This is a genomic window from Psychrobacter sp. TWR1-1-1, assembly GCF_049895865.1.
GTDB lineage: Bacteria > Pseudomonadota > Gammaproteobacteria > Pseudomonadales > Moraxellaceae > Psychrobacter > Psychrobacter immobilis_A.
In genome coordinates this window covers 1-57,671 of sequence record NZ_JAFCTE010000002.1, presented here as the reverse complement: position 1 = coordinate 57,671, position 57,671 = coordinate 1, and the positions used below count along the sequence as shown (strand labels likewise).

At 43.3% G+C, this 57,671-nt stretch carries 51 protein-coding genes and 1 pseudogene (1 of these 52 running past the window's edge); 28 read left to right on the top strand and 24 right to left on the bottom strand.

The annotated features are described in order from the left end of the window. From tsaD to ACP69U_RS02335, 3 genes are all read right to left on the bottom strand, one after another. Positions 1-722: the 5' portion of a tRNA (adenosine(37)-N6)-threonylcarbamoyltransferase complex transferase subunit TsaD gene (gene tsaD, locus ACP69U_RS02345; protein WP_426137713.1), read on the bottom strand. Its footprint begins 337 nt before the window's first position; 722 of the gene's 1,059 nt are visible here — the first part of the coding sequence; its start codon is at positions 720-722; its stop codon lies off the left edge, out of view. 343 nt (positions 723-1,065) lie between these two features. Further along, positions 1,066-1,575 (bottom strand): c-type cytochrome, encoded by a 510-nt coding sequence (locus tag ACP69U_RS02340; protein ID WP_426137712.1) that lies wholly within the window; start codon positions 1,573-1,575, stop codon positions 1,066-1,068. A gap of 84 nt (positions 1,576-1,659) precedes the next feature. Then, positions 1,660-2,058, bottom strand: coding sequence for a hypothetical protein (locus tag ACP69U_RS02335; RefSeq protein ID WP_201540588.1), 399 nt, complete (start codon positions 2,056-2,058; stop codon positions 1,660-1,662). Between the two features lie 409 nt (positions 2,059-2,467). Between ACP69U_RS02335 and rpsU the strand changes: the two genes are divergently transcribed. Further along, positions 2,468-2,683 carry a 30S ribosomal protein S21 gene (gene rpsU / locus ACP69U_RS02330; protein ID WP_010195908.1) on the top strand — a complete coding sequence of 72 codons (216 nt, stop codon included), beginning with the start codon at positions 2,468-2,470 and terminating at the stop codon, positions 2,681-2,683. A 144-nt stretch (positions 2,684-2,827) separates the two neighbouring features. Beyond that, positions 2,828-3,277, top strand: a complete 450-nt coding sequence (locus ACP69U_RS02325; RefSeq protein WP_045443381.1) for a GatB/YqeY domain-containing protein — start codon at positions 2,828-2,830, stop codon at positions 3,275-3,277. Positions 3,278-3,324: 47 nt separating this feature from the next. Here the strand turns inward: ACP69U_RS02325 and ACP69U_RS02320 are convergent, their stop codons facing one another. After that, a complete protein-coding gene (locus ACP69U_RS02320; protein WP_426137711.1) occupies positions 3,325-4,995 on the bottom strand; it encodes a M48 family metalloprotease in 1,671 nt (556 codons plus the stop codon). 492 nt (positions 4,996-5,487) lie between these two features. Here ACP69U_RS02320 and ACP69U_RS02315 point away from each other — a divergent pair, with 492 nt between their 5' ends. From ACP69U_RS02315 to thiS, 4 genes are all read left to right on the top strand, one after another. Then, on the top strand, positions 5,488-5,943 hold the full coding sequence (locus tag ACP69U_RS02315; protein WP_426137710.1) for a sulfurtransferase TusA family protein: 456 nt from the start codon (positions 5,488-5,490) through the stop codon (positions 5,941-5,943). 241 nt (positions 5,944-6,184) lie between these two features. Further along, positions 6,185-7,048, top strand: a complete 864-nt coding sequence (rpoH, locus tag ACP69U_RS02310; RefSeq protein ID WP_198329691.1) for an RNA polymerase sigma factor RpoH — start codon at positions 6,185-6,187, stop codon at positions 7,046-7,048. A gap of 63 nt (positions 7,049-7,111) precedes the next feature. Then, positions 7,112-7,489 carry a DUF423 domain-containing protein gene (locus ACP69U_RS02305; protein WP_045443375.1) on the top strand — a complete coding sequence of 126 codons (378 nt, stop codon included), beginning with the start codon at positions 7,112-7,114 and terminating at the stop codon, positions 7,487-7,489. A 136-nt stretch (positions 7,490-7,625) separates the two neighbouring features. After that, positions 7,626-7,826 carry a sulfur carrier protein ThiS gene (gene thiS / locus ACP69U_RS02300; RefSeq protein ID WP_426137709.1) on the top strand — a complete coding sequence of 67 codons (201 nt, stop codon included), beginning with the start codon at positions 7,626-7,628 and terminating at the stop codon, positions 7,824-7,826. A gap of 237 nt (positions 7,827-8,063) precedes the next feature. Here the strand turns inward: thiS and hpf are convergent, their stop codons facing one another. Both hpf and rpoN read right to left on the bottom strand, forming a co-directional pair. Beyond that, positions 8,064-8,432 (bottom strand): ribosome hibernation-promoting factor, HPF/YfiA family, encoded by a 369-nt coding sequence (gene hpf / locus ACP69U_RS02295; RefSeq protein WP_045443369.1) that lies wholly within the window; start codon positions 8,430-8,432, stop codon positions 8,064-8,066. 428 nt (positions 8,433-8,860) lie between these two features. Next, on the bottom strand, positions 8,861-10,516 hold the full coding sequence (gene rpoN / locus ACP69U_RS02290) for an RNA polymerase factor sigma-54 (RefSeq protein WP_426137708.1): 1,656 nt from the start codon (positions 10,514-10,516) through the stop codon (positions 8,861-8,863). Between the two features lie 313 nt (positions 10,517-10,829). Here rpoN and ACP69U_RS02285 point away from each other — a divergent pair, with 313 nt between their 5' ends. After that, on the top strand, positions 10,830-11,726 hold the full coding sequence (locus ACP69U_RS02285) for a nitrilase-related carbon-nitrogen hydrolase (protein ID WP_426137707.1): 897 nt from the start codon (positions 10,830-10,832) through the stop codon (positions 11,724-11,726). Positions 11,727-11,753: 27 nt separating this feature from the next. On the opposite strand, the gene ACP69U_RS02280 is transcribed toward ACP69U_RS02285, so the two are convergent. The 4 genes from ACP69U_RS02280 to lptM form a co-directional block, all read right to left on the bottom strand. Then, positions 11,754-12,788, bottom strand: coding sequence for a tyrosine recombinase XerC (locus tag ACP69U_RS02280; RefSeq protein WP_426137706.1), 1,035 nt, complete (start codon positions 12,786-12,788; stop codon positions 11,754-11,756). A gap of 14 nt (positions 12,789-12,802) precedes the next feature. Further along, a complete protein-coding gene (gene dapF / locus ACP69U_RS02275; protein ID WP_045443366.1) occupies positions 12,803-13,690 on the bottom strand; it encodes a diaminopimelate epimerase in 888 nt (295 codons plus the stop codon). 260 nt (positions 13,691-13,950) lie between these two features. Then, entirely contained in the window at positions 13,951-15,306 is a 1,356-nt protein-coding gene (lysA, locus tag ACP69U_RS02270) for a diaminopimelate decarboxylase (protein ID WP_426137705.1), read from the bottom strand. Positions 15,307-15,398: 92 nt separating this feature from the next. Next, on the bottom strand, positions 15,399-15,683 hold the full coding sequence (gene lptM, locus ACP69U_RS02265; RefSeq protein WP_426137704.1) for an LPS translocon maturation chaperone LptM: 285 nt from the start codon (positions 15,681-15,683) through the stop codon (positions 15,399-15,401). Between the two features lie 684 nt (positions 15,684-16,367). On the opposite strand from lptM, the gene ACP69U_RS02260 reads away from it, so the two are divergent. The 12 genes from ACP69U_RS02260 to ACP69U_RS02205 all read left to right on the top strand — a co-directional run bounded on the left by ACP69U_RS02260 (position 16,368) and on the right by ACP69U_RS02205 (position 30,025). After that, positions 16,368-17,600 (top strand): acetate/propionate family kinase, encoded by a 1,233-nt coding sequence (locus tag ACP69U_RS02260; protein WP_426137703.1) that lies wholly within the window; start codon positions 16,368-16,370, stop codon positions 17,598-17,600. Positions 17,601-17,815: 215 nt separating this feature from the next. Further along, complete coding sequence (pta, locus tag ACP69U_RS02255) at positions 17,816-19,972, top strand: phosphate acetyltransferase (RefSeq protein ID WP_426137702.1); 2,157 nt, start codon at positions 17,816-17,818, stop codon at positions 19,970-19,972. A 282-nt stretch (positions 19,973-20,254) separates the two neighbouring features. After that, entirely contained in the window at positions 20,255-21,169 is a 915-nt protein-coding gene (locus ACP69U_RS02250) for a nicotinate-nicotinamide nucleotide adenylyltransferase (protein ID WP_426137701.1), read from the top strand. A gap of 141 nt (positions 21,170-21,310) precedes the next feature. Then, the gene (gene rsfS / locus ACP69U_RS02245; protein WP_193009265.1) at positions 21,311-21,724 is read left to right on the top strand and encodes a ribosome silencing factor; all 414 of its coding nucleotides are present in this window, start codon (positions 21,311-21,313) and stop codon (positions 21,722-21,724) included. A 225-nt stretch (positions 21,725-21,949) separates the two neighbouring features. Then, positions 21,950-22,732: an MOSC domain-containing protein gene (locus tag ACP69U_RS02240; RefSeq protein ID WP_426137700.1), complete on the top strand. Its 783-nt coding sequence runs from the start codon at positions 21,950-21,952 to the stop codon at positions 22,730-22,732. Between the two features lie 203 nt (positions 22,733-22,935). Continuing rightward, a complete protein-coding gene (locus tag ACP69U_RS02235; protein WP_314885825.1) occupies positions 22,936-23,811 on the top strand; it encodes an N-acetylmuramoyl-L-alanine amidase in 876 nt (291 codons plus the stop codon). A gap of 44 nt (positions 23,812-23,855) precedes the next feature. After that, positions 23,856-24,596 carry a pyridoxine 5'-phosphate synthase gene (locus ACP69U_RS02230; RefSeq protein ID WP_193009262.1) on the top strand — a complete coding sequence of 247 codons (741 nt, stop codon included), beginning with the start codon at positions 23,856-23,858 and terminating at the stop codon, positions 24,594-24,596. A 120-nt stretch (positions 24,597-24,716) separates the two neighbouring features. Further along, a complete protein-coding gene (gene kbl / locus ACP69U_RS02225) occupies positions 24,717-25,907 on the top strand; it encodes a glycine C-acetyltransferase (protein WP_426137699.1) in 1,191 nt (396 codons plus the stop codon). A 77-nt stretch (positions 25,908-25,984) separates the two neighbouring features. Then, positions 25,985-27,010, top strand: a complete 1,026-nt coding sequence (gene tdh, locus ACP69U_RS02220; RefSeq protein ID WP_201580798.1) for an L-threonine 3-dehydrogenase — start codon at positions 25,985-25,987, stop codon at positions 27,008-27,010. A gap of 359 nt (positions 27,011-27,369) precedes the next feature. Next, on the top strand, positions 27,370-28,785 hold the full coding sequence (locus ACP69U_RS02215; protein ID WP_426137698.1) for a hypothetical protein: 1,416 nt from the start codon (positions 27,370-27,372) through the stop codon (positions 28,783-28,785). A 249-nt stretch (positions 28,786-29,034) separates the two neighbouring features. Next, on the top strand, positions 29,035-29,439 hold the full coding sequence (locus tag ACP69U_RS02210; protein WP_201580796.1) for a hypothetical protein: 405 nt from the start codon (positions 29,035-29,037) through the stop codon (positions 29,437-29,439). A gap of 184 nt (positions 29,440-29,623) precedes the next feature. Beyond that, positions 29,624-30,025: a hypothetical protein gene (locus ACP69U_RS02205; protein ID WP_201580795.1), complete on the top strand. Its 402-nt coding sequence runs from the start codon at positions 29,624-29,626 to the stop codon at positions 30,023-30,025. 134 nt (positions 30,026-30,159) lie between these two features. Here ACP69U_RS02205 and ACP69U_RS02200 read toward each other — a convergent pair whose 3' ends face one another. Then, complete coding sequence (locus ACP69U_RS02200) at positions 30,160-30,309, bottom strand: hypothetical protein (protein WP_201580794.1); 150 nt, start codon at positions 30,307-30,309, stop codon at positions 30,160-30,162. A 146-nt stretch (positions 30,310-30,455) separates the two neighbouring features. Then, on the bottom strand, positions 30,456-34,454 hold the full coding sequence (purL, locus tag ACP69U_RS02195) for a phosphoribosylformylglycinamidine synthase (RefSeq protein WP_426137697.1): 3,999 nt from the start codon (positions 34,452-34,454) through the stop codon (positions 30,456-30,458). 449 nt (positions 34,455-34,903) lie between these two features. On the opposite strand from purL, the gene ACP69U_RS02190 reads away from it, so the two are divergent. Next, positions 34,904-35,398, top strand: a complete 495-nt coding sequence (locus tag ACP69U_RS02190) for a pyridoxamine 5'-phosphate oxidase family protein (RefSeq protein WP_193009253.1) — start codon at positions 34,904-34,906, stop codon at positions 35,396-35,398. Between the two features lie 92 nt (positions 35,399-35,490). Here ACP69U_RS02190 and ACP69U_RS02185 read toward each other — a convergent pair whose 3' ends face one another. The 7 genes from ACP69U_RS02185 to acs form a co-directional block, all read right to left on the bottom strand. Continuing rightward, positions 35,491-36,264, bottom strand: a complete 774-nt coding sequence (locus tag ACP69U_RS02185) for a hypothetical protein (protein ID WP_372814567.1) — start codon at positions 36,262-36,264, stop codon at positions 35,491-35,493. A gap of 485 nt (positions 36,265-36,749) precedes the next feature. Next, on the bottom strand, positions 36,750-37,421 hold the full coding sequence (pgsA, locus tag ACP69U_RS02180; protein WP_045443785.1) for a CDP-diacylglycerol--glycerol-3-phosphate 3-phosphatidyltransferase: 672 nt from the start codon (positions 37,419-37,421) through the stop codon (positions 36,750-36,752). 790 nt (positions 37,422-38,211) lie between these two features. Continuing rightward, positions 38,212-38,448, bottom strand: coding sequence for a hypothetical protein (locus tag ACP69U_RS02175; RefSeq protein ID WP_227675952.1), 237 nt, complete (start codon positions 38,446-38,448; stop codon positions 38,212-38,214). 132 nt (positions 38,449-38,580) lie between these two features. Continuing rightward, positions 38,581-38,832: a hypothetical protein gene (locus tag ACP69U_RS02170; protein ID WP_201580790.1), complete on the bottom strand. Its 252-nt coding sequence runs from the start codon at positions 38,830-38,832 to the stop codon at positions 38,581-38,583. 133 nt (positions 38,833-38,965) lie between these two features. After that, positions 38,966-39,394 carry an MgtC/SapB family protein gene (locus tag ACP69U_RS02165; RefSeq protein WP_055123559.1) on the bottom strand — a complete coding sequence of 143 codons (429 nt, stop codon included), beginning with the start codon at positions 39,392-39,394 and terminating at the stop codon, positions 38,966-38,968. Positions 39,395-39,472: 78 nt separating this feature from the next. After that, positions 39,473-40,651: an NAD(P)/FAD-dependent oxidoreductase gene (locus ACP69U_RS02160; RefSeq protein ID WP_426137696.1), complete on the bottom strand. Its 1,179-nt coding sequence runs from the start codon at positions 40,649-40,651 to the stop codon at positions 39,473-39,475. Between the two features lie 230 nt (positions 40,652-40,881). Then, the gene (gene acs / locus ACP69U_RS02155) at positions 40,882-42,843 is read right to left on the bottom strand and encodes an acetate--CoA ligase (RefSeq protein ID WP_426137695.1); all 1,962 of its coding nucleotides are present in this window, start codon (positions 42,841-42,843) and stop codon (positions 40,882-40,884) included. Between the two features lie 535 nt (positions 42,844-43,378). Between acs and ACP69U_RS02150 the strand changes: the two genes are divergently transcribed. Together ACP69U_RS02150 and ACP69U_RS02145 are read left to right on the top strand one after the other, a co-directional pair. Then, on the top strand, positions 43,379-44,695 hold the full coding sequence (locus tag ACP69U_RS02150; RefSeq protein WP_201501872.1) for an NAD(P)/FAD-dependent oxidoreductase: 1,317 nt from the start codon (positions 43,379-43,381) through the stop codon (positions 44,693-44,695). A 308-nt stretch (positions 44,696-45,003) separates the two neighbouring features. Beyond that, positions 45,004-45,972 carry a pirin family protein gene (locus tag ACP69U_RS02145; protein ID WP_426137694.1) on the top strand — a complete coding sequence of 323 codons (969 nt, stop codon included), beginning with the start codon at positions 45,004-45,006 and terminating at the stop codon, positions 45,970-45,972. A 138-nt stretch (positions 45,973-46,110) separates the two neighbouring features. On the opposite strand, the gene ACP69U_RS02140 is transcribed toward ACP69U_RS02145, so the two are convergent. From ACP69U_RS02140 to trpB, 3 genes are all read right to left on the bottom strand, one after another. Beyond that, positions 46,111-47,214 carry an alkene reductase gene (locus ACP69U_RS02140; RefSeq protein ID WP_109591129.1) on the bottom strand — a complete coding sequence of 368 codons (1,104 nt, stop codon included), beginning with the start codon at positions 47,212-47,214 and terminating at the stop codon, positions 46,111-46,113. A gap of 341 nt (positions 47,215-47,555) precedes the next feature. Continuing rightward, positions 47,556-48,458, bottom strand: a complete 903-nt coding sequence (locus tag ACP69U_RS02135; protein ID WP_426137693.1) for a DMT family transporter — start codon at positions 48,456-48,458, stop codon at positions 47,556-47,558. Positions 48,459-48,676: 218 nt separating this feature from the next. Then, positions 48,677-49,903, bottom strand: coding sequence for a tryptophan synthase subunit beta (gene trpB / locus ACP69U_RS02130; RefSeq protein WP_426137692.1), 1,227 nt, complete (start codon positions 49,901-49,903; stop codon positions 48,677-48,679). Between the two features lie 391 nt (positions 49,904-50,294). On the opposite strand from trpB, the gene ACP69U_RS02125 reads away from it, so the two are divergent. After that, positions 50,295-51,896, top strand: a complete 1,602-nt coding sequence (locus tag ACP69U_RS02125) for a GMC oxidoreductase (RefSeq protein ID WP_314885201.1) — start codon at positions 50,295-50,297, stop codon at positions 51,894-51,896. Between the two features lie 110 nt (positions 51,897-52,006). Here ACP69U_RS02125 and ACP69U_RS02120 read toward each other — a convergent pair whose 3' ends face one another. Together ACP69U_RS02120 and ACP69U_RS02115 are read right to left on the bottom strand one after the other, a co-directional pair. Then, positions 52,007-53,452: a DUF4041 domain-containing protein gene (locus tag ACP69U_RS02120; RefSeq protein ID WP_426137691.1), complete on the bottom strand. Its 1,446-nt coding sequence runs from the start codon at positions 53,450-53,452 to the stop codon at positions 52,007-52,009. Next, positions 53,449-53,775, bottom strand: coding sequence for a hypothetical protein (locus ACP69U_RS02115; protein ID WP_238050004.1), 327 nt, complete (start codon positions 53,773-53,775; stop codon positions 53,449-53,451). The genes ACP69U_RS02120 and ACP69U_RS02115 overlap by 4 nt, the downstream gene beginning before the upstream one ends. 217 nt (positions 53,776-53,992) lie before the next feature. Here ACP69U_RS02115 and ACP69U_RS02110 point away from each other — a divergent pair, with 217 nt between their 5' ends. The 5 genes and pseudogenes from ACP69U_RS02110 (at position 53,993) to ACP69U_RS02090 (ending at position 57,590) form a co-directional block, all read left to right on the top strand. Next, positions 53,993-55,012 (top strand): lipoate--protein ligase, encoded by a 1,020-nt coding sequence (locus ACP69U_RS02110; RefSeq protein WP_426137690.1) that lies wholly within the window; start codon positions 53,993-53,995, stop codon positions 55,010-55,012. 220 nt (positions 55,013-55,232) lie between these two features. Then, a complete protein-coding gene (locus ACP69U_RS02105; RefSeq protein ID WP_426137689.1) occupies positions 55,233-56,180 on the top strand; it encodes a PAAR domain-containing protein in 948 nt (315 codons plus the stop codon). A 73-nt stretch (positions 56,181-56,253) separates the two neighbouring features. Then, positions 56,254-56,964, top strand: coding sequence for a hypothetical protein (locus ACP69U_RS02100; RefSeq protein ID WP_198330769.1), 711 nt, complete (start codon positions 56,254-56,256; stop codon positions 56,962-56,964). 71 nt (positions 56,965-57,035) lie between these two features. Beyond that, a pseudogene (locus tag ACP69U_RS02095) lies at positions 57,036-57,275 on the top strand (PAAR domain-containing protein); the annotation flags it as partial. A 45-nt stretch (positions 57,276-57,320) separates the two neighbouring features. After that, positions 57,321-57,590 carry a hypothetical protein gene (locus tag ACP69U_RS02090; RefSeq protein WP_426137688.1) on the top strand — a complete coding sequence of 90 codons (270 nt, stop codon included), beginning with the start codon at positions 57,321-57,323 and terminating at the stop codon, positions 57,588-57,590. Positions 57,591-57,671 lie beyond the last annotated feature (81 nt).

Here is a 57,671-nt window from a genome sequence, read left to right as displayed (position 1 = left end):
TCCGCATTATTCCCTGAGCCACCTGAACCATCGGTGTCTTTAATAAGGTTATGCACGGCGGTTTTCATACCGCTAAAAGAAAAGTCTAGGCCACGATGTAGCATCGGTCTTGGCAAATTGTAAGCAGTTGGGTTGCCTGTTTCAGCCAATTTGGCAATATTGGGACCACCCGGATAGGGCAAACCTAACATTTTGGCGGCTTTATCAAAGCATTCACCTGCGGCATCATCGATCGACTCACCCAGTATCTCATATTGCCCGACACCACGTGCGGCGATGAGTAATGTATGCCCACCTGAGACCAATAACGAAACAAACGGAAAGGCGGGTGGATTGGCACCCATCAGCGGTGCGAGCAGATGTCCTTCCATATGATGGATGCCAATGGCAGGGATATCCAAACCATACGCCAAACTTCGCCCAAATAATGCGCCCGTCATCAGAGCGCCAATGAGTCCGGGTCCCTTGGTATAAGCAATGGCATCAATCTCGCTTTTCTTCACATTACACTGCTCTAACAACTCATTAAGCAAAGGCACCAACTTACGAATATGATCGCGGCTGGCAAGCTCAGGCACAACGCCACCATACAGTGCGTGCAGCTCTATTTGTGAATACAGAACTTGTCCAACCAGCCCTTGATTGCCACTATTCATCTGCTCACTGTCAAAAATCGCCAGACCTGTCTCATCACAAGAAGTCTCTAAACCCAATACTTTCATATTTTTGCCTTTATCATACTTTGGTCTGCGTATTATTTTTACAACGCTGCTATCTTTTAGGGCGTATCCTCTTTTTAAAAATGGTGATAAAAATGAGATAAATTGCCGTCAAACAAAGAAAGCAGCGCAAATAATATCGAAATATTAATAAGCTATTTGACGATTTTTGGCGATGTTTGACAAAATTTAGCCATTTCTAGCCCATTTAGAGGTTAATCGATTGAATTATTGAGGACACGCCCTCATATCTGCCAAAAAACGTGCATAAAAAAACCGCCATTGTCAGTCACAATGACGGTCAGTTTAACAAATTTCAATGGTCAATATCTCTTAATATATCAGATCAGCTAACTGCTTCAATCATGTAATCTACAGCTGCGTAAACTTGGGCTTCACTGACCTTATCGGTGGCTTGGGCTGGCATCTTATTAAAGCCTTTTGCAGAATGCATGTGCAGCGTCTCTGTGCCTTTAGCCAGACGCGGCTCCCACGCGGCTTTATCACCGTATTTCGGCGCGTTCAGCAGCCCTCCTTCATGACAAACCTTACAGTTGGTCTCATAAAGCTTGGCGCCTGCATCGGCAGCCAACACTTCTGGCTCCGCAGAGATTTCCTGCACTGGCTCATCTTCAATGACCGTCGTCTCGGTATCTGCCACAGGTTCAGGTGTAACGACTTCAGGTTCGACTATAGGCGCGTCTTCTACCACTACCGTTGTATCGGCAGATTCATTGACAACAGCAGGCTCTTCGACCGCTGCATTGTCACCACTACAAGCAGTGATTGCTAATAGCGCACTCAAACTGATGGCAGATAAGACCATTTTATTCATACGCTGCTGTTTACTTATCATGATCACACCTCTATTCGATATTTCATGTTAGCGACTGTTTATGACAGCGCATAAATTCAAAACCTATCAACACACAAACCGTGATTAGTTCGTAGCTGGTTCAGCGTCAGCAGTAGGCGTTGCCGCCGTATCAGTAGCTGGCATATCTGCACTACTAGCTGGCATATCTGCACTGTCAGCGACAGCAACATCGCTATCCGTTGCATCTGTCATATCAGTAGCAGTCGTCCCTGCTTCAGCAGTTGCAGCACCATCTACTGTGCCATCAGCTTCAGTTACTGGCGCTGGAGCCGTTTCTGGGAACTCCATTTTTTCAGCTTCAGGTGCGTTTTTGCGAGCCAGCTCAGCGGCTTCATCAACGCGATCTTTTGCCAATACTTCGTGTGATTCGCCTTCTTTTTCACCACTACAAGCGCTAATGCCAAAGCCAAGAGCAATGATAAATGCGGTGCTTAGGGCTGTATTTAGTCCTGTTTTTTTCATTCCAACATCCTCAATAAAATACACATAAAATGGTTAATATGCTGACTATTATATGCAAATTATCATAGCATAAACTCCAACCAAACCGTTATAGACAGTAGGGTTTTTTATTCATAGTAATTTTACACTTTGCATTTATAGTTTCATTAAAGCTGGAGCAAAAACCTGCGTTCTAACTACTTTTAGAATTGTCTCTGCGCATTGCCCCTTGCAACTTAATGATAAATATGGATTAATGTGCTAAAATCATTGACTTAACTGACATTTTTTATTAAAATGCTTGCCCTTGTGCTCATGCGCAAGATTATCCTAGTTTGAGCTGATGCCTGTAATCTTGAGATATTACGGCTAAATACTAATACACAGCCAAACTAATGCCCTTATATCTCATCCTAATCGAGGAGTCTTCATGCCTGCAGTTAAGGTTAAAGAAAACGAACCAGTTGACATCGCTATCCGTCGTTTCAAGCGTGCTTGCGAAAAAGCTGGCGTATTATCAGACGTACGTAAACGTGAGTTTTATGAAAAACCAACGCAAGTACGTAAGCGTAAAAAAGCTGCTGCCGTAAAGCGTTATAAGAAAAAATTACAACGCGAAACTATTCGTACCACTCGTATGTACTAATCGATAATTCGATTAATTAAGTACAAGTGCTACATTAACGCCACTGTTATCCATTGATATCAGTGGCGTTTTTTATGCTACAATTTTTATTATTATTGCTTAAAAATTTGAATAAATAACTCTTAACAGATAAGGATAATAACAATGAGCCAACTTAAACAAACTTTATCAGACAATGTCAAAGTGTCTATGAAAGCGCGTGAGCTTGAGCGTGTCAAAGTACTGCGTAACGTGCAAGCAGTTATCAAGCAAATTGAGATTGACCGTCAAATAGAGCTTGATGATGCGCAAGTCTTAGATATACTGCAAAAGCAGCTAAAACAACGCCATGAGTCATTGACTATTTTTACCGAAAACAATCGTGATGATCTGGCAACCAAAGAGCAGTTTGAGATTGATATCATCAATGAGTTTATGCCAAAACAAATGGATGATGCTGAACTTGCGGCTTTGGTCAATGCGGAAATCGCTGCACAAGGCGCGACATCTATGCGTGACATGGGCAGTGTGATGGGTGTATTAAAGAACAAAACCGCAGGACGCGCAGATCCTGCGCTCATCTCTAAGCTGGTAAAAGATGCGCTGCAAGGCTAGTAATTAGTGTCATCAAAAGCTAATGACGACAGCGTAAAAATAACCGCCTAAGGCTCAAAGTCTTTGGCGGTTTTTACTGCTTTGATTTCTGCATTGATATTGGCAAGTAATGGACGGGCGCTACTGGCTTGAGCCGTGGTTTGTAGTTTTTCCGCCAGTTGTTTGGCTTGGGTCAGTGACGTCAATGCACTCTCGTAACGACTACTCCATAGTTGGTCATGACTGCGATAGCGTAGCGCGTTAATGGTGGCAATATTTTTCAGGGACGCAGAGTCGGTCGTTTTTGCCAGTTTTTCATTGGCCAGTTGTAGGCTTTGCCAAGCATAACGGTCGCTTGGCTGCTGCTCGGTCAGTGGTTTAAGCAACGCTTGGGCTTTGATTGACTGATTGCTATTGGTGAGCGCTTCTGCCAAATAAAGACGCAGATCACGACGCTCAGGATAAACACGCTGCTGGCTGGCTAATACGTCCGCCGCTTGTGACCATTTATTCTGCTCCGTTAGAATTTGGCTATGAGTAATTGATAGTAAAGGCTCTAAATTTTGGCGCTGCGTAGGCGGCAGTCGATTGATTTCAGCCAGTAAATCGCTTGCCTCTGTAAAGCGTTGCTGTTCGCCATACCAGTTCATCAAAGCCAATTTGGCACCTACGCTATTTTTAGCAGCCGTCATTAGCACTGTCTCTGAGGCGTGTTTACCTGTACTTTGGACACGCCAGTAGAGCAGATCAAATAAAGCCTGATGGCGCTGCTGCTGATTTAGTGACAATGAGGGATAATGCTGGGCACGACTTTGCGCTTCACTTAAGCGCTCGTTACTGAGTGGATGCGAGCGTACAAAGCTTGGCAGAAATCGATTTTCAATTTGGTTGAGCTGGCTGCGTTGGTTCATCGTGGCAAAGAATCGCGGCATCGCCCTTGGGTCGTAGCCTGCTTGGGTCATGATTTGCATGCCCACCCGATCGGCCTCGCGCTCATTATTTCGACTAAATGCCATCGTGCTGTTCATCGTCGCCGTTTGGCTGCCCATCATCACTGCCGCCGCTGCATCACCATCGACCGCCGATGCTGCAATCGCTGCCAGCATACCGCCTATCTGCATCAGCAAGGCCTTTTTGCGCTCATCAGCACCACTTTCGTAATGGCGCTGACTGATGTGAGCAACTTCATGCGCCACCACACTGGCAAGCTCATCCATACTGCTGGCGGCCAGAATCGTCCCTGTATTGAGTCCAATGACACCGCCTGGTGCTGCAAAGGCATTGATACTTGGGTTATCAATGATAACCAAACCCATCGGCGCTTGCTGCCTTGCTTGCGCATTGAGACGCCAAGTCATGTCTTTGACCGTTTCTTGAATCCAAGGATCATGCTCCATTTTGATACGACCATTGACGTTCCGTAACGACCATTCACCGAGCAATTTGTTTTGATATTGCTCAGCGAAGCTCAAGCCTTGTCCGCGCAAATTGGGCAGATTTAGCTCTTCTGAGCCGGTGGTTTGCCATGAATTATAATTGGATGCCATCGCTTTGCTGCTCGTATTAGCATTATTAAGACTATCCTCACTCATGGCAGCAGTGGTCATCGTCATTAGTACCGCCGACAATGCCAATTTAATAGCGCTCGATAATGCCATCGAACGCGCAGCACTTTTACATTTTTTTCCCTGAGTCATGGGCGCATTACCAAGTATCGATTGTCTATTAAAATGGTTCAAGTGCGTATCCTATGCAAGTGAGTAATGATACTGTTTTTGAAGTAAGGTTTTTTTGAATTAAGGTTTTTTCGACTGATTTTTTGACTAAACGTTTTTCGACTATACGAGCTTGCTGATATAAGGTCAATTCTAGTCTGCATTCGACTACCAATAACTCAGCTGCCCGTCACTATTGCGCAACATGGCTTTAGTCAATCCCCTATAAAATGGATATGGTGTCAGGCGCGCTCAGTCTACTATTTTTAGTACTTTTGCTCGCCTTCCTTCTATCTAAATTATCTTGACAGACTATAGGTGATTCTAATGAACTGAATGTGACGTTGATTATATTCAACTTCAACTACATATCGGCTATTTGATATAATGACATTTCACGACTATAGGATCTGGTCACTGCCGAGTGTCTTTTATGAATTACAGGCACTGTCATTGCGTGTTTGCGAATGTTCAATACAATCTAGTACAAATCAAAATATTTATAAGGTTTATTTTATGTCTGCTGATCGTCAGTCAACCACCGTATATTCGCATTATTCCATAAACTTATCAGCAGATTTGTCTGATACTGAGCAGCAAGACATCAACAACCTGTTAGACTTGTTACCAGCGCATACTGTCACTACAGATCATGAGGCGAATAAAACACAGCCTATTCATGTCCAACGTTTCGTCGATGGTCGCGGACTTGCTTGTCCAATGCCGCTGTTAAAAACCAAAGTAGCACTACGTGACGTCACAGCTGGCGGTTCATTATATGTGGTCGCAACTGATGCCAACTCACAGGCTGATATCACCGCTTTTTGTCAACAAAGCCAGCAAGCAAATGCCGCAAGTCAACTGCGATTAATCGTTGATAGCATGACGGATCAGCCATCAGCGGATAGCTTATCAGCACAGCGTTTCGATACAATATATCACTTCATCATTACTAAAACTGATAGCAACTAAGTGTCGCTATCCTTTACAATTACAACTATAAAGATTTTTATCTGACTATTTGCGTTACTATTTAATCAAGGTCAAGAATATGGCTAATAATTCTACTGATACTGCAAAAACGAATAAAAAAGATGAGGCAGCTCCTATAAAAAACGAAGCACGTGATGCCGCATTAAAAGCTGCCGCCCAACGTCCACCTTATGATGCTAGCGCCTTAGGCGATACTAGCACCCGTGACTTAGTGCCAGCGATGCCGACTCATTTATCAGCGCCTGGGGTCAATTTGGGCGCTTATATCAACACGGTGCACCAAATTCCAATTTTGACACCAATCCAAGAGCAAGAGCTTGCGCATCGCTATTATGACGAAGGTGATGTGGAGGCAGCGCGTCTGCTCGTGATGTCGCACCTGCGTTTTGTGATTCATATTGCCCGCAGCTACTCGGGTTATGGTTTGCCGCAAGCAGACTTAATCCAAGAGGGTAATCTGGGACTAATGAAGGCTGTAAAACGCTTTGACCCGAATAAGGGTGTGCGTTTGGTGTCATTTGCAGTGCATTGGATTAAAGCAGAAATCCATGAATTTGTGATTCGTAACTGGCGCATTGTCAAAGTCGCGACCACCAAAGCGCACCGTAAATTATTCTTTAACTTGCGTAGTCTCAAAAAAACCAACAACCAGCTAACGCTAGAAGAGGCTGATGCCATTGCCAAGGACTTAAATGTCACACGCAAGCAGGTGTTAGAAATGGAATCGCGGCTTACCTCTTATGACGCCTCGTTTGAGGCGCAATCTAGCGATGACGACGATGGACGTTATGCACCGCAGCTATTTTTAGAAGATGGTATCGATCCTGCCGAGCAGTTAGAAGAAGCAGATTGGGAAGAAAGCAACTCATCTGCATTGATCGCGGCAATGGATACCCTCGATGAGCGCTCACGTGATATCGTGGAGCAGCGCTGGCTCTCTGAGCAAAAATCAACCTTACACGAATTGGCAGCCGTCTACTCTATCTCAGCCGAACGCGTGCGCCAAATCGAAAAAAACGCCATGGACAAAATCCGTGAGGCTATGACCATTGATAGCGTTATTTTGCCAGATGATATTCAGTAGTTATTACCTATCAGTAATGCCTGTCTTTCACCAGCGGTATTTTTTAGATAATACGAGTTTGTCATGTTAAATTGGATAGGTATTGCGGCGATCAATATGGCCATTGCTGTCGCTTTAGGAGCGTTTGGAGCGCATGGCTTAAAAAATATCGCCAGTTTGCAACAACTCGAATGGTGGCACACTGCAACACTGTATTTGTTTATACATGCGCTGGGTTTATTACTGGTTGGTCTGTTAATTCGCCTAAAATATGCCACTCAAATCACTGCATGGCTACTACAAATTGGCATTATAATATTTGCTGGTAGCTTATATGCAATGACACTTGGCGCACCACTTTGGTTTGGCGCGATCACGCCTATCGGTGGTGTACTAATGATTGCAGGTTGGCTATGGCTAGCAGTGTCATCATTCACGATGAACAAATTGGTCGCAAAATAGCCAGTTAAACAAGAATAATTAAATTGCATTTTAGAGCATGTGCTCATTTTGAAAATAGAGATAAAAATGAGAACACGCCTTAGTACGCACAATTAGTACGCACAAAAGGATAAAAAATCATTAAGGAGTATATTTTATGAGTACCATTATCGTTAATAGTAAGAAACTACAGACTACCCATCAGACCGTGCAATTGGTCATCAATGAGCTTGGTCTTAGCCAAGGTCGTTACGCAGTAGAAGTCGATGGCGAACTGATTCCAAAGAGTGAGCTTGCTCAATTAAGTATCGCTGAAGGTATGAATATTGAAGTGGTACAAGCAGTCGGTGGTGGCTAATTAGCCAAAATAATGATCCGTTGATTTGAAAATGAATGTGCTTAAAGAAATGTATTTAAAGGTGGGTTTTTAAAAAATAATTGCTCATAAAAAAGACCTCAACGTAGCAAACGTTCGAGGTCTTTTTCCGTTTTAGGCAATGTCATTTAGAGATATCTAAAAATGCGGCTATTTATACTATTTATTATTTCATCAGCCAGTAATCATTAACCTTTAAATATCCTAAACTCTATAACATTAAACTGCTGGAGCAGCATCGTCTGTCATCAGCTCTTCATAGCGTCCATCACGCCCAGCACCCTGAGTCTTTTTGCTCTCCAACTTGGTTTTATACTTGCGTACTTGTCTATCAAGTTTGTCTGCCATCTCGTTAATGGCTTTATACATATCATCGTCAAGCGCTTGGACAAACATCTCTTTACCCGAGACTCGCATAATCGCTTCAGCCTTATGGCTCTTTATAGCACCGCTGTTATCTAATGATAAAATGACTTGAATACTTTGAATTTGATCAAAATGACGACCAATTTTATCAAGTTTTTCTTGAACAGCTGCGTTCATAGCGTCGGTAACACTGATATGGTGACCACTGATAGAAACATTCATATTGTTGTCCTTTTATTATGACTTACATTGTTGCCTACGTTGTTGCTTGCGTTGTTACTTACAATCAACAGATGAGCCAGCATTCCTGCTTTTTCACCCTGCCTTACCAACAATGAATGGGGTGTCTTTATTAATTAGCGCCTTTAATAATCGATGCTTTTAGCAAAAATCGAACGTATCCTTTCGTTGTCATCTTGATTAATGAGATAAGTAAATACGCTAAATCGACACTTAGATTTCGTTGTTGGTATGACTCTAATTTGTCATGAATATCGAATAGTAGCAAGACAGTAAAGTGTAATTAAATGTAATAAAAACGGTTGTTTCCTCAATGTATCTATATAATCAGAAAATTTTATTTTTTATATTTATCAAGAAATATATTAGCGATAGCACAATTTTTCTCTTAACTCATTGAATTACGACATTTAATATTTCTGTTTACGCTGAGTAGACGAGCCAATATTCATTGCTTCACGATATTTGGCCACGGTTCTTCTGGCGATATCGATACCTTCGGATAATAAACAATCTTTTATCCGACTGTCTGATAATGGCTTTTTGGCATCTTCGTCGGCTATCAGTTGCTTAATCATGGCACTAATGGCAGTCGATGAAATATCGCCGTCGGTACTGCTGACATGAGATGAAAAGAAATGCTTGAGTGAAAATAATCCCTGCGGCGTCAAAATTGTTTTACTGGTGGTTAGACGCGAGACAGTCGATTCGTGCAAACCCACTTCTTCCGCAATAGCTTTTAGGATGAGCGGTTGCATGGCAGTCGCGCCATGCTGCAAGAACTCTTGCTGATAACGCACGATACTGGTTGCCACTTTTAATAGGTTTTGATTACGCTCTTCAATACTACGAATAAACAAGCGGGCATCGGTGAGGTTTTCACGCAGATATTGATTGTCGGGGCTGTCATCACCGCGCTTCACCAAATTGGCATATTCTTGATTGACTCTTAGCTTTGGCATGGTCTCAGGATTGAGGCGCACATTCCAGCCGTCCTCTTGCGTCGATGTATCTGAACTCGTCTGATTCTGATGGTGACGTATAGGCGTGACCAAAACATCAGGAATATCATAGCTGGCTGGCGACTGAGTATAGTCTGGTTGGCTGCTTTGAAACAGCAAACCAGGTGACGGATTCAAGGTACGCAGCAAGTTAAGCGCGGGGGTAATCTGTGTAGGCGCGAGTCCAGTCCGCTCAGTCAATGCTTTGATGTTATTGCTCACCAAATGCTCACTGGCTGACAACAATGCTTGTGCTTCTTTTAGATGGTCAGTATTTGCATCGAGCTTGGACAACTGAATCGCTAGGCACTCACTGAGATTTCGCGCCCCCACACCCAGCGGATCACAAGACTGAATAACACGTAAAACAGCCATGACTTCATCGTGCTCAACAGGCTCTCCCCATTGATAAAAACTTGCCATCGTATCGAAGCTTTGCAACAGCTCATCGATATCAAGCCGCACAAAACCCATGTCATCCATAGAATCCATCAGATAGGTTGCAATCAACATGTCCGCTTCTGAGAGATGCTTAAAGTTCAGCTGCCAGCGCACGTGGTCTTGTATGGTGGCAGAAGTGCCGCCTTGATAACTATCAAAATCCTCGTCACTTTTGCTCCCCGAACTGCTTGCCGTAGATGCATAATTACTGCTATCAACACTACTTTCAAAGCTACTATAGTCGTCACTATCCATCGTATGATTGTCTATGACACCATCATCGATACTGGCTTGCTGTAATTTGTCCAAGCTGTCACTAAAGTCTTCATCTGGTTCAGAGGTATGGGTATTACTCTCAGAGGTTACGCTAAATGAGTCAATATCAGTACTCTGGTTCCAGCTATCAAGTGTCAATGATTCATCTACTCTATCGCCGCTGCCATAATCGTATTCATCTTCATCATCCTCAATACGTTCAAGCAATGGATTACTATCCAGCTTGGCCTGAACTTCTTGCGCAAGCTCAAGACTAGAGAGTTGCAGCAATTTAATGGCTTGCTGCATTTGCGGTGTGAGTTTTTGTGAGGTGCTCAGCGTGGTCGCCAATCCGAAAGACATACTCATGGGTGGCTTATTACACTCCGATACTGGTGATAGTCTATATATGTTGCCACTTAAAGTAGCGAGTTAACGTTATCAGGACATGACGATAGCATTTTTCGTGGCAATTTTGCTATGATAATTTATAGACGGCCCAATACGCTTATTGCTCTCTACTTATAAAACCCTATAAATTTGACCGTTTTAGCATGAACTGCTAAACAATAAACAACCAAATCTTGTTGATAATAATAAGGCTGTATAGAAAATACAAGGTACATGACACAAAACCTTCGAGCCAATTGAATCACTCTTAACATTAACCGAGAATAATACGATGAATGACCAAGCAAACAAACCGCACCTTATCACTGCTGCGATTCAAATGAATAGCCAGCAAAACATCGAAAAAAACGTAACGGCTATAAAAGCTGCCATCTGCGATGCCAGTCATCAAGGTGCTCATCTTGTTGTCTTACCTGAAAACTGCTGTAGCATGGGCGAGCAATTTGCCACTGCAGAGCGCTTTGATGTGCTATCAGCGACGATAGCAAACTATGCCAGTACTTACGGTGTCTATGTGCTGGCAGGCTCACTGCCCTGCCCTTATCGCCCTGATGGCGTCATCGTGCCTGATGGCAGACTGCGCCAAGTCAGTCAGCTATTTGCCCCTGATGGCACGCGAGTGGCACGCTATGACAAAATTCACCTATTCACGGCGACGGTAGCAGATAAACATGGCAGCTATAATGAAGCGGCGACGTTTGAGCCCGGTACACAGACTGTAGTTGCAACAGTAGAGAGTGATCATGCTGCTTATCAACTCGGTATGATGGTTTGTTTTGATTTGCGTTTTCCCGCATTGGCACAGCGCTTACGTCAAGCAGGCGCTGATCTATTAAGTGCCCCATCGGCATTTACTTATTTAACGGGGCAAGCACATTGGTCGCTGTTACTTCGCGCACGGGCGTTAGACAGTCAGTGCATGGTCATTGGCGCAGCACAAGGCGGCGACCATGTTTATAAAAACGGTGATATCCGTCAAACGTGGGGGCATACCACTATCACAGCTTTTGATGGCACGATTATTAACAGCTATGAGGATAGTGAATTAAACAACGCTATTAATAAAGATAATAAAAATTATGCTTTGATCTTGGCAACCTTAGACAAACAGACTCAGCAGCAAGGCCGCCAAAAAATGCCCATTTTTGATTGTCATCGTTTGGCGTAAGTCAATTTCAATATTGAATATCGAATTTTAGGTATTGTTTTCTTCATTTCGTGTATGACTCGCACGCGGATGAGCGCGATCATAGACTTGCGTGAGTTTAGCAAAATCGACATGGGTATAAATTTGCGTGGTACTGATATCGCTATGCCCAAGCATTTCTTGCACCGCGCGCAAATCACCACTGCCCGACAGCATGTGCGAGGCAAAACAATGACGCAATAGATGCGGATACATATTTTGTGCGATGCCAGCACGGGTAGCCGCAACTTTGAGACGCTGCTGCACTGCCCGTGTTGATAAACGCGTACCCAATTTTTCACTAATGAATAATGCGCTGTCCATTTGCTCCACCCACAGATTACGATGCGGTAGATAACGGCTAATCGCTTCTGCTGCCTTGATACCTAACGGCACCAAACGCGTTTTATTGCCTTTACCTGTCACGCGCACGCGCAGGTCTGACAAATCCACATCGACCATATCCAACGCGACCAACTCACCTACGCGCAGACCGCTGCTGTATAGCAATTCAAACATCGCCTTATCACGCAGCCATAGGCGCGCTTGTTCAGGTGTATCAGGCATCTCTTGGTCAAGCAGCTGAGTGAGCAAATCAACATCAGCGATAGACGGCAGCGGTCGAGGACTACGTTTGAGCTGATAGCCAGTCGTTGGGTTAATACGTGCTAAATCCTCTTCTATCAGCCAGCCATAAAAATGGCGAATGGCTGACAGCTCTTGCTGGACGCTGGCAAGTGCGAGCTTGTCTTCATCCAAGCGTTGGCTAATATGCTGGGCTAATTGGCGCTTATCGCAGCGCGTCCACGTCAGGCGTTTCCCACGTAAAAATAGCGCCAATTGATTCAATCCTGCAAAATAAGCGGTCAACGTATGCGGCGAGTGATTGCGCACCGACAAGACATTAAGCCAACGATGTACGGGCGCTAACAAATCACGTAATGCAGCATCCGACTCTATAGCCGCGGCGTGCTCGACTGATAGCCATGCTTTTGCCTCAGAATCTGAGGTAGGCTCCATCGTATGATTGTTTTTATTAGACATAGCCCTATTATCCATTAGCCTTCTGGATTGGGCTTGATGCCCGCTTGTGCCATCAGACCATCTGGGCTAAATACGCCTTCGTAAACAAAGGCGGTCGGACCAGTCATCATCACTGAATAACCCGGCTGCCATTTGATGATCATACTGCCACCATAAAGCTGCGCACGCACGTCTTCGCCTTCATCGAGCCAGCCTTCGCGGATACCAACCGCTACTGCGGCACAAGCGCCAGTACCACAGGCTTGTGTCTCACCGACACCGCGCTCATAGACACGCAGACGAATGTGACGCTGATTCATCACTTGCATAAAGCCGACATTGACACGGTCAGGAAAGGCAGGATGCGATTCGATGGCTTTACCTAAGGTTTCAACGTCGGCATCGAGCACGTTATCAACTTTGATAACGGCATGCGGGTTGCCCATATTGGCAACATAAAGCTGTACAGGAGTGCCATTTACATCGAGATGATAAGCATTTTGGATTTTGGTCGTGGCTCTGGGGGTAAAAGGAATCTCGCTTGGTTCAAATTTCGGCTTGCCCATATCAACTTCGACCCAGCCATAACGATCAGTGGTCAATGAAATGATGCCGCTCGCCGTCTCAACACGCAAACGCTGTTTAAATGACAGTTTACGCGCTTGCACAAAACGGGCAAAACAGCGTGCACCATTACCGCACTGCTCAACTTCTGACCCATCAGCATTAAAAATGCGATAACTAAAATCAACGTCAGGACGCATCGGTGGCTCAACGACGAGCAGCTGATCAAAGCCAATACCCAAATGACGGTCACCCAGTAACTGTACCAAATCCTTGGTCAAATCTAAGCGCTGAGTCACCAAATCGATGACCATAAAATCATTGCCCAGACCATGCATCTTCGTAAATTCTATTAGCATACCCTTGTTATCCTATCCTATTTTTATGTATGGCTTATCTTAGCACGCTGTCAGATACAATCATAACTATCACCGCTATCAAATACTAAGTTAACACGATGCTAAATCCACCTTGTACAGCCAAACTGATATCTCTCATTAGAGCAGGCCATAAAAAAGCCCATCATCAAAGACAATGGGCTTTTTATCTAGAGCATGTCCTCAATCTGAACGAAAGCGCCTAAATGGGCTAAAAATGGCTAAATCTGTTGGTCACCGATTTATTTACCTTGCCACAATACTTCGTCTGCATATAACGCTTCAATAATTTCGCGTTTGCGAATCAGTTGATGGCTATCATCGGCGACCATTACTTCACTAGCACGCGGGCGTGAATTATAATTGCTACTCATGGTAAAGCCATACGCACCAGCACCTGTGATTGCTAAAACATCTCCTACCGCAAGCGACAATAAACGGTCTTTCGCTAAAAAATCACCCGTTTCGCAAATAGCGCCAACGATATCCCATGGCTGCGTGCCATCAGTGTCGATGCCATTCTCAGGCAAAACACTTGGAATGACTGCCATTTCAGCGTGATATAACGCCGGACGGATCAAGTCATTCATTGCTGCGTCAACAATGGCAAAGTTCTTATGTTCCGTTGGCTTTAACACATCAACCTTGGTCAATAATACCCCAGCATTTGCCACAATACTGCGACCCGGCTCAAAGAATACCGTTAAGCCAAGCTCGCTAAGTTTCGGTAATAACGCTTGAGCAAACTCGTCGATAGATACTGGTGTTTCATCGATATAACGCACACCCAAACCACCGCCCAAATCGATATGACGCAGCTCAATACCTTTATCACGTAAATTATATATCAGCTCAATCACTTTATCTAAAGCTGCTACAAATGGCGCAACTTCAGTCAACTGCGAGCCAATATGACAGTCAATACCGACGATATCAATATGAGACAGCTCAGCTGCCTGCTCATAGACGGCAACCGCGTCTTCGTGGGTGATACCAAATTTATTGTCTTTTAAACCTGTTGAGATATACGGATGGGTTTTGGCGTCGACATTCGGATTAACCCGTAGTGAAATTGGCGCAGGTTTATCCAATTTCTGTGCCACATCATTAATCAAAGTCAGCTCGCTGATTGACTCAACGTTAAAACAACCAATACCTTGGGTCAGGGCATACTCGATATCGCTATCAGTCTTGCCCACGCCTGAGAACACCACACGTGAAGCGTCACCACCTGCCACCAGTACGCGCATGAGCTCGCCACGAGAGACGATGTCAAATCCTGCCCCTGCTTGCGCCAATATACCAAGTACCGCAAGGTTAGAGTTTGCTTTTACCGCATAACAAATCTGGTGCGTTAAACTGGCAAAGCTATTGCTATAAGCTTGATAGACATCCAAAATGGCTTGTTTTGAGTAGACATAACAAGGCGTACCATAGTGTTTAACCACATCAGCAATACTCACTTGCTCCATATACAATGCACCATCGCGATAATCTAGCGCGGGTAAATGGGCGGTTAAAGCTTGAGGATTAACATACAAGCCTTGCTCAGTTTGGATCGTGACAGATTCGCCAGTTTGTTGCTCAGAATGACTCATATAAACATCTCTAATTTCATCAGGTTACAAAGTTAAAAAATCTTAGGGTGCACATCGAAATCTCGTTGACGGCATTGAGTTTTTAATAAAAATCAATAATCATTCGGGTCTTCACTGGGTTCCGGTAGCTTAAAACCATCCATTTCTTGATGACCATCATCTTGTGCCGAATAGGTACTACCCTGTATGTCAGCGCTATCCGTAGCTCCTTGAACCGTCTGGCTACTAGCGTCGGCGAGGTATAGATTGCCTTTTTGACCGCAACCCGTCAAACCCATTATCATCACCCCACTAATAATAAAAGGGGAGATAACACGGCGACCAAGATCAGCGACATTAGTGTGCTCAGTTTTCGAAAAGCGGTTAATAGTAAACATAGAATAAAGAACCTGTGACTTTGCAATGGCATGAGGATGATAAAAAGCACGAGTCATAAAGGCGATAGATCAAACCCTATAGACAACTAAATAAAAGCTATCGCCATCGCTAAAAAATGACAATATGACTGCTTTGGATAATAGCATTATTACATAATGCTGTGTGCATACTGAATGTCCCTAATCAATAAATTTGGACGAGTTTGGTTTTGCTAAGTTTTGCTAAGCTTTACTAGACCGTGCGACTGCCATTTACTAAGCGATCGTTGATACTAGCGGTCTTAATGTATCGCTATAATGGTAAAACAGCCTATTATATTTACTTAGACAAATTTTCTTACAATTTATTATGAGCTACTATATTTGGCTGTAGCAGCCGACAAACCCTAGCGACACTCGGTGTACAGTTGTATTATCTATACCACATTCTATCGATTTAACCCTTATAGTTATCGTGGTATAGCCATAAAACTGTGGTACATTATGTTTAGACCTTGCGACTGTGTTGAGGCGCTAGCATGCGACTTAACAAGCACTGATCAATAGTGCCAGCCCAAGAGTGACCAGAATCAGCAATGTACTTGCTTGACCTATGTCGGCATGGATGCGGCTGGTTTTTGTTTATTCAACCGGTACTCGTCTGTGATGAGTCACCCTTTACAAAATACAATCTAAGGACAGAGTATGAGCGCCAGCCTAACCACCACTTTTGATGACAAAAACACCGAAACATCGAACTTAGTCAATCCCACCTTAGTCCTCAACTGTGGTTCCTCTTCTATCAAATACGCGCTGATTAGCGAAGACAATTCTATTCGTATCACTGGTTTGGCCGAAAACTTAGGACTCGATACTGCTCGTATCAAACACACGACGTTGAATGGTGATAAGCTGGAAATCTCTATCTCAGGTGGTCGTCATCAGTTAGCATTACAAAAAATCCTTGAGCTATTAGAACAGTATCATTTCATCGCCGTTGGTCATCGCGTGGTTCATGGTGGCCGTGAGTACTCTGCAGCAGTCCGTGTCGATGAGCACGTACTGGACGAAGTAAAACGCTTAAAAATACTCGCGCCACTGCATAACCCTGCCCATGCTTTGGGTATCGAAGCGGTACAGGCGATTTATCCTGATATTCCTCAAGTCGTCGTCTTTGATACAGCCTTTCACCAAACCATGCCTCCTGTTGCTTTTCGCTACCCACTACCAAAAGCCCTATACGAAGAACACAAAATCCGCCGTTATGGCTTTCATGGTACCTCTCATGCCTATGTCTCAGAGCGTGCCAGTGAAATTACAGAGTCTAAAGGCCCACATGGTTGGCTTACAGCGCATCTGGGCAACGGCTGCTCGGCGACTGCCGTTTATGACGGCAAAAGTTTCGATACCAGTATGGGTCTGACCCCGCTTGAAGGGCTCATGATGGGTACGCGTAGTGGTGATGTTGACCCAAGTCTACACATACACCTAAAGCGCCAGCTCGGTATGAGCTTGGAAGAGATTGATGCCATGCTCAATAATGAAAGTGGTCTATTGGGTGTCTCAGGATTGTCTAATGATTTACGTACCGTCGAACAAGCGGCGAACGAAGGTCATGCAGATGCCAAGCTCGCTATCGAGATGTTCTGTTACCGCGTCGGTAAATATCTTGCCAGCTTAAGCTGCGCGCTGCCAGAATTCACAGGTATTGTCTTTACGGGTGGTATCGGCGAAAACTCAGTCACCACCCGAACCAGTATCCTAGAAGTGATGCGTCATTTCGGCATAAAAGTAGACGCTGACAAAAATGCGAGCTTGTTTGGTGGTAGCGAAGGCAGCTTCCACGCAGACGATAGCAGCATTGAGCTTTGGGTTGTGCCAACTGATGAAGAGTGCCGTATTGCTCAAGAAACACGTGAAGCATTGGGCTTACTCTAAGCTCGAGATTTTTTATAAGTTGCTTATATTATAAGTTACTTGTAATTTTCTCATAAGCTTCTAGTCGCCTTATAAGCTTTTATTCATTAGACGTGTTAAGTTATTTTTTTGCCCAGCGCTTCTTATACATAGCCTATGATGAGAAGCGCGACGTTTTACTCATTCCAGCAAGGATGAAGTGAGCTTTAAAAATATAATAAACCGTAGGATACTTTATGCAAACCATTTTACTAGTTCCCATCAGCCGTGGTATCGGCGTAACGTCAGCAGCGCTTGGATTGATCCGCGCTCTTGATTACAACGGTATCAAAGCGGGCTTTATGAAGCCATTTTTGCAAGATGATACACTTGATAAGCAAAACAGTTTAGACAGCTCAAGCGCGTTAGCAATGCATGCTTTTGGTCTGACGCCACCTAAATCTATCAGTCGGCAGCGTGTTGAGCGTATGATTGGTGATGATAATCTTGATGACTTGATGGAAGAAGTGGTCGTCAACTATCATACTCTGGGCGATGATTACGATGTGGTGATCTGTGAAGGCTTAGTACCGACCACAGAAACCTCTTATGCCTCACAAATCAACCGTGCGATTGCCCATGCATTAGATGCTAGAATCATCTTTGTTAGCACTGCTGATACCAGTAAACCGGCCTATCTGGCTGATAAGCTTGACGTTCACGCTCGTGAGTTTGGCGGTATCGCCCATGAGCGCACGCTCGGCGCGATTTTGATGCGTGTACATGACTTGCCAAGTGCGCAAAGCACCGTAGAAAATCAAATCGTTGCCCCTGGTGAAGCGGTTGTGAGTTTAGATGACGGCTTTATGCAAGAAGTCCAGCGCCTATCACCGCATTTTAATACTGACGCGTTCCGTTTAATCGGGGTAGTGCCATTCAGTGACTCACTGTCCGTGCCTCGTACGTGGGATATCGCCACTGAGCTTGATGCCAAATGGCTCAATGTCGGTGAAGCTAAGTCACGCCGTATTAACCGCATTAGCCTAACCGCACGCTCGGTCGCACGCGTCGATGAGGTGTTTAAACGTGGCACCCTTATCGTCGTACCGGGCGATCGAGATGATTTACTATTAGCAGCAGGTTTGGCTTGTATCAATGGTATCCCGCTGGCAGGATTGGTATTAACCGGCGGCGTCGAGCCGAGTGCAACCGTCGCTGAACTATGGCAATCTGCCCTCAAAACAGGCATCCCTGTCATGAGTGTCGAAAGCGATAGCTATGAGACCGTACAAAGCCTCATGCACATGAGCGCAGAGATTCCAAGTGATGATACCGAACGTGCTGAAGAAGTGGCTCGTTATGTCGCCGCCCATTTAGATCTTAGCTGGATTAAAGACTATTTCAGTCAAAATCATGAGCCGCGCCTCTCACCATCTGCATTCCGTCATCAAGTGGTTAAAAAAGCACAAGACGCCAAAAAAAGCATCGTGCTACCAGAGGGTTCTGAGCCGCGTACTGTTGAAGCCGCTTGTATCTGTCAAAGCCGCGGTATCGCCAACTGTGTACTACTCGCTAAGCGTAGCGATGTCGAGCAAGTGGCTAAAAATCTCGACTTAGTTTTACCTGAAGGTCTTGAAATAATTGACCCCGACACGCTTGATATGGATAAATATATCGCTGCAGTGGTCGAACGCCGTAAAGGTAAAACCAGCGCAGAAGTCGCGGCTGAATACTTAAAAGACACCGTATATCTAGGCACGACCATGCTACAGATGGACGAAGTCGACGGCCTCGTTTCTGGCGCGATTCATACCACTGCCAATACTGTCCGTCCAGCGTTTCAGTTGATTAAGACCGCACCGCAATACTCGCTCGTATCATCAGTATTTTTTATGCTGCTGCCTGAGCAAGTGGTGGTCTACGGTGACTGTGCCATTAATCCTGATCCAAATGCCGAAGAACTGGCTGAGATTGCCATTCAATCAGCACAGTCTGCTGCTGCCTTCGGTATTGATCCAAAAGTCGCGATGATTAGCTATTCTACAGGCTCATCAGGAACTGGCGCAGATGTCGAAAAAGTCACTCGTGCGACCCAAATCGTCCGCGAGCGTGCGCCACACCTAAAAGTCGATGGGCCGCTACAGTATGACGCCGCTTCTGTCATGAGCGTCGGCAAGCAAAAAGCGCCTGACTCACCTGTCGCTGGGCAAGCCAATGTCTTTATTTTCCCAGACCTCAATACGGGCAATACCACTTATAAAGCCGTACAACGTAGCGCCAATGTAGTGAGTGTTGGCCCAATGCTGCAAGGTTTGAATAAGCCAGTAAACGACTTGTCTCGCGGAGCCTTGGTCGATGATATTATCTACACCATCGCCCTTACCGCTATTCAAGCTCATAGCGACGCGATTTAATTGCATTAAAATGTGTGACTAATTGCGCTATAGGTAACCGACTATCAAAATGATGGTCGGTTTTTTATTGGCTATGTTTATAACTGACTTTTTAAAACGCTTTCATTACGGATAGCTAAGCGCTCATTTTACCTAGTATTTCAGCACTTTTAATGACAGATGCCCGCTTGCCCTCTACAATAGCGCTACCATCGAAGCATTTAACTTAAAAAAGGTCAGCCGATAAAAGGGTAATATGCATCAACGACAACGTGCCTCTTATCTATTTTTACGCATTTATTTATGCCAAATACCAGCAAAAATCCTCAAAAAAATACACCTGCGCCAGCCATTCGTGCTTATCTTGGCGGCTCATTTGATCCCGTACATGAGGGTCATCTGCAAATGGCGATGACTGTTTATCAGCGTTTGCTACCGATAGCCAAGCAGCAACAGCGCGCGCTGCACGTGTCACTATTGCCCAATGCGCGCTCTCCCTTTAAAGAAAAAAGTACAGATCCTAAACACCGTCTGGCGATGTTAAAGCTTGCGACACTCCATACACCGCTACAAATTAATGAGCTTGAGCTGTGGCAAACACCGCCTGTTTATACCATCGATAGTGTACGCACGTTGCGCCAGCGTTATCCGTATGACAGTCTAATATTCATCATCGGTATGGATAGCGCGCTGAGTTTGAGCAAATGGAAAAACGGTTTAGAGCTTACCGATTACGTCAATCTTTGGGTGTTTAATCGTGATGACTTGTCTGATATTAATAATAAAAATAATCGCCTGTTGGCAACCACGACTCATTCCGCCAACAAAACGTTAATCGCGCAGGATACGATGAACTTGCACGCCCAATTACCTGCGCAGCTGCAATCTTTACGCATCGATGCGCCTATTGATTTATTACCGCCCACCTCTCAAGCATCGACCGATAGCCGTCTCTTGAAAAACACCCATCAAGGCCACATTTATATAGATTCGCATCCTATCGCCACGATATCCAGTACACAGATACGCCAACAGTTGCAGCCGACGGACAATCGATCGAATATAATGTCCGCAGCGGCAAGGCAAATGACATCTATCGCACCAATAAATGATATCATAGACAATACTGCACCCAATCCATTAGCTAAATGGCTAAATCCTGCTGTTTATCAATATATTATCGCCCATCAGCTATATTCTGCTGCTCAATTCCGTTAAAATCGCCTTATCTTTGTCATTTTGCCCATCCAGTCTCTACAGCTGACTGTCGACATCTAGTCCATTCGACAATGCCAACGCATGCAAATTGACGATTTACCTTTTTATTTTTAATATTGACGATTCAAGAGATCAAAATTTATGACCAACACCATGACTGAAGAACGCTTAAAAGAATGCTTAGCCGTTGTTGAGACCGCTCTAGATGATATGAAAGCGAAGAACATCACCGTAATGAATGTAGAAGATTTGACTGACGTAACCGAACGCATCGTTATCGCTGACGGTACTTCTAAGCGCCATGTACGCGCGATGGCTGACAATGTCGGCGCTGAAGCGAAGCAAGCGGGCTTTATGCCACTTGGTCGCGAAGGCGGTATCGACTCTGACTGGACATTGATTGATCTGGGCGCTGTCGTCGTGCATGTAATGACGCCACAAGCCCGTGAGTTCTATGACTTAGAAGGTCTATGGTCATCACCTGAGCAATTGTCTGAGCTGGTCGCTGTACCACGTGAAAAGAAAACCGCTGGTCGCCGCAATAAAAATAAATAATTTTATTTATTTTCATAACGCTGTGAAAACCAAAAAGACCAGATATGTATTCTGGTCTTTTTTTGTCTAAAATTTACCGTTCTAATACCCTTTCACCTACTACTAAATTTTAAGCAGCTGAATGCTTAGCATTAGATGAATGATTAAGCTAAGATAATACGCATTATTAATACCAGTATTAAAGTAGCCTCTCCCCTAATAAATCCCTATAGATTAGGAAAACCTATGAGCTTAGAACCTATAAATATAGCAACGCTAATATCTTCTACCCCAAAAAATGTAGCCGACTTTAACCAAACCCTGCCGCTACATATCGCCAATATAACCTGCGTCCGCGCTGGCAAAGCCATGCCATTCACCCGTGAAGAAATGAGCGCCATCGATAAAGCGCCAATTAACGCACCTGTCGCGGTCAACTTTATGGGATTAATTACTGACGAACAAGCCGATCGCAAGCATCATGGCGGCCCACTCAAAGCCGTTCATCAATTAGCGACGGCTACTTATGAGAAAATAAATGCAGAGTTTGGTCTAAAAGTCCGCGTCGGTACATTGGGCGAAAATCTCACGACTGAAGCCGTCAATGGGTTGCCTGAAATGACCGAATCTACGGTTTGCATTGGTGACGTTTTTGAATATGGTAATACGGCTACTAGTACAGATGATGTTGATAATTTACAACTGCGTATCGTCCAACCGCGCCGCCCCTGCTACAAGATCAATGATCAGATCGGACAGTTTACCAGAGTGCCAAATATCGCGGCATGGGTCAGCAAACAAGGTATCGCTGGTTGGTACTTTCAAGTCGTGACAGATGGTCTAATTAATGCGGATTTGCCAGTTTACTTGAGAGAACGCCCTTATCCATTCGCCACGTTAGAGAAGCTGTGGCAATTGTCTAATTCAAAAGAGAAGTTTAATGCCGAGTTGATTGAGCCATGGCTTGCGATTGAGTGTTTAGAAGAGAGTTGGAAGAAAGTGTTGGCGAAGAAGATTCGCAAGAATTAAAAAAAACTTTCAAAGATATCTCGATCTCATCTATCTACTATCAATAAAAAAATAAAGGCAAGTATAGTCAATCCTATATAAATCAGATACGGTGTCAGGCTCGCTTAGTCTACTATTTGTAGTACTTTCGCTCGCCTTCCTTATATCCAAATTATATTGAAACGACTATATCAAAGCTTACCTTTATTCACACAGAGCATTTCATGGTAAAAAACATCTTTTTAGCGTTTGGCTTAACACTGCCCCTGATTGGCTGCGTGACCACAACCTCTCCAGTCGCGACCACCGAAAGCTACATCGTGGACAGTAAAACCCACCAAGCCACTGGCAAAAGCGAGCGCATCAAAACCATTGTGCTGCACTATACGGTGTCAGACAATGACCGATCGATAAAAACACTGACCACAGGCAAGGTCAGCGCGCACTATTTAGTGTTAGATAATGACGATGATAAAATTTATAATCTAGTACCAGAAAACGAGCGCGCTTGGCATGCGGGTGATGGCGGCTTTGCAGGTAGAACTATCCTGAACGATACCTCTATCGGCATCGAAATCGTCAATGCAGGGATTGCGCCTGAGTATCAAAGTGCCCTAAAAGACGGCAAGTTGGCGTATCATCCTTATGAGCATTATGTGGCGTTTGATGAATTGCAGATTAAAAAGGTCGCGGAGTTGGTGCAAGATATCACCGCCAGATATGATATCTCACCAAAAAATATCATCGGTCATTCTGATATGGCACCCTCGCGCAAGATTGACCCCGGTGCAAAGTTCCCTTGGGAGCAACTGTATAAGCAATATGGCATCGGCGCTTGGTATGATGACGCTGATAAATTTGCGTTTATGGACATAGACACATTTGCAGCGGCAACGATACCTGAGATGAAGCAGCAGTTTCGTGACTATGGCTATCAGATTAACAGTAGCGACGAGTGGGACAAAGTCAGTCGCGATGTCGTCTATGCGTTTCAGCTGCACTTTCGACCCCGTAACCCAACAGGAACGGTAGACTTAGAGACTTATGCTATTTTAAAGGCATTGAATAAGAAGTATGCTGATACCAACGATTTTTATTAACCCTTTCATATCATCAATAATAAACGAGCTGTACAAGGAATTTTATGAGCACATTGTTTAGCGTAAATTTGAATAAATTGGCTTTAATCCGTAACTCGCGCGGTACTGATTACCCTAACCTGTTGACCTTTGTGAAGAAGCTGATTGATCTAGGGGTTAAAGGCTTTACCGTACATCCACGCCCTGATGAGCGTCATATCAGATACCAAGATGTCTATGATATCAGTGCATTTTTAAAGGACTATCCAGAGATTGAGTTCAATATCGAAGGGAATCCAAACGAGCAGTTCTTGAAGATTATCCGTGAAGTAAAGCCGCATCAATGCACGCTCGTGCCAGACAGTGACGATCAGCTGACCTCGGATCATGGCTTTGATATCATCAAACATCATGAATTCTTATCAACGTTAAGCAAAGAGCTAGAAGCGTTTGGTACGCGCTGTGCGGTGTTCATCGACCCTGATATTGAGCAAGTCAAAGCAGTCATCGAGAGCGATGTACAGACGATCGAGATGTATACCGAAGAATGGGCGCGTGCCTACAGTAATGGTAAGAGCGGCGACCAATTCGATGAGGTCAAGCAACGCTTTAGCGACTGTATTAATCTAGCCAATCAAAACGGTATCCGCGTCAATGCTGGTCATGATTTGAATTTGGATAATTTGGCTGACTTGCTCGCGCTTAGTGATATCGCTGAAGTGTCGATTGGTCATGCATTTACGATTGAATCACTGGAGCAAGGCATGGATAATGTCGTGCGTCAGTATTTAGCAATTTGTGGTTAACCCGTATTAATACGCAAATAGTTTGGTTCTATCAGCAGTCCTAATATCTGCATTGTTAGGGTCTGTTGAACATTCAACAGACCTTCAGAAAATACCAATAATATTAAAAAAGGAATCTTTATGTATCAAGACTTTCAGAAATACCTACAACAAGAAATCAGCGACATACGGGCGGCAGGACTGTATAAAACCGAGCGCGTGATCACCTCTCCACAAGATGCACTCATCAAGATCACTGATGGCCGTGAGGTGCTTAACTTCTGTGCCAATAATTACCTTGGACTGTCTGATCATCCTGAGATTAAAAAGGCGGCTATCGAAGCCATCGAAAACTCAGGTTATGGCATGTCATCGGTGCGTTTTATTTGTGGTACGCAAGATTTGCATAAGCAATTAGAAGCAGCGATTTCTAAGTTTTTTAATACCGAAGATACGATTCTTTATGCGGCCTGTTTCGATGCCAATGGCGGTGCTTTTGAGCCCCTGCTGACCAGCGAAGATGCCATTATTTCTGATTCGTTAAATCATGCCTCGATCATCGATGGTGTGCGCCTATGTAAAGCGGCACGTTATCGCTATGCCAATGCGGATATGCAAGATTTAGAGACGCAATTGCAAGCGGCGCAAGCACAGCGTTTTCGCTTAATTGTCACCGATGGTGTGTTTTCGATGGATGGTAATGTCGCGCCAATGGATGAGATTTATGCGCTGGCACAAAAGTATGATGCCATGGTAATGATTGACGAGTCGCATTCAGCAGGCGTGGTCGGTCACACTGGTGGCGGCGTGACTGAATTGTTCAATCTACGTGGTGATATTGAGCTGATCACTGGTACTTTAGGCAAGGCCTTTGGCGGTGCTATTGGCGGCTTTACCACGGGTAAAAAAGAAATCGTTGAGATGTTGCGTCAACGCTCACGCCCGTATCTGTTTTCAAACTCCATTCCTCCTATGGTGGCAGCGGCTGGGGTAAAAGCGTTTGAGATGCTGTCACAAGACAATACCCTACAAGATAAATTGCATGAAAATACTGCCTATTTTGTGAAGAAAATGCAAGATGCGGGCTTCGATATCAAGCCCACTGCATCGGCAATTTGTGCGGTCATGCTTTATGACGCCAATGTCTCGCAGCAAATGGCAGATGCGCTGCTTGAAGAAGGCATTTACGTGATTGGCTTCTTCTACCCTGTCGTACCCAAAGACGAGGCTCGCATTCGTGTGCAGCTCTCTGCCGCCCATACTCGCGAGCAGCTAGACCAGTGTATCGCCGCCTTTATCAAAGTTGCTAAGCAAATGAAAGTGATTGGTTAAGCGTCGTTCGGTATTTGTTCGATATTCACTCGCTAGATTCAACCATTAAGCACAACACCGTTAAATAAGAGAAAAGTATGAAAGCACTGGTTAAAGCCCATGCCAAAAAAGGCATCTGGATGCAAGACATGCCAGAACCTACAGTCGGCATCAATGACGTTAAAATAAAAATTAAAAAGACCGCCATTTGTGGGACAGATTTGCACATTTACAAGTGGGATGAGTGGTCACAAAACACCATCAAGACGCCGATGATTATCGGGCATGAATACGTCGGTATCATTAGTGAAATAGGCGAGGGTGTGAAGCATCTTGAAGTGGGCGACCGAGTCACTGGCGAAGGACATATCGCTTGCGGGCATTGCCGTAACTGCCGTCGTGGCAAGCTGCATGTGTGCGAAAACACCATCGGCGTGGGCGTCGACCGCGATGGCGCGTTTGCCGAATATTTAGTGATACCTGCCGATAATGTCATCAAGCTCGATGAGCGTATCAGCGATGAAATGGCCGCCATTATGGACCCCTTTGGCAATGCCACTCACACCGCTTTATCATTTCCTGTCCTTGGTGAAGATGTACTGGTTACGGGTGCGGGGCTGATTGGTTCAATGGCAACGGCGATTTGCCGCTTCGCAGGGGCGCGTAATATTGTGGTCAGTGATATCAGCGATTATCGCTTAGAACTTGCCAAAAAAATGGGCGCGACGATGACCATCAACCCAGCCAAGGGTGAAACCATCGAAGGTGCTATTGCTGAGTTAAAAATGCACGGCTTTGATATTGGGCTTGAGATGTCAGGCTCGCCTCAGGCCTTTGATTCGATGATTAGCAATATGTATAACGGCTCTAAAATTGCGCTCTTGGGTATTTTGCCTAACACCACCACGGTGGATTGGAGCAAGATTATCTTTAAAGCGTTAACCCTAAAAGGTATTTATGGCCGCGAGATGTGGGAGACGTGGTATCAGATGGAGCAAATGCTGATTAGCGGTATTGATCTGTCGCCCATCGTTACCCATCGCATGCACATTGATGACTTTCAAGAAGGCTTTGATATCATGGAAAGTGGGCAATGCGGTAAAGTGATTTTAAGCTGGGATTAATTTTGGCGATTTAGCATCTGAGAAGTCGTGGTTAGTTTTTATATCATAACGACTTATAAAACGGCACTGATTTCAGTGCCTTTTTTTGTGGACGTTGGAAAGTAATAAGAGAAATAAACGATAAATAATTTTGAGCAAGACGATCTATAGAGGTATCTAGAAAAGAAAGATAAACTACTGCCTGCATTTGATGCTTGTATGCTAAAGTAAAGTGAAAAAGCGTGTGAGTTGATGGCTATGGCTCGGATACAGGCTAACGAATAATTTATCACTTTTATATATTGATAAAGTTACTTTGATTTACTCTCATTTTTTTAAATAACAAAATTCGTTGTACTTAAAATATAGGAGCTTTTTATATGGACGAACTAAATATCAAGAACACCAATACTACTGAAAAAACTGTAGAGGATAAAGAAGTAACATCTAAGGAAGAAATATATGGGATTGGAGAAGTAATTGATATTTTCTTACATAGAATTATGGATATTCAGGAATGTGCATCAGAATATATCCCTGAAGCTGCTCAAAAATATAATGAAAAAGCAGATGAACTACTTCATGAATATGAAAATATAATAAGTACTTTAGAGACAGTAGATAGTAAAGAAAACAAGGTAGTATCTGAGAAAGCTCTAAGAAAAGCTTTTAGAAAAATTAAAAGGCATATGGGATCATCTCCAGTTGAAACGCTAGAAAAAAGCTTGTTTGTTAGCCTTTTTTCATCATTTGATAAATTTATCGGTGATTTAATTGAAGTTTTATTTAATAAGCAACCAAATTTATATAAAAAATTAAACAAGGAAACAAAGATAACTGACGCTCTTGAATATGATTCTATTGAAGATCTCCGAAAATCTTTTTTAGATAAAGAAATTGAGTCAATAAGAAGAAAGAGTTATCAAGACCAATTCAAAAGTCTTGAAAATCAATTTAAAATTACGCTTACAGAGTTTGAACAGTGGCCTTCTTTTATCGAAAAATCTCAAAGAAGAAACTTATTCACACATTGTGATGGTGTTGTAAGTAAGCAGTATATAGATATATGTAAAGGAGTTGGTTACAAGTTTGAAGTAGAAAGAAATACAGGTGAACAACTTGAGGTAGGCCCTGATTATTTATTTCACTCTTGTATGACTGTTGCTCAAGTAGGCATTATGCTTGGACAGACTCTCTGGCGAAAAGTAGTTAACGAAGAGATAGAGGAAGCAGACAGACATCTTAACGAGAAAATTTTCGATTTTCTACATGAAGAAGAGTGGACGAACGCAATTATAATTGCTACCTTTGCACAGAACCTACGTAATAATTCAACAGAATCAACGGAAAGAATTTTCTTAATTAACCATGCTATTGCTCTCAATGCGATTGATAAGAAAAAAGAGGCTAAAGATCTACTCAATACAAAAGACTGGTCTGCGACACTTCTTGACTTTAAACTTGCTTACGCTGTAATAAATTATGATTATGATGAAGCGCAAAAAATTATGATTAAAATAGGAAAACAAGGAGAATTAGTTAGCGAGCTTCCATATCATGATTGGCCTTTATTTCGTGAGTTTAGAGAAACAGATCAGTTTCTTAGTGGATATGAAGAAGTATATGAATATCCCTATCTATCTAAAGTACAGAAAATAGCAGAGGCAAATAAAAACAAGGTTGAGTTTCTTCATGAAGAAATTCTAATAGAAGATTATATAGTTGAGTCAGACTTTTCTACTATGCAATGGATTCCAAATACTAGCAAAAAATTAACGCCTTCGATTATAATTTAAATTCTTTCATCCTTATATTTCATATTAGCTAAGATCTTCGAAAAGTAGACTGAACTTCACTATTTCAAGACCCCAAAACACAAAAAAGGTGAGTTTTTCGCTCACCTTTTTTATTTGTAGAACACTATTTTAAGCTAACTTAGTTGATCTTAACGAAGCAACTTAAGACGTCAAAAAACTTTATATATCACTCAGCTCATTTTGTCTAAAGTGTATTTTTTAGATATCAAACCAGTACAAGGAAAAAACATGCAGATCGAATGTCCTGCCTGTAAAGAGATTAATCAAATAGAGTATGAAAATAACATAGCATGTGCGAGTTGTAACAAAACACTAGAGGGATATTTTTATAAACATTTTAAAAAGCCAATTATATTAACCTCGTTCGTTATCTCTTTATCTGCATTTGGAGGGTATGAAGTTGGAAAATTTATATCAGATGATCGATACCCAGTGGCAACAGAATATGAGTTAATCAATGCCTGCTCTTCTGGTCGACTCCATGCATTGTCTCGCAATTCTGTTAAAGAAAAGACTGCTCTGTGCATATGTGCATTAGAAAAAACAATGGATGATATCAGTCAAAGTGACATTGGAGGAAACGAGAAACAATTTGTTTCTCGTTTTAGGGAAAATATTGCTGCTTGCTACTAACTATTTGCCACGCGGTGAATTGTTACCACGACCACCACCAGAAGGTTTACCTGTAGTGCTTGGGCCGTTTGGTGGCGTGTTGCTTGCTGCTTGTACATTAGTAAATTTCAACATAATTATTACTCCTTTAAATTAAGTAGATGTCCTTGAGGACAAAACCATATTAACTAATGGAAAAAGACAAATGAGGACAACAAGCGAAAATAGGACAGAAAAAAGGGAAGAGAGCAAGCAATTAATCTCAGAGATTAAGAGAGTTTGCGAACGACTTAGTTGGTCTCAAAAGGAACTTGCTGAAAAAATTTATTTAGAATTAAATGATGATGATAATGAAAAGAATATCGAAGCTTTTTACTTTGCTTTCGTGAAGCAGTTACAACGTGCTACAACACACCCAGAGCGACTCAAAGAATACCTTTCAATCATGTCAAATCTGCCTGAATTTAAAAAAAGCAACTTAGTCCTAAATAAATACACTCCTCTTGATCATTTGAGTGATTTTATCCAATACGAAATGCTCAGAATTTCAAAAGACTTAGATAAAAAATTTCATGCTATAGAAATAGCAAAAGATTCGGAAAAATAACCCGTATTAGTCTGGTGGTAATACAATAAAACCTTCTATAACATTACAGTACGTAAGGTTCGCCTAGCGCACCGATAAGACTAACGTTAAGGTTAAAACTAATTTATCACAAAGCGGTTATTCGGAGGCGCTGTTTAGCCCCGACTGTAGCGGTATCCTGCTGGTTTGGGCGAGTTGCGATGGCTAGGTGTTGGGGTGGCGACGCAAAGCAAGCGACGACCCAAACCGTAGCCAGCGCCGCGCCCAGACTGGCAGATACAAGTGGAAGGCGGGAAATAGCTCACTTAAAAACGTTGGGTGTCGCAAGCTCCACACCAACCTACTCCGCATCACTTGATATCAAAGTTAAGTCAATATTTAAAACACCCAAACACAAAAAAGGTGAGCCTAAGCCCACCTTTTTTATTATCTAAGATTAATTCAAATTTTCCTAGCGCAACCAAGCACGAGCGTTACGGAACATACGCATCCACGCGCCGTCTTCGTCCCACTCTTCTGGTTTCCAGCTGTGGTTATAGGCTTTTAGGTTACGCTCAGGATGCGGCATCATGATAGTGACGCGACCATCAGTGCTACACAGACCCGTGACACCGCCGACAGAACCGTTTGGATTGAGCGGATACGTCTCAGTTGGATGACCTTGGCTATCGACATAACGCATCGCAAGCTGACCGTGTTTTGCCATACCGTCGATTTCGTTGTTGTCTAGCGTGGCATAGCCTTCACCATGCGCCACAGCGATTGGCAAGATACTGTCTTGCATGCCTTTAAACAGGATAGACTTGGTACGCTCGACTTTTACGTTGACCGTACGCGCTTCAAAACGAGCCGATTGGTTGGCGATAAAGCGTGGGAAGTTATCTGCACCTGGGATGAGGTCTTTTAACTGAGCCATCATCTGACAACCGTTACAGACACCTAGTGAGAAGGTATCAGGACGGGCAAAGAAGCGGACAAACTGCATACGTAACTCGTCATGGAACAAGATAGAGTTCGCCCAGCCAGAGCCAGCGCCCAGTACATCGCCATAACTAAAGCCACCACAAGCGACTAAGCCATCGAAGTCACGTAGATTGATACGACCATTCAGTAGATCGCTCATGTGTACATCGACTGCCTCAAAACCAGCTTGCGTAAAGCCTGCTGCCATTTCTGTCTGACCGTTGACGCCTTGCTCGCGCAAGATAGCGACTCTTGGTTTATTCTCGCGGCTAGCCAAGTACGGCTCTTCAACTTTCTGATTCAAATCAAAGTTTGGCGCAGCGATCAGGCCTTGATGGCTCGCATCGGCGATTAAGTCATACTCTTGCTGTACACACGCAGGGTTATCACGGCGACGCGCGATTTGATAGCTGACCTGAGTCCACGCTTGCTGCAATTCAGTACGGCTAAAGCGTAGGGTGTCATCACCCATGAGCGTTGGCGTTTGGATAAGCAGACTGTCTTCTTCTGAGCTTTGACCCACGAGACTCAGCATATCAGTAACGTTAAACTCTTCTACCAATTGCATGAGAGCCGCGACGTTTTCTGGCAATACTTGGATGACGGCACCCAACTCTTCACTGAACAGTTGACCGAGTAAGTTATCATCCGTCAATGACAGCTTGATACCTTGACGGCTGGTGAACTGCATCTCAGCGATAGTTGCCAATAGACCACCATCACCGATATCGTGATAGGCACTGATGACGCCTTGCGCGTTACCCGCTTGCACAAAGTTAAAGAAATCGATCAAGTCGCTCGGCTGTGCCAAATCTGGGCAATCATTACCCAATTGGCTCAGCGTTTGCGCAAGAATTGAACCACCTAGACGTAGCTTGCCTTTAGACAAATCAATACGGTAGAACGCGCTGTCGCCATTGATTAGCTCAGGCGTTAGTGTTTTTGCCACGTCAACGACAGGAGCAAAGGCAGTAATTACTAAGCTCATTGGCGAAACGACTGATTTATCAGTACTGCCCTTTTCATTGCTTTCTGTCCAATTGGCACGCATCGATAGCGAGTCCTTACCGACTGGGATAGCGATACCCAGTGCTGGGCATAGCTCTTCGCCAACGGCATGTACGGCATCGAACAAGGCAGCATCTTCCGCATCATCGCCACATGCTGCCATCCAATTCGCTGACATCGTAATATCAGACAACTGAGCAATGCACGCACCAGCGATGTTAGTAATCGCTTCGCCAATTGCAAGTCGTGCTGACGCTTGTGGGCTGATTAGCGCAACTGGTGTACGTTCACCGATACTCATGGCTTCACCGCTCATCACCTGACCATCTAACGCCACTAAGCCTGACGCTGTCACAGCACAATCCGATACGGGCACTTGATAGCGACCCACATACTGATCACGCACGACCATACCCGTGATAGAACGGTCACCAATACTGATCAAGAATGATTTGCTAGCGACCGTTGGATGACGCAACACGTCTTTGATAGACTCAGCTAAATTAACATCGCCAAGCTCTAATGCAGGTATGCTCGTGTCATGACGCTCAAAGCTACGCTTCATCTTCGGCGTGCCACCGAGCAATACTTGCATCGGCATATCAACTGGCTGCTCATCCAATAACGTATCGTCAACGACCAGCTGACGGACATCCGTGGCTGTTCCCAAGATAGCATACGGGCAACGCTCACGCGCGCAGATGGCATCGAATTGGGCTTCGCTTTCTGGGTGAATCGCAAGGACATAACGCTCTTGCGCTTCGTTTGACCAGATGGCCATTGGTGACATGCCAGCTTCTAATGATGGAACTTTACGCAGATTTAGTACCGCGCCCATCTCGTGGTCATTGACCAGCTCTGGCATCGCATTAGAGATACCGCCCGCGCCCACATCATGCAATGACACGATAGGGTTGCCGTCTTTGCCATTATTACTCACATCGACATCACTACCCGCTAGTGCCCAGCAGCGATCTAAAACTTCTTGGCAACGACGCTCCATCTCAGCGTTATCGCGCTGCACAGAAGCAAAATCCAAACCTTCATCAAGGTCACCACTATCAACCGAAGAGGCTGCACCGCCACCTAGACCAATCTGCATCGCAGGGCCACCAAGGACGATTAATAAATCACCTTGCTGAATGGTGTTTTTTTCAATGAGGTTGCGTTTGATATTGCCATAACCACCTGCCAGCATGATTGGCTTATGATAGCCGCGCATCTCGCTGCCGTCTTTTGCCGCTGAGGTATCAAGCTGAAAGCTACGGAAATAACCACACAGATTTGGACGACCAAATTCATTTGAGAAGTTGGCTGAACCGAGAGGCGCTTCGGTCATGATCTCAAGACTGGTTGCCATACGATCTGGCGTACCGTAATCCTGAGTACTCAACTGACCTGATTGCTCCCATTTTTCAGCGAGCTCTGGAATATGCAGATGTGATACATGAAAACCAGTTAGCCCTGCTTTTGGCTTACCGCCGCGACCAGTTGCGCCTTCATCACGAATCTCACCGCCCGCACCAGTCGCTGCACCAGAATAAGGGGCAATCGCTGTTGGATGATTATGGGTTTCGACTTTCATTAAAATGTCGATTTCTTCTTGATGAAAGGCATAAGGATGAATTGAATTGGCATCCATCGCGTCAGTCGGAATAGGATAAAAACGCATACCCTCAGTCCCTGCCATCACTGCGGCATTGTCTTTATACGCTGACAAGATACCTTGTGGATTGGCTTTATAAGTATTCTTAATCATTTGAAACAGTGACTTTGGCTGAACTTCACCATCAATTGTCCATTCAGCGTTAAAAATCTTATGACGGCAGTGCTCTGAGTTCGCCTGTGCAAACATCATTAGCTCAACGTCCGTTGGATTACGCTTAAGCTCATTGACATACGCATTCATCAAATAATCAATGTCTTCACTTGATAACGCAAAACCAAACTGGGTATTGGCAGACTCTAGCGCTGACTGACCTTGTCCGATAACATCGATATGATTCAGTGATGCTGGCGCTTGATCGTCGAACAATTTACTGACATCGCTCAAGTTATAGACCAAGCTCTGCGTCATACGGTCAAACAACACCTGCTCAGCGGCAGTAGACAGCTTTTCACTGATCTTGCTATCGATGGTCAGCGTATAGACAACGACACGCTCGACGCGATTGATCGCAATTTCACAGTTATTAAAAATATCAGTCGCTTTACTTGCCCATGGCGAAATCGTGCCAAAACGTGGACCTACGATGACTTGTAATTGATTGCTTTTTGGGGCTTCAAGGACAGTGCTACTATCGACAGCAAGTAAGTCTAGCGCTTTTTTATGCTCATCACCTTCGAGTTCTCGTGATAACACATACACTTGCTGGGTATGGATTTGGCTGACATTTAGCTCGGTTTTTTGCTGGAACTGACTGATGAGTTGCTGCGTCTGAAAATCGGTAAGAAACGGTTGTCCGGCGATGGTCATCATAAAGGCATAATCCGTAAGATCAAGGCATCTCTGCCATGCAAAGTAAATGGTCTGGGTATTATAACAAGAAGCCCTGTAATAAGCAGGTCAAAACCAAGATAAATTGCTGATGGTTGCTATTCAATAATAGTGAAATCTTCGCCATCGTTGCAACCCTTGTTACTTTTACAACAGGCTACTTTCACAACAGAAACTTAACAGCGATGTCGTCACAATTTTTACCTAAAGCTTATAGTCCTTACAAACCCTCACATCGCCTTACGGGCAACCTATATAAACACAAGGTCACAACTAGGTATTCTAGTTTCAGTTGTTAAGGCGATGATCGTTTTTCTCAATTCATCTGGTTTTCGATACTTGGAAAACACTTAGCCTGAATAAAAACTACTATAAACAATCAACTATTTGATCACTACGACTTAATCAAAATAAAGAAAGGGAAATTTACTATGAGTAGACAAGACCATATCAATAAAGTGCAAGAATTAGTAAAAGACATCAAGTTTGCCATGATGACAACTCGTACTCACGAAGGTCATTTGCATGCCTGCCCAATGACAACGAGCGAGACGAGCATCGGTGCAAAAGAGATTTGGTTCATCGGTGACAAGAGTACCGAAACCGTGAGTGACATTGAGAAAGATCCGCAAGTAAACTTGGCATATGTCAGCCAAGACGCCAAAAACTATGTCTCAATTAATGGTAAAGCGGAACTGGTTGAAGACCAAGAGAAATTAGACGAGCTATGGTCTCCGATCTACAATGCTTTTTATGAGCAAGGTAAAGAAGATCCAAATGTACAGCTGATTAAAGTCGTACCACACGGCGCTGAATATTGGCTCAGTGGTAGCTCGGTCGTCAATATGTTTAAGATGACCACTGCTGCCGTAATGGACGGCAAAAAAGCGACCAATCTGGGTGAAAATAACTCAGTCACGTTATAAGTTATCTAAACCAGAAATAGCAAAATTAAAAACGCCAGTGGCTAATGCGACTGGCGTTTCTTTACGCGTTATCTATTTTCTATCGATAGGCATTACTGCGGTGGTTTCGCATAACCATTGTCTGCTGGATACGCTTGCGGTTGCTTAGATTTAGGTCTAGTAGGATCATATAAGCCATAGATGACTGTACCTATTACACCTGTGTTATTGATAGAACCTGAGCTGGTATTGGCAGCATAGGCACTTTCTGGTTTGCTAAATATAAAGGATGCTACTGAGCTTTGGCTCTTACGGAAACCTTCAATCACCAAATTATCATGTGGATTTAGCACATATCCACTGTCATAGCGACTGGCAGCGCTACCATTGAGGACATTGATTCCATCGACACTAGCGACGATTTCATAAGTGTTGTCACTGTTATTATGATACACCAAACGATAGGCCTGACCCGCTTGGCCTTGGACGTAATAATTACCTGAATCTCGATAGATCGATAACGTATCTGTGTCCGTTTCCATCGAAAAATCAACCTTGCCCGCCAGTAGTGATATGCTATTAACCGCACGTCCATTATAGGCTTTGTCTGCATAACGGACTTGCATCTGCTCGATAGGCTCACTGCTCGTACGGCGCAGATCAACAGTCGTCACTTTTGAGTCGACGTCGTCGCCCCACTTTGTGCCCAAACGCTCCGATTCTGCCGCGTCCTGAGTGGAACGTTCTGCAGTAGCGTCTGTTTGGATAGATTTTTCTCGCTGAATGGTTGAGGTGGACTCTTCCTGCATGTTTGAGCCAGAAGAACACCCCGTTAATAATGCCAACAATAATACGGCAACGCCCGATTGTGTCTGATGTAATGTCATGTTTATTTCCTTATTTGAATGCCGTTTCATGATAGCTTGACCAATTTTCTTGTATTTTGTTCAGGGTCTGTTGAACATTCAAATGTGGTGCTGGCAGTCATTATTTTTTAGACAATATGCAGTGAAATTTTTGATGCCTAGTCATTCTAGGTTAAACAATTTCGCCATATATTGGCAAAAAAGAGTATTGCCCTGAAAGGCTGATGCTAAAATCACCCCAAACGTTGTTGCAAGCCTAGCTAAGGTCTCGACATTATCGTCGGTTTGCGCCTAGTTTGGTGCAATTTTAGCAATCAGCAGCCCTAATATTTGAATGTTCAACAGACCCTAATAATTTCGAGTATATATCAACCATACGAACAATGTCTAAGACAAATAGGCAACATCAGCAGCATTTTAAGTAGACCATAAAAAACGCCAGTGGCTGATGCGACTGGCGTTTTTTATGGTCTATGTTGTTTGTTGACCATATCTGCGTTATATATTTACCCGCTTTGCTTTAGGTACGGCCAAGCCGCTTTGAGATAAATCATCATCGACCACAAAGTCAAAATAACGGCAGCAACCATCAGCACATAACCGATCGTTTCGAGCGACTCCCAGTTTAATAAGAGTACCGTAATAGCCACCATTTGAAATGTCGTTTTTAGCTTGCCGACATACGACACTGCCACACTAGTACTTTTGCCCAACTCTGCCATCCATTCACGTAGCGCTGACACAGCAATCTCACGCGAGATAATCACAATCGCGGCGATTGCCATAATAATATTGGGATGCCATTGCACCAAGATAATAAGCGCCGCCGCCACCATTAACTTATCAGCGACAGGGTCTAAAAAACGACCGAAGGCTGACATAACATTAAGCTTACGGGCAAAATATCCATCAAGCCAATCAGTAATCGCTGCAATAATAAAAACGCTAGTCAAAAGTAAATGGCGTAACAAGCTATCACTAAATTCGCTCATACCGACCCGCGCAATCACATTGTCTGAGATGGCAGGCATGCCAATTCCCATAGCAGGTGGCCAATAAGCAATCGCGACAAATAGCGGAATCATTAAAATCCGCGCGATAGTAAGGTTATTAGGCAAATTAAAAATACTCTTGGTATTTTGCGGCTCCTGCGTATGCAAATGCGTATTCTCAGTCATGGCAAACCCAGTTTTATATAGACATATTAATGGTAGATAGCTTAGCATTTTTCACGCAGGTCGTCATGCCATCTCTTTAGCTATTCAGTTATCGATATAGTCAGTTGCATTTAAAAACAGTCGGTTGAATTTAAAAATAGTACAAGACATCCGAGTGTAGATGTATCTTTAATACTTCAAGCGAGGTTAACGCAGTAATATTTTTATAGTGGAATGACTATTAAAATTAATCAATCTTTCATATATAACTACAAAACTTTGATACGCATTTTTCAATGTTAGATATGACACGACTAAAAGACTCATCTACTGGAGATGAAATACGACGTTAATTTTCTCTCTCATAAGCTCTAAACGTAATGTCATGTAACCAAAATAGCCAAACCGCTGCCAATTGCGCTATGATAGCGATTCTGATAAAAACACTTGTACACTTAAATATGTAAGTAAATATATGCAATTATTGAATTAATCCCAACCACCCTAATATTAGTTAATATAGAAAAACTCATAATAACAATAGGTCACAACCACTGCCTCTGTAGTTCCTTTACACGATCAGTTTTCCTCGGCCCACAGTTCCTCCTCTGTGGGCTCTTTTTTTGCCTGTAATTCATGCTTAGTTAAAGGTTCTTGTCATATACAAGTATGACTATCTGCAGAAATCTGTATTGTTTGAGCAATAATCTAAAAAGCGGCATATTGCTTACAAGGAAAAACCCACCATAAGGTGGGTTTTTATAATACAAATGATGAGTCGGCGATGGCTTAATAAGACAAATAAAGGTATTTAGAGCTTTACATCACTCAGTGTCATCGCCGTTATTTTAATTGGCACAGCGAATAGCCACGCAGTACCAGCAGTACAATAGAATCTGTTGTTATGATAAGACACGATTTGGGCAGTAAAATCGTTTGAATCTTGATCACACATAGCTTCTTCATCACTATTATCATCTACCGCACACCATATCTCATGGCAGCCATGCTCAAGCATTACACGAGTCAGCTCACTTCCTCTAAGCACTATATTCACCTCTAACTTCGTACTATTTTATATATTATGTTATACGAATATAACTGTTTCTTAGCAATTTGGACAGCTTTATTTTCAATTAAAGTATTACAAATTAATATACAAACTTTCAGTTATAAGCGGCTATAGATTTATATCATCATAAAAAAGTTCTACTTTTTTTACTGGTATGGCGCATTGCCATTCAACGCCTTCTTTACAGGAGAATTTATCATTTTCAAAAGAAATAATGTGCCTTAGCGAATCATATTCAGCGCTATCGATACTAGCCATCGCCTGCTCGTCGCTCTCATTACTGACCGCGCATAAAACCTGCTTATCCCCTCGTGCGAGCATGGCACAAGTCAGCACACTACCTCTTAATCTGGTACTCATAAACTATCCTTTATTTTCAACAATTTATAGATTTCTTGCTATATCATATAGATATAGAGATACTATATAGTATTTATTTATAGTCTCTTTAGTATTTAAGTGTATATGCACGTTAACTCATCGCACCCATCGCTTAGTGTTTTTTAACTTTAAAGGGCTCTGAGAATTGCAAAATCAAAAAGCCAACGACCGATAATATAATGGCAATCTCATAACGACCGTAAGCCACCGAAATACCGATGGCGCCCGTATTCCATAAGCTCGCTGCCGTGGCAGTGCCCTTTGAGCCTTTTTCATTTTTAAAAATCGCCCCACCACCGATAAACCCCATACCTGTGATGATGGCATACATGATTCTCGCTTCACCAGTAGCATCATAAATATCCATACCAACCAACATAAACGCGCATGAAGCAATGGTTACCAGTGGAAACGTCCTTAACCCCGCGCCGTTGTCTTTCATCTCACGATTAAGGGCAATCGGTAATGACAATATAAAGGCGATGCCCAACTGGAAAAAATGATAGCCCATCAGCTCTAAATCTATGTCGAATCCAAACATCGTTATCACCTTTTCATATTAAGAAAACACCCTTAAAGTCCAGTTTCGGATAGCGCAGTCGCTAAGTAAACTTGGCCATTATTCTGCTTTGTTAATTGCCTCAACCGTCTGTTGCGCCATTTGATAGCAACTTTCGATATTGCCTTGTCCGCACCAATCACCACTGACAATCCATTGATGAGACTCGTCTATCAAGATGCCTAATACTTCTTTATCACTATCAGTGACAGTGGCGGCATAACGCCAACGATGGCAATCTATTTGGCTAGGAGCATGTTCATCATTCCAATTCAATGCTTGCTTGGCAGCTATTAATAACTGCACTTTAATCGTCTCCATATCGTCATCGACATGCTGCTCTGACCAATCGTTGCGCGCATGAATAGTGACACTGGGTAGCAGGTCATCGCGAGCAGGTTTTTGATGCTCGATAAATATTCTATCGAGTATAGAGTTATTCAGATAAGCCACATCCCAGCGTGGCGCTGCTTGAGCGCTTAACATTTTTGGTAATGTATCAAAATTATCCCATCCTAACATCAGCGTATAGCACGCCAGCATTGTTGGCTTAGAAATCTTGGCTTGCTCAGCAAAGCCGCTCTCTGCCATTAGCTCTATGGTCTGACCATTAGGCGCGGTACATATCACCCAGTCAAAGTGACCTAGACTCGCACCAGTCTCGTCAAATAGCTCAGTTTTTTTATCAACCTTTGCCGCTATAGACCTGTCAAATTGAGCCAATGGCGCAACGCGGGTTTTAAATTTTATGGTGCTGTACTGCAACTCATCAGCCAGTGTACGTCCCCAACTGGTCATTTTTGGCGTACTAATATAGCGCGCTTGCGTGGTGTTCCATTGCTCTTTGATGTAAATATCAGGCGATTGAGTATCATGATTCGCTGGTGTTAAATCGATCACCTGCGCGCACCATGGCTGTAGCAATCCCGTCTCTAACCAAGGCGTAATGAATTGCTTAAAACTTGCCGTCTTAGCCGTAAAAAACTGCGCCCCAAATGCCCATTGCCAGTTTTTGCCAGTGTGGCTATCAGTACGATATCGAGTGGCTAAACGCCCTACGCTACGTGACTTTTCAAAGACAGTAATTTGCGGTAAGGGTGTTTGCTCACTATCTTGTGCTATGTTTTGAGCAAAGGCGCGCTCTAATAATGTAGCGGTAAACAGCCCTGTCAAACCACCACCAATGATAGCGATTTTTGGTGATTCTGTAGCGACAGCGGGCAAAGAGTGATTGGTCATAATGACAGCAGGCCTCATATAATGTTGGATAAAAAAGGGAGTGATAATAGTAGGAACGTTTTAGATAATATGGTTATCGTTAGATAAGATGGTTATAGAAAGTATTGAACCTTTAAAGTTTGTTGATATCAATATCGTCTGCGTAAAAAAGCCATGCTAGTTTTCATAACATGACTTTTTTGAACGCTAATCGTCTATTTACTGAACGTGCTTTTAATCGATAATTTAGCCTACTCTCCTCGCGCAGCTTTGACTACCTCAACCAGCTGATTAATCACCGAGCTATCCGCAAGAGTAGACAAATCACCCAAACCAACATATTGACCTGCCGCAAGGTTACGTAAAATACGGCGCATGATTTTGCCCGAGCGGGTTTTGGGTAGTGCCTCAACGATATGAATAGCATCCAAATTGGCAATCGGACCAATCTCAGCGCGAACATGTCGATTCAGCTCAGCCTTTAGCGCCTCTGTCTCTTTTTCACCCGATTTCAAAATGATAAAGGCACAAACGCCCATGCCGCGAATCTCGTGCGGCATCCCGACAATAGCGGCCTCCGCTGTCGCAGGATGCGCGACCACGGCGCTCTCAATTTCTGCTGTTCCCAGACGATGCCCTGCGACGTTAAGCACATCATCGACGCGACCCGTGATCCAGTAATGTCCATCTTCGTCACGCTGCGCCCCATCACCAGTGAAATAATAACCGGGATACTCACTAAAGTACGTCTGTAAAAAACGCTCATGGTCATTATAAATAGTACGCATTTGCCCCGGCCAACTGCTGTTAATTGCCAAGTTTCCTTCAGCAGAGCCTTCTAGCATAGTACCGTCACTATCAACAATCTCTGGCTTGATACCATACAAAGGATTCATCGCTGCACCCGGCTTGAGGGCGACCGTGCCTGGTATCGGTGCCATGAGAATGCCGCCTGTCTCAGTTTGCCACCAAGTATCTACAATCGGACACTTGCCGCCACCGACGACATGATAATACCAGTCCCATGCTTCTGGATTGATCGGCTCGCCGACTGTTCCGAGTAGTCGCAAACTTGAACGATCAGACTCCCGCACAAAGACATCGCCCTCCTTCATCATCGCTCGAATCGCCGTCGGTGCAGTGTACAGAATGGTCACATCGTGCTTATCGATAATATGACCGATGCGTGCCCATGTGGGATATTCTGGTACACCCTCAAACATCACTGTCGTCGTACCATTAGCAAGCGGTGCGTAGGTTGCATAAGTATGACCTGTGATCCAGCCTACGTCCGCAGTACACCAGTAGACGTCATCGTCTTTAATATCGAACACATCTCGAAAAGTAGAAAGAGCATAAGTTATATAGCCGCCCGTGGTATGCAGCACACCTTTAGGTTTGCCAGTAGAGCCAGAGGTATACAACAAAAATAGCGGGTCTTCGGCATTCATAACTTCTGGCTCGCAATGTTCTGACTCGCCATCGACCAAGTTATGATACCAAACATCACGGCGACCACTCATCGGTACAGAATTACCCGTACGATGAACGACAATGACGTTGGTAACGCTATCAGTGCCATCCATATCTAGTGCCCGATCGACATTGGCTTTGAGCGGCGTATGCTTATTACCACGTAAGCCTTCATCAGCCGTAATGATGATTTTTGAGCGGCTGTCTATCAGGCGATTGCCCAAGCTCTCAGCAGAAAAGCCACCAAAGACCACGGAATGTACAGCGCCAATACGTGTACATGCCAGCATCGCTATCATTGCTTCAGGTATCATCGGCATATATAAGGTCACGCGATCGCCTTTTTTGACCCCAAGCTTACGCATAGAATTACCCAAGCGACAGACCGCTTGATGCAGCTCTTTAAAGGAGATGATTTTGTGCAGTGAAGGGTGATCGCCCTCCCAAATAATGGCAGGCTTGTAAGGATTTTTTTTGACATGTCGGTCGAGACAATTGACAGAGATATTCAACTCGCCGTCCTCAAACCATTTTATGCGAAAATCATCCAAATCATAGTTAACGTCGCTGATTTTGGTCGGTTGTTTTATCCAATCGATCAGCTCGGCACGCTTCGCCCAAAAAGCATCATTAGCCTGAGGTGATTCGATAGATTTTTCGTAGTCTTCGCGATATTGTTCAGCGGTAGTATTGGCAGCAGCGATAAATTCGGCCGCAATGGGGAATGATTTTTGAGTCATCGTATTTGTCCTTTTTAATTATTATGACCTGCACGCATAACGGTCGAAAACGACTGCCTGTACAGGTGATAAGGGTCATCTTCCATAATGTGTGACACTCATGGTTAGTTTGACAAATAAGCAGAACGGTTGCAAGGTATCAAAAGCCATTCATAACAATATGCCTATATAGCGGTATACTTGCTCACCCATGATAAAATTTATTGACGAGGTGTGGTTTTGCATCTACTCGCTATTGGTATTGGTATTGGTATTGGTATTGGCCAATTTAAAACATGTTTTGATTTTGGCATAAACTTTTATTTTGGTATAAATAAAGGCATCACCGTCCAGATATCAGATAACGATATGACATTTAATCCTTGTAACCTTGTATGAAATATGGACAATAGCTACACGCGAGATACGACGCCAAAATACACCCTTCACCAAACCCTCTTATTGACCTGCTGCTATAAAGATAAGCAATCGGCGTTGTTGATTCGATGACGGATTTGGTGGCTGGTTTTTAAACCTATTATTTTATGAGACTACCATGAGCAATCTGCGCAATGCATCACAATACACCCACTATGATGTCATCATCATCGGCGCTGGCGCGTCAGGGCTATACTGTGCGCTCACAGCGGGTCGCCGTGGTCGCCGCGTACTGGTATTAGACCATGCCAATAAAGCGGGCAAAAAAATCCTCATGTCAGGTGGTGGACGCTGCAACTTTACCAATTATTATGTGGAGCCTGAGCACTTTATCGGTGCCAATCAACATTTCTGTAAATCCGCGCTCAGTCGTTATCCCAGCTGGGAATTTATTGGTATGGTGGCAGCACATAAGATCCCTTACCATGAGCGCGAACATGGTCAGCTGTTTTGTGATGATTCAGCGCAAGATATTTTGACCATGCTCCTCGCGGAATGTACGGCAGCTGGTGTACAAGTAAAGCTAAATGCGCAGATTGACAGTGTGCAAGCTATCGAAAACGGCAAGAACGCCAAATTTGAATTACTGACCAGCAAGCAGCTTAGCAAAAAAGAAAAGCAAGAGAGAAAAGAATCCGCCAATCAAACCAAACTGCCGCAAACAGGCTACCGCTGTGAGTCACTCGTGGTCGCCACGGGCGGACTGTCTATTCCAACGATGGGAGCCAGTGGTTTAGGATATGAATTGGCGCAGCAATTTGGGCACACGCTGATCGCAACCGATGCCAGCTTAGTGCCTTTTACCTTTACGGATAAAACGGGCGAGCTTATCCGATCTTTGGCTGGTATTAGTTTGCCAGTCATCGCTAGTAATGAGCGCATCTCTTTTAAATTGCCCATGTTGTTTACCCATCGCGGGCTGTCAGGCCCTGCTATGCTACAACTATCAAACTATTGGCACACTGGCGAGACCATTAGTATTAACCTGCTGCCAAATATCGACATGACAGCGCTGCTCCTTGCGCACAAAAAATCGCACCCAAAGCAACTGATTCGGACGGTCGTCGCGGATTATACCGATAGCGGCGATGACAGTAATAAGTTACCAAAAAAGCTGCTTGCCGCGCTACAAACGCACCTTTGGGACGATATCAAAGATACCGAACTTGCCAATATTAAAGATGAGCGGCTGACGGAGCTTGGCGCGACTTTGAATGGCTGGCAGCTCAAACCCTCTGGTACAGAAGGCTATCGTACCGCTGAGGTGACCCGCGGCGGCGTAAAAACTGATGAAGTCTCCTCAAAGACCATGCAAAGCAACATGCAGGAGGGCTTATACTTTATCGGTGAAGTGCTGGATGTTACTGGTTGGCTCGGCGGCTATAACTTCCAATGGGCATGGGCCAGTGGCTTTGTCTGCGGTGAAGTGGTTTAACCTCATTTAATCATAACGATTTGGCATTGTTTAATCATAAACAGTGCTTATCGGCAGTGCTTACAGATAGCAATTATAAACAGCACTTATAAACAGCACTTATAAACAGCACTTATAAACAGTGCTATGGTTAAATGCCCAACACACCCTAACGAGATATCTCTATTTTTATTCTACTTAAGTTGCCTTTTATCGACATTAGACCTTGATAAATTATTAAAATAAACACAATATAGGTAGCTATAAATGTAGCGTAACTTAACAGAACTTTTTTATTAAAAAATACGTTTTGTCTGACGAGGTAATAAATGCGTCCTATTAAAAATATTCATGGTGATAAAGCGCCGCACTGGGTAGGTGACGGCTTTTATGTAAAGACCTTAATCAACCATCTTGACGATAACCCTCATTTTAATTATAGCCATACCGACCCTTTTTTATTATTCGATTATGGCAAACCAACGACCTTTGATCCGAACCCCAATTATAAAACACAGCCGCATGGAGTCGGACAGCATCCACACAAAGGCTTTGAAACTGTCACTATCGCCTACGAAGGTGAAATCAGTCATGCCGATTCAGTGGGCGGGCAAGGGATTATTCAAAAAGGCGATGTGCAATGGATGACCGCAGGTCGTGGCATCATGCACGAAGAGTTTCATTCGGAGGCTTTCGGTCAACGTGGTGGCGTCTTTAGTATGGTGCAACTGTGGGTTAACTTGCCAAGTGTGCACAAACTGACCGACCCAAACTATCAAAGCATCAAACGGGCAGATCTGCCTATCGTTGAGCTGATCGACAGCAGCAACCCTGACCACCAAACGACGATTGGTAAGGCGGCTATCATTGCTGGTGCATGGCAAGAAATCACAGGCGCGGCAAATACCTTTACTCCGATTAACTTATGGAATATTGAGCTGCATACTGCGGGCGCGACGACGCTAAAAGTGCCCAACACCCACAATACGCTACTGCTGGTACAAGAAGGTGAACTACTGGTCAATGGTACGTCAGTCAGTGCTGGCAATTTGATTCAATTTGATGCGCCAACTCAGCACCACACTGATGGGCAAGTTGAGCAAAAACCGACTACCGATGCCATTGAACTGCATTATCCTGCTACCGAAAATGACGAGCAAGCACCAGTCAAGCTTTTACTATTAAGCGGCGAACCTATCGGCGAACCAGTCGCAGGTTATGGCCCCTTTGTAATGAATACCCAAGAAGAGCTCCGCCAAACGTTTCGGGATTACCAAACGGGCAACTTTGTTAAATAGTTAAAATACAGGCATCAAAAAGCCACCTGACGGTCTGCGTCAGGTGACTTTTTATTATGTGCTCATGTATCGGCTAACGCTGAGGATGTTTTTAACACACCTTAAGGTTAGCTAATCATAAGGGCAGCTGATCATCCATTATGCTTGGTTAAGGAATGGATAATCGGTATAGCCTTCATTGCCACCACCATAAAAACTCTCTGGATGCTGCTCATTGAGCGCCGCCCCTTCTCGGATACGCTCAACCAAATCAGGATTGGCGATATAATCACGGCCAAAAGCAACCGCATCGATATAGCCTTCCTTGATATTTTTCTCCGCTTTTTCAGCAGTATAGCCACCAGCAGCGATAATCATATTATCAAAAGCATCACGGACACGCTGACGGAATGCATCACTATAAGGCGTACCACCTGCCCAATCAGGCTCAGAGATATGCAAATACATCAGACCACGCTTGTTGATCTGTTCAACTAGCCAGATGTTTTCGTCTTCGTTGTAGCCTGCTTCTACATTGTTAAACGTGCCAAGTGGCGAGATACGAATACCCACATGATCAGCATCCCACGCATCAATACAAGCATCGATAACATCAAGAGTCAGACGCGCACGATTCTCACGGCTACCGCCATACTCATCATCACGCTGATTGGTTTGCTCAACCCAAAACTGATGCAATAGATAACCATGCGCACCATGAATCTCTACCCCATCAAAGCCTGCTTCTTTAGCATTTTTGGTCGCTTGGGCAAAATCAGCGATGACTTGCTTAATCTCATCAAGTGTCGCTGGACGTGGCGTGGTCGCTTCAACGCGAATGGCGTGGTTATTGCTATCACGCAATGACGTACGCACACCGACATGCACATCAGACGCTGAGATCGGCGCTTTGCCATCAGGCTGCACGCTTTCATGCGCGACCAATCCTGTGTGCCATAACTGCACCACAATCTTGCCACCTTTGGCATGGACATTATCAACGATGGTTTTCCACGCAGTGATTTGATCTTGGGTATGGATACCCGGCGCGCCAGCATAGCCTTTTGCCTGAAAAGATACCTGCGTCGCTTCAGTAATAACAAGCCCAGCACTCGCACGCTGTGAATAATACTCTCCAGCAAGTGCCGTCGGTACATCACCAGGTTCGATCGAACGCAGACGTGTCAACGGTGCCATGATGATGCGGTTTTTTAGGGTTTGCGTACCCATTTTTACGGGTTCAAATAAATTATCATGTGCCATAAAAAGCCTTATTTGTTGTTATAAAACCATAATGATTGGTTTGTTATTAATGAATAAATAGCGCGCTCGTTTTTTAATACGCTATTTATGAGCCGTAGTCTTTATAGGGGGCAAACATGATAATTCCAAGGAAAAATGACCAACAAAAATATCAACATGGCATGATATCGGTATTGATAATACTCATTATTCAACGCCTCTTATTAGCCTATTAAGCGAATAGCTTTAATCATTGAAAAACATAAATAGTAAAATAATATTATTTATCAATAACTTGTACTCATAACCTCTCAGTCAAAAGTCTACTTAGGGCGTGTTGAACGATGACCCAATCGAGATTTTTACAATTTGAGCATCTTTTTAATGGACAACTCTAAAGACAAGTAAGTGCCAAACAATATCACCATCGAGCCGATGATCGCAGGTGTGTCCAATGCTTCACCAAGCAATAAGTAACCCAATATAATCGCAAAAATCGGAATCACTAAAGTAATACTGGTCGCGCGCATAGGACCAATACTTTTTATCAATTGATTCATAAAAATCAAGGCAATGGCGGTTGAAAATACACCAATACAAATGACAGAAACCCAAGCAGTAAGGCTAATGTTTTTACCATATGGGAATTCGTAGACTGCTATCGGCAACATGATAATACTGGCAATGATGAGCGAACCTGCGGTAATAGCGACTGGTGAGACATTGTATAAGTAGTTTCTGGTGATATTGGCACCGACGGCATAACCGACACAGGCCAATAACGCATAGCCCATTGGTAGCAACCCTGAACTTGACTCAGCACCCTGCCCGCTACCGCCAAATAAGTTTTCACTCATCAAAATAATCACACCGATAACACCGATGACTAAACCGAGAATCTGTGTTTTTGACAGTCTGTCTTTAAAAAAGGTACTGGCGATGAAACCGCTCATCATCGGCACAGACGCATTAAGCACCGCCAACACCCCTGCGTTTACCGAGCGCGCTGAAAAGGCAAACAGGATAAAGGGAATAGCCGCAGAAAATAATCCAACCAGCGTCAACACTTTCCAATTATCCCGTATGCCCTCTCTATTTTTTGGGCTGATCAAAACAAAAACCAACATGGTCAGCCCAGCCAAGACCACACGAAGGCTCGCAAAAGCTAACGAGCCAAACTCAGGCACGCCGATACGATAAAAAATAAAAGACAGCGACCACATAAAGGATAAGGTGATAAAAATAATGAGGTCGCGGTTAGACATGGGGTGATCCTATCAAGCGTTAGACGATTGCTCCTTACTTATAAAATGGCTATTTATGAACTTCTCGTTATGAAATGATTGTTATCAATAAATTCATCATAAAAGCGCAGTTATAAAAGGCTCAGTCGTAAAAAGTATCGTGTGATAAAAAAACCTCGATGATAACTTTTTAATTGCTCGATTGATGTTGTATTTTCTGTATTTATCGCTGATTTCTTCTACAAATTCACTTTATCCAAAATAAAGTCAATATCCTTATCGCCGCGCCCTGACAAATTGACCAAAATCGTCTCATCCGCTGACATATCTTTGGCAATTTTCATCGCATAAGCGATGGCATGTGCTGACTCTAAAGCAGGAATGATACCCTCAAGGCGCGACAATGCCATAAAGGCTTCTAAACATTCTGCATCAGTCGCTGATTCATACGTAGCCAGTTTTAAATCTCGCAGATGCGAATGCTGTGGTCCAACCCCAGGATAATCAAGACCGGAGGCAATCGAATGTACAGGAGCTGGCTCGCCTTTTTCATCGAGCAGCACGTAACATTTAAACCCATGAATCTCGCCTTTCACACCGAGCGACATAGTGGCAGCATGATTGGGCGTATCTAAGCCTTTACCAGCAGGCTCGACGCCGATTTTCTGTACTCCCTTATCATCAAAAAAGCCGCTAAACATACCAATGGCATTAGAGCCGCCGCCAATACAAGCGACCACTTTATTGGGCAGCTTACCCGTCGTTGCTAAGAACTGCGCCCGCGCTTCATGTCCGACCACTGACTGAAAGTAGCTGACCATTTCAGGATATGGCGCAGGTCCCAGTGCCGAGCCAATCGCAAACATACTGGTATCAAGCTCATTCAAATAAGTCTCAAAGGCGCTATCGACCGCTTCTTTTAGCGTACCAGCACCACGCGAGACTGGTACGATATTGGCGCCCAAAATCTTCATCCGGCTGACGTTTGGATGCTCCTTTTTAATATCGACCACACCCATATGAATCTCACACTCTAAGCCCATCAAGGCCGCTGCGGTTGCCAATGCTACGCCATGTTGCCCCGCACCCGTCTCCGCAATTACCTTTTTTTTGCCTAATTTCTTGGCTAATAACACTTCACCCAAACAGTGATTAATCTTATGCGCGCCCGTATGGTTCAAATCCTCACGTTTAAAATAAATCTGTGCGCCGCCGCCATGCTGGGTCAAACGCTGCGCATGATAAATGGGACTTGGACGACCAACATAAGTCTCACGTAAGCGCTTCATCTCAGCGATAAAATCGTCATTTTTAATGATTTCACGAAAGCCTACTTCGATTTCTGCCATGGCTTTGGCAAGCTCAGGATGACCGATTTTGCCACCGAACTCTCCGTATAAGCCCTCGCTATTCGGCAAAATTGATTGATGTAATCCATAGCCAGCGGCGGTTTTTTGCATTGTCATAGTTAAGCCTTATTATTTTAAATGGAGTATTAGTATTAGCATTTTTGCCGAATTATTTAGCTTTTTTAAGGATAAGAATAGTGAATGTATTTGTGTTCTAGTACATTGAAACAAGATAATAAGCGAAATTCTCTATTCGGTCAAGTTTACACGTCACTCTAAAAATAATTGACTAAGTGACTGGCTAAGACATTGACTAAAAGCTGGCAAGAATAATCGTTGAATGAAAGCCCAATTTGCCTATAAGTATTACAGCGATCGTGTGACTGAAATAATAACGCAACCTATGTTTGCTAATATGATGCTCGCTTAACTTAGCGCACCTTTGCAGTCTAAAGCTAATATTATTTCATACGGGCTTTTTAGCTTAAATATCAAATTAGGATACACCATGCAACGACGCCAACTGATTAAAGCCATGGGTTTAAGCTTAGGCGCTATTAGCACCTCCGCTGCAGTGAGTGGTTGCCAAACGCTTGCCAAGCAGCCAAAGCTACCAAGCAAAATTACTCAAGCTGGGCATTTTTCTAATATCATCGTTGGTAGTGGCTATGGCGGTGCGGTATCGGCGCTGCGATTAAGCGAAAAAGGTCACAAGGTTTTAATCCTTGAGATGGGGATGCGCTGGGATAGAAGTCCCGAGCATGATACCTTTTGCAAAATGATTAACGCTGATAAACGCTCAAGCTGGTTTAGCAATATGCCAAACGCTCCTATTCCGATTCCAATCCCTATCAGAAAATATCCTGGGGTTTTAGACTTAATCGAATATGAGGATATGAAAGTCTTCGCAGGGCGTGCTTATGGTGGCGGCTCTATCGTCAATGGCGCAATTGCCATTCAGCCTAGACGCGCGCACTTTGAAGCGGTATTCCCGTGGATTAATGCTGATGAGATGTACGATACTTATTTTCCTCGTGCGATGAAGGAACTTAAAGTCAGTAAAATCCCCGAGTCGTTTTTTAATGAGTCCGAGCATTACGAATTCACTCGCGCTGCTGAACGCCAGGCGGCAAAAGCTGGACTTAAAACAGAATTCTTCGGTAACAGCTACGACTTTGACTATATGCAAAAAGAAGCCCGCGGCGAAGTTTATAAATCAGCACTCGGCGGTGAAGTCATCTACGGTAATAATGCGGGCAAGTTCTCACTGGATTTAACTTATTTGAAAGACGCTGAAGCCACAGGCAATGTCACGGTCAAAACCTTGCGCAAAGTCAATAGCATTCAAGCGCTCGATAACGACCAACTGCGTTTAGAAGTGCATGTCATCAATAAAACTGGCGGCGTGGATGAAGTGGAGCATTACACTTGCGATAAGCTCTTCCTTAATGCAGGCAGTACGGGAACCTCAGAGTTACTGCTTAAAAGCCAAGCGGAGGGCAAGCTTACTAAGCTAAACGAGCATATCGGACAACATTGGGGACCCAACGGTAACATCATGACGGGACGCAATTTCGTCCACGCGGCTGGCACTACCCAATCCACCATTCCGGTCAAAGGTATCAATATGTGGGATGGCGATAGAGACGGCTCGAAGTACAAAATCTTTGCCGAACTCGCGCCATTACCGTTAGGACTTGAGACTTGGACGACGCTCTATCTCGCCATCACTGACAACCCAGAACGCGGCAACTATTACTTTGACAAAGCGAGCAAAACCGTCAAACTAAACTGGAAACGCGAGCAAAATGAGTACTCAGTAAATGCTGCCAAAGAGCTGATCGAAAAACTCGCCAAAGTAAATGGCGGCTCTACTTCAAGCTTATTGTTCACCAAAGGCTTCGGCGATAATTTCTGCTATCACCCACTTGGTGGCTGCGTACTTGGCAAAGCGACTGATGAGTTCGGTCGCGTCAAAGGGCATAAAAATATCTACGTGCAAGATGGCGCGTTAATCCCCGGTAGCGCTGGGGTCAATCCGTATGTGTTTATCACCGGACTTGCCGAGCGTAATATGGCGGCTATTTTGAAGGAAGATTTTTCTTTATAAAAGATAAACTTAAAATTACATATAAAAAAGGCGTCACTATATTTTTGAAAATAGATAGTGACACCTATAAATTTTACAGCTTATTACTTCTGATTTAATAAACTGGATTTTTAAGCAGCAAGTTCCATTCGTTGCTCCAGAATCGATAAGCTCTGACGGTATTCAGTTGCATCAGCAGCCATCGTCCAATGAGCCTCTAGCCCAGCACTCTCTACATAGTCACGAATGTCTTGTAATGTAATTTCAAAAAACTCTTTACGACTATTGACCTTGTTAACCGATGCTAAATCGAAATAACTGTGTAATTCTTTTTCTAGGGCCGGTGCATCTTCGCTATAAATCATAGCGTGTACATCAAAAACAAATGGTACAGATGCACTCGATAATTCCTTAACACGATCTAAGGGTTCTAGTCGACGAGTCATGCCAATTTTATAAATATCTTCACCAAAACTACCGACATTGCTAATAATATATACATGCCCTCGTCTAGTTTGCTGTGCCATTGACAAAGAACGTTCTTTACGCGACTCTGCTTCTACTAATCTCTCAGTAAGCTCTTGCAGTTGGAACTCATATTGCTGTTTTTGTTCGGCAGACGCATACGCTAATTCTTTACGTACTTTATTCATGGCTTCTCTTACCATCTGCTCGTCTCTCTTAGCCTCTTTTAAGGCTTGCTGTATTTCACGATCAGCTGCTTCTTCTTCACGCATTTGAGCGTTAATATCACGCTGTTCCTCAGCTTCAGCAATTTTTTGGTATTTATATTGATAATACACAGTGCATTCTTGCATCTTCAATTCTACATAGTCCAAAGAGATACCAATCTCTAAGCTAATTAAGCGCTTCTCCAACTTCTCTGCAAGTTTCTCTATTCTAGTTAATACGGCTTCATAATTGTTACTGTTTATCTTGCTAATTAAATAGTCACTTTCGCTATTGAAAGCAAGAATCAATAAGTTACCTTGATTTTTTACTAAGCTTTTGTCGTATGTGGCATTACCTGTTATCTCTATATGATCTGGATACGTATATGCTGTAGCATGTCGAAGCATTATTTTTTGCTCTTCTCGAATAGATTTAAGCTTTTGATTATATGCTTTGCTAGTTGCTTCCCCATAAGCAGGTAATGGATAAAAGCCGTAATCTACATAGCTTTTCATGTCTGTATAAAGCGATAGCTCACTCTTTAGCTCTTCAAGTTGAGCTTCCAAATCTGATAAATTTTTCTGTTTATCAGGAGGTTGGCTAAATGCTCGTTCTATAGTCTGTCGACTAGCTTCCATACGTTGTAGATCGTTAGTTTTATTCTCTAATTGATTCAGCAATCTTTGTTTTTGTTCTATATCTACATTTAGTTTCTCTATCTCCTTATTAGCCTTCGACAACTCATCTTTTACAACATCAAGCTTTGCATACCATTGAGTGAACTGCTTTTTAATAGCATTGAGTGAACCTAGACTATGGGTGAAACGCTTGTGTGCAACAATAAAGCCAAGTATAAATGTAATCGTAGAAACAACGATAAAAACACTAATATCAATCCCTGTCATAAAACCATCTCCAAATCTAATAGCCTTTCTTTGAGCTGCTCACGCGCCTCAGCTCGCATTGCTAGCGCTATTTTTCCGCGCTCAACAACTTCCTTTCGATACTCTTTTTCAGCTTTAATTTCTTCGCGTTTATAAGCCTTTTCTTGTTGAATACGCTGCCTTTCTAACTCTTTATTTCTCTGACTCTCTTCTCTTAACCTAGTTTTTTCTTGTCGCAACCTTGCCGTGCGAACTCGCTTTGCTTGGCGTTCTTGTTCACGTTGAACCTTTTGATAACCTCTAATTGCCTTTTTAGCAATCGGAATAAATTTTATTTTTGCCATAAGCTAACCCTGATTCAATCTACTTTTGTACATTGTAGCAACTCGGGTAGCTTAGTTCCTATATTTCGTAGAAAACATTTGCACAACCTATATAAGTTAACCCCAAAACAATCCTACCTACCACATAGCCATTGAATTCCAATCTCGCATCGGCAACAATGTCATTATCTATTTATAACGTTCAATATAAAAAACCATTCGAAAAAAAGGACAAATAATGAAATTGCGCATCTTAAAATCTGCCGTGACCAACCCTTGGTTTAACCTTGCGACCGAAGATTGGATATTTAACACGCTCGATGCAGACTCGCACACGCTATTCTTATGGCGCAATAGCGAGACCGTGGTCATTGGGCGCTCGCAAAACCCATGGGTGGAATGCAGAATCGATAAGATGGAAGCCGACGATGTGTTTTTGGCGCGGCGTCAGAGTGGCGGTGGCGCGGTGTTTCATGATTTAGGTAATACCAACTTTACCTTTTTATCACCCAAAGACGACTACGACCAAGACGCGAACTTTACCATTATCATTAATGCGCTAAAAAATTTAGGCATAGACGCGGATTTATCTGGTCGTAACGACATGCAAGTCGGTGATAAGAAAATATCAGGCAGCGCCTTTAAACATGCGGCTGATCGTAGCTTTCATCATGGTACGTTACTCGTAAATGCCAACATGCAAAAGCTGGGCGATTATCTCAATCCGCATCCGCTGAAACTGAAAGCCAAAGGCATCAAGTCCGTACGTTCTCGTGTCGCCAATTTGGTTGAGTTTAATGCAGACATCAATCACGAGATCTTATCCGATGCGATTATCGAGGCCTTTTGTGAATATTATCGTGACACTGATTATGGCGACACTACGCCAGTCGAAGAATTGGATGAAGCCACACTTGCAAAAGAGCCGTCATTAAAAAAATACTATCAACAAATGGCAGATTGGGATTGGCGCTTTGGTAAGACACCTGAATTCAGCCATCATATTGAGACGCGCTTTGATTGGGGCATTATTGACTTGCACCTTGATGTGAAGCAAGCAGTGATACGCGATGTGGTTATTTTCTCTGATGCGCTAAATGTTGAATTAATTGAGCTATTAAAAAACACGCTGACTGACGCTAAATACAATAAAGTCGACATCAAAACAAAGCTTGATGAATTAGGTAGAGCGCATACTGAGTTGGCAGCACAAATTGATGATGTGTCTAAATGGCTGACTGGTGAGATGGAAGGTTAGATTTTTGCTTGTTATTGATAATTAGTAAAGAGTCTCAATTTCTTATTGACGTCAATATTTCAATCGCCTTTATACTTTGTACAGATTAGGCTTGCTGTCTAGGTCACACCCTTAGACAAACTTAAGTTTGATATTTTACGCTTTAGCCATCTATAATGTGATGCAAATAATAGATCCGCTATAAAAGTTCAAACTTTAAACGTTTAAGTAAGGTAGCACTATGGCAGCCTATATCACCGTCGGCGCAAAGACCTCTCACGGTGGGACGGTCATCTCCGGCTCACCGCACACCACTCATAACGGCATCTCTGTCGCGCGTAAAGGCGATAAAGTCATCTGTAAAAAATGCAAAAAGGTGACCACCATTCTTAGTGGTGATGCCTCTTTTATCATTGATGGCGCACCCATTGCTCGCGGCGGTGATGTGACCAGCTGCGGCGCTAAGCTGATTGCGATTCAGCAGTCATTTGCGGAGTCTGACTTTGAGGTGGGCAGTATTGCGCAGGCAGCGCCTTTGCAGTTTGCGAAGTCGGAGCCTGATGCTTTATTTGGGAATAGCTTTGTAGAGGATGATGAGGAGCCTACTGAAGATGACTATGTCATTACTAATTTAGGTGATGACGTTGATAAAATTGCAGCTGACTCACCTACGTTGCAGGAAAATATCAAAGATTTGCAAGAAGCAGATTGGAACATAATGTATGGTCCTGATTCTGGAGGAACATATACTAATTATGAAGATAGAGAAATAGTAGTTTCTGAATATTATAGAGATAAGCCAGCCATGGCTATGCATGCGCTCACTCATGAGGTAGGTCATGCTACCTATCAAGGAGAGATCGACATATCAAGTAGAGATGCTTATATTGATAGCAAGCTAAAAGGAGAAGGAGGCGCTGCGATTTACAGTGTCATGATCAGAGAAGAGTTACTAGATAATGGTGCCATAGATATTATGAAACCGCATAGTGATCCAAGTGAGCTTAAAACTCTTGTATCAGCATATGAGAAATATGGTGATGATCATAGCGCTTGGAGTGAAGCGGGAAAAGTATATGGAAATCGTAAGACATCTACTACAGGTGAAAAATATAACGACTTTTACGGTCACCGTTATGATGAATATGAGAACGAAGGCAATTTGAATGAGCTGCTATTGAATTTTTAAAAATATTATTTACTTCAGTAAAATAAATTTTTACTAATAATAGTAGTTTATTAAAAAATATAGGTTGATACTTGTGACTAACGATAAAACAAAAAAAATTATTAGAAATATTTTACTATTAAGTACAATAATGTTTTATTGCACAACTGCCCACTCATCTATTACTATGAACAATGCATCCCATATAGATATTGATAGCTTAAATGAAGAAAAACGAATGCTTTTTAACACAATTGACTATTTTTCAAATAACTACCCCTATTCAATTCATCAAGTTGAAAATTTCTATAACCATCAGTTTCAATTAATTGAAGTAGCGCATGGTCTTAATAATTTTTTTGAAATTTCTCAGGACACAAACGAGCATCCTTTTATTCAGGACATAGACTTAAGGGTAAGTGATATAAATAGTAAGTTGCTTATTATTGATTTAAAAAACCCTATCTGCTTCAATAGTTCTGAATATAATAAATTAATATCTGATTACAAAAAATCTTATAACAGTCACTTTCAATCATACTACCGCGTTTTAGATAAAAAGAACGATATAGGAAAAGTTGTTCTGACCAATAGGTTAGTTATTGTTGGTATAAAAGATCACATAAGAGGCTACAGCTCCTCCTCAAATCAAAGCAACAACTCAAATCAAAGCAACAACTCAAAACCTTTAAAAATAATCAGTGATTTAGAGAAAGAAAATAATAGTCGATGTATTACTAACTTAACATTTAATATATTTGATTCGATAAAACCAAAACGTTATGGTCGTTACATTAGAAAATAAACGATAGATGGTTCTGTGGTTTTATACTCAATGATACATAGCGCCCAGAATAGCTTAAATATCAGGGACACATCTACCCAAGTCTGGCTTTAAATATAAAGCTTTTATCAGAGGTAGTAAGCTCCGGCACACCACACACCACACACCACACACCACACACCACATATAACGGCATCCCAGTCGCGCGTAAAGGCGATAAAGTTATCTGTAAAAAATGCAAAAAGGTCACCACTATTGTTAGTGGTGATGCCTCCTTTATTGTCGATGGTGCGCCTATTGCTCGCGGCGGCGATGTCACTAGCTGCAGTGCTAAGCTGATTGCTAGTCAGCAGTCATTTGTAGAGTCTGACTTTGAGGTGGGCAGTATTGCACAGGCAGCACCTTTGCAGTTTGCGAAGTCTGAGCCTGATGCTTTATTTGGGAATGGCTTTGCGAGCACTAAAGGTTTATATATAGATTTAAAAGATAATAAGAGTACAGTTTACGATAGTGGTATTGATGATAGTAAGTTTTCAGTTTTCGGTAAAGACTGTATACAAGCTTTTAATGAGATTAAATCTACCCCGCAAGGGCAACATATAATCTCTGTGAACCGCCCCGACTTTATCGGAGGCTTATTTACTTGAGTCAGGCAGCAACACCTGACAGGATTAAATTATCATAATACTGCTTTTCAAACTCAAAAGGTGACACATAACCAATCGTGC

Coding starts and splice junctions, on each gene's coding strand:
- ACP69U_RS02285 (WP_426137707.1), top strand. CDS start 10,830: ATGAATGACCAAGCAAACAAACCGCACCTTATCACTGCTGCGATTCAA.
- ACP69U_RS02215 (WP_426137698.1), top strand. CDS start 27,370: ATGGACGAACTAAATATCAAGAACACCAATACTACTGAAAAAACTGTA.
- tdh (WP_201580798.1), top strand. CDS start 25,985: ATGAAAGCACTGGTTAAAGCCCATGCCAAAAAAGGCATCTGGATGCAA.
- kbl (WP_426137699.1), top strand. CDS start 24,717: ATGTATCAAGACTTTCAGAAATACCTACAACAAGAAATCAGCGACATA.
- ACP69U_RS02305 (WP_045443375.1), top strand. CDS start 7,112: ATGTTAAATTGGATAGGTATTGCGGCGATCAATATGGCCATTGCTGTC.
- rpoN (WP_426137708.1), bottom strand. CDS start 10,516: ATGAGTATGTCTTTCGGATTGGCGACCACGCTGAGCACCTCACAAAAA.
- ACP69U_RS02235 (WP_314885825.1), top strand. CDS start 22,936: ATGGTAAAAAACATCTTTTTAGCGTTTGGCTTAACACTGCCCCTGATT.
- ACP69U_RS02185 (WP_372814567.1), bottom strand. CDS start 36,264: ATGACATTACATCAGACACAATCGGGCGTTGCCGTATTATTGTTGGCA.
- pta (WP_426137702.1), top strand. CDS start 17,816: ATGCAAACCATTTTACTAGTTCCCATCAGCCGTGGTATCGGCGTAACG.
- ACP69U_RS02140 (WP_109591129.1), bottom strand. CDS start 47,214: ATGGCACATGATAATTTATTTGAACCCGTAAAAATGGGTACGCAAACC.
- ACP69U_RS02230 (WP_193009262.1), top strand. CDS start 23,856: ATGAGCACATTGTTTAGCGTAAATTTGAATAAATTGGCTTTAATCCGT.
- ACP69U_RS02190 (WP_193009253.1), top strand. CDS start 34,904: ATGAGTAGACAAGACCATATCAATAAAGTGCAAGAATTAGTAAAAGAC.
- ACP69U_RS02280 (WP_426137706.1), bottom strand. CDS start 12,788: ATGTCTAATAAAAACAATCATACGATGGAGCCTACCTCAGATTCTGAG.
- ACP69U_RS02165 (WP_055123559.1), bottom strand. CDS start 39,394: ATGTTTGGATTCGACATAGATTTAGAGCTGATGGGCTATCATTTTTTC.
- rsfS (WP_193009265.1), top strand. CDS start 21,311: ATGACCAACACCATGACTGAAGAACGCTTAAAAGAATGCTTAGCCGTT.
- ACP69U_RS02115 (WP_238050004.1), bottom strand. CDS start 53,775: ATGGCAAAAATAAAATTTATTCCGATTGCTAAAAAGGCAATTAGAGGT.
- ACP69U_RS02315 (WP_426137710.1), top strand. CDS start 5,488: ATGTCTGCTGATCGTCAGTCAACCACCGTATATTCGCATTATTCCATA.
- pgsA (WP_045443785.1), bottom strand. CDS start 37,421: ATGACTGAGAATACGCATTTGCATACGCAGGAGCCGCAAAATACCAAG.
- ACP69U_RS02145 (WP_426137694.1), top strand. CDS start 45,004: ATGCGTCCTATTAAAAATATTCATGGTGATAAAGCGCCGCACTGGGTA.
- ACP69U_RS02340 (WP_426137712.1), bottom strand. CDS start 1,575: ATGATAAGTAAACAGCAGCGTATGAATAAAATGGTCTTATCTGCCATC.
- ACP69U_RS02135 (WP_426137693.1), bottom strand. CDS start 48,458: ATGTCTAACCGCGACCTCATTATTTTTATCACCTTATCCTTTATGTGG.
- dapF (WP_045443366.1), bottom strand. CDS start 13,690: ATGCTAATAGAATTTACGAAGATGCATGGTCTGGGCAATGATTTTATG.
- rpoH (WP_198329691.1), top strand. CDS start 6,185: ATGCCGACTCATTTATCAGCGCCTGGGGTCAATTTGGGCGCTTATATC.
- ACP69U_RS02240 (WP_426137700.1), top strand. CDS start 21,950: ATGAGCTTAGAACCTATAAATATAGCAACGCTAATATCTTCTACCCCA.
- ACP69U_RS02125 (WP_314885201.1), top strand. CDS start 50,295: ATGCAACGACGCCAACTGATTAAAGCCATGGGTTTAAGCTTAGGCGCT.
- ACP69U_RS02120 (WP_426137691.1), bottom strand. CDS start 53,452: ATGACAGGGATTGATATTAGTGTTTTTATCGTTGTTTCTACGATTACA.
- ACP69U_RS02335 (WP_201540588.1), bottom strand. CDS start 2,058: ATGAAAAAAACAGGACTAAATACAGCCCTAAGCACCGCATTTATCATT.
- ACP69U_RS02110 (WP_426137690.1), top strand. CDS start 53,993: ATGAAATTGCGCATCTTAAAATCTGCCGTGACCAACCCTTGGTTTAAC.
- rpsU (WP_010195908.1), top strand. CDS start 2,468: ATGCCTGCAGTTAAGGTTAAAGAAAACGAACCAGTTGACATCGCTATC.
- ACP69U_RS02160 (WP_426137696.1), bottom strand. CDS start 40,651: ATGACCAATCACTCTTTGCCCGCTGTCGCTACAGAATCACCAAAAATC.
- thiS (WP_426137709.1), top strand. CDS start 7,626: ATGAGTACCATTATCGTTAATAGTAAGAAACTACAGACTACCCATCAG.
- acs (WP_426137695.1), bottom strand. CDS start 42,843: ATGACTCAAAAATCATTCCCCATTGCGGCCGAATTTATCGCTGCTGCC.
- ACP69U_RS02170 (WP_201580790.1), bottom strand. CDS start 38,832: ATGAGTACCAGATTAAGAGGTAGTGTGCTGACTTGTGCCATGCTCGCA.
- ACP69U_RS02210 (WP_201580796.1), top strand. CDS start 29,035: ATGCAGATCGAATGTCCTGCCTGTAAAGAGATTAATCAAATAGAGTAT.
- ACP69U_RS02260 (WP_426137703.1), top strand. CDS start 16,368: ATGAGCGCCAGCCTAACCACCACTTTTGATGACAAAAACACCGAAACA.
- hpf (WP_045443369.1), bottom strand. CDS start 8,432: ATGAATGTTTCTATCAGTGGTCACCATATCAGTGTTACCGACGCTATG.
- lysA (WP_426137705.1), bottom strand. CDS start 15,306: ATGAGTCATTCTGAGCAACAAACTGGCGAATCTGTCACGATCCAAACT.
- ACP69U_RS02325 (WP_045443381.1), top strand. CDS start 2,828: ATGAGCCAACTTAAACAAACTTTATCAGACAATGTCAAAGTGTCTATG.
- ACP69U_RS02105 (WP_426137689.1), top strand. CDS start 55,233: ATGGCAGCCTATATCACCGTCGGCGCAAAGACCTCTCACGGTGGGACG.
- ACP69U_RS02205 (WP_201580795.1), top strand. CDS start 29,624: ATGAGGACAACAAGCGAAAATAGGACAGAAAAAAGGGAAGAGAGCAAG.
- ACP69U_RS02250 (WP_426137701.1), top strand. CDS start 20,255: ATGCCAAATACCAGCAAAAATCCTCAAAAAAATACACCTGCGCCAGCC.
- purL (WP_426137697.1), bottom strand. CDS start 34,454: ATGATGACCATCGCCGGACAACCGTTTCTTACCGATTTTCAGACGCAG.
- lptM (WP_426137704.1), bottom strand. CDS start 15,683: ATGTTTACTATTAACCGCTTTTCGAAAACTGAGCACACTAATGTCGCT.
- ACP69U_RS02150 (WP_201501872.1), top strand. CDS start 43,379: ATGAGCAATCTGCGCAATGCATCACAATACACCCACTATGATGTCATC.
- trpB (WP_426137692.1), bottom strand. CDS start 49,903: ATGACAATGCAAAAAACCGCCGCTGGCTATGGATTACATCAATCAATT.